This window comes from Bradyrhizobium sp. BRP20 (assembly GCF_020194215.1).
Classification (GTDB): Bacteria; Pseudomonadota; Alphaproteobacteria; order Rhizobiales; family Xanthobacteraceae; genus Bradyrhizobium; species Bradyrhizobium yuanmingense.
The window spans coordinates 397,953-454,883 of sequence record NZ_JADYVY010000003.1 but is presented as its reverse complement, the minus strand read 5'-3'; the positions used below and the strand labels follow the sequence as shown (position 1 = coordinate 454,883).

Genomic DNA, 56,931 nt, shown 5'->3' with positions numbered 1-56,931 from the left:
CGTCGTGGCCGCGGTATCCCTTGTCGACATAGGCCCGTTCGATCGCACAGCCGGTGAGTGTCTCGGTGCGGTCGATGACGTCCCGCAAGGTGTGACCATCGTACGGGTTATCGGGTAGCGCCCTGGCGTGCAGCACGAACAGGCCGCCAGGAGCACGGCGGTTGTTGGTGACAATGGAGGCTTTGAGACCGAACTCGTAGGGCGCGGCGGCCTTGCCCTTGCCGATGCACTCGACCTCTGGAGCATGGAAGGAATAAAGCTTCCAGCCGCGCTGGCGCTGCTGCTGCGAGCGGATCTGCGAGCCCCGGCCGAGCGGGAGGGCGAAGGCGTTCTCGAGCACGGCCTCACCTTCGATCTTGCGCTGATATCGCGGATGATCCGGCCCAGCGGCAGCGCAGGATGCGGAACTGCCGCTGATGCCGCTTGAATTGCTTGGCGTAGGCGTAGCGTCCCGCCATTATCGTCGCGGTCTTGGCAATGCGAAGATAGGACTGCCGCAGCTTGACCCCCTTCTTCCTCGCCAGGCGGTTAAGCCCCTTGATTGCCGCGTGCAGCAGCTTGGCATCGGTCGGAAAGGTGATGGCCTTCGGCTGCACGGTGGTATCGACCGTGACCCGCTTGAGGTCCTGGCTGCGCAACGCGCCGGCCTCGTGCGCCACCCGCAGGCTCTCAGCCAGCAACAGCTCCAGCTTGTCGCCAAGCCGCTTGCGCCAGTGGCTCAGGTCCGAGCGCTCGTGCGAGAACGCGTGCTGAAAGAACTCTGCGCCGGTGAAGTACTGGAAATAGGGGTCGTGGACCCAGCGCTCGCACACCCCCTCATCGGACAGGCCGTAAATGTGCTTGAGCAGCAGCAGTCCGATCATGAATCGGGTCGCAATCCCTGGCCGACCGTTCTCGCTGTAGAGCGGCGCAATCTCGCCGTCGATCCAGTCCCAATCGACCTTGCCGGCGAGCTGAACCAGCTCGTGCTTCATGTTGATGATCTGGTCCAGCCTGGCCCGGAACAGATCGCCCGATCCCGTCGCTTTTGGTTTCTTCGGTCGCATCGCCACCTCCGATGCGAGAACGGAATCATGACTGGCGATTCGATGGAATCCTGAAAATGAAATTGCAGGGTTCCGATGCCCGGAGCATCAAAACCTTGCAATCCTAAAACACACCGCAACGACAATTGCGACTCTAGCTCAATTGCTTAGCCGCTCTTCACGGACAACTACCGATCGGCTCGGCCACGAGGCTCCTGATCGATGACTATGCTGGCCGGGACTACTCCAAAGCGTCGGCGCCGCGCGAAGGGACTCAGGCGCCTGAGAAGTGCCGCTAGCCAATCGGTCGACAAATGATCGCCCAAGGGCCGTTGCCCCGGCGCTAGATCAGGATAGAGCGCGTCCTTTACGGTATATCCGGCTTCCAAAATGAGCCCGATGACTTCATCGGCGCTCGATCCGTTGCCGGCAAGAAGATTTGGCGACATTTCCGAAAGGATTGTCGGCCGAAACTCCCGCAGTGTTTCCCTAGCGCCTTTGAATACCGCGTGCTCGAAGCCCTCGACGTCCACCTTCATAAAACGAGGCTTGAGACCAAACTGCTGAACGAGATTGTCTATCGTATCGACCCGCACTTCTTCGGACTGTTTCTTGGCTTTCGCAATCGCCGGATGGTCAAGGTTCCCAAGAGATGAGTACTCCTCCTGTCCATCCACATAGTTTAACGTCATCGAGCCAGGGGCATCGGCTGCGGCCCCCTCGAACACCACGGCGCGATTATCCAACCCGTTCAGCGATATATTCTGCTGAAGGCGCTCCGCCGTATTTGAGCTGGGTTCAACCGCTAAAATGCGACCGTTGCGCAACCTACGCCCGATTGCCACTGTGAAGAATCCGATGTTCGCCCCAACATCGAGCACGTCAGCATCTGGGTCAATCGCGCCGAGCGCCAACTGGATCATTCCGGCTCATATCGGCCTTGCACAACCAGCCGCGAAAACAATTCGGATCGCGAATTGATTCTGAACTGGCCGTCGAATTCCGGAACTTGAATGGTAACGTCACCCACGAGAAGAGATCTAAGGCGATCAGCACATGCTGTTCTCGCTCGCGGGACCGCCAAATGATACGCCTACGAACGGCAACGGCGGGCGCGGCTAACTCTTGAAGAAGAGGAACGCGGTAGTAGAGCGATCGGACAAAACTCATAATTGGACACCTATTGCAATGAATAGCAACAGTTCATCGGCTCGCCTGAGAGTTGTCAAGACGGAGCTGGCCCCACCTCTTGATTGAAGCCCGAGTGGTTAACTGCTGCGGCTCGCGTTTCTCAATATGGATCCAAAAAAAACGCAGACTGGCAACATGTCCGCTGATGATAGTTGGGCCCAACGGGCCGCAAGGCGCTGGTCATTGGAACATACCAGACGCCTCGCCGCGCGATGCCATACCCCCCAAGTGCAGGCGCTCGGCTAGGCGTGCTGATTAGCTTCAGTGCCCGGCACCCTCATTCTTACACTCAGGTATGCTGGCAACGATACGCCGGGCCAGCTTAGCGTTACCTTCATCAGTTGGGTGAATTTCATCTCGATAGCTGCTTGAGGACCAATCTTGGCCGTCCGCTATCACGACATAGCTCGTCATGCCGCTCCCGATCCCCTCACCGGCGGCGTTGAGATTCACTGACCGGCTTCTCGCATCCAGGACTTCGGCTCTCGTGGGATAGAGCACGATCGTTATAGGGCCAGGGTACTCACGACGCAGCCAGGCAAATTCGGATCGCCAGTCACTGTCCCCAATAGGCGGGGCTTCGCGCGCAGGGAAAAGCTTCTTGTCGATTACGTACCATACTGCGAGCACGGGACGCTGAGTGGGATGCGTGCGCTCAGATATCCATCTCGATGCCTCACCGAAGTCGGCCGAGTTGAGCACGAATACGATCCGCGTAAGCGAACTCAGAATATCGGCGTGCTGATGCAGATACCGAAGCTCGTTCAGGAATGCCCAGCTCCCTGCTCCGACCGGCCAAACACGCGGGCAGAGAACATTCATCAACGGGCCCAGTCGCTGAGGTTGATCCGTCAGATTGCCACCCATGACTAAACTATCACCGACCAGCAATATATTTCGCGCGTTTTCGTCAGGTCGGAACGGCTCGGCTACTCCCATGCTGAGTTCATTGAACACCCAGGCATTCCTGCCGAGAAACGCACCCTGCTGGTTTGGCCGCGGAATGTAGCCAAGCGTCTGGCTACTCGTATAGAGTGGAACGTCTGTAACGCCTAGAAGACGAAGCCCGACCTCGGAGGCGACCCCAATGGTAACCAGGCCTGCGAGTAGAAGCGGAAAAAATCCTCTTGACATCGTATATATCAACTTAGGTGATGCGAGAGCCACCAGCCACTGCAAGGGCCGCAAGGCCGCGGCGGCAATGATAAGAGACGGAAAGAGGGGGCATTATTGATGTTGCTCTATTGCGCGTCTTCCAACATCTTCACCATCTGCGGCTGCAAACAACGGAAGGAAATGGTGCAGCGTGGCAAATGTGGAGTTTTCTGCCAGCAGGAAGCGATATGATTTCGCATCAACCGATATTATTTGGAGTGTGACCTACGGAGGTTTCAAGGGCAAGCACCCAAATAGCGTAAAAGCTTGATTTTTCCGGTCTCAGCAGACATAGCCTCTGTATAACCCTTCGGAGCTTCTTCAGATCAACGATCTGTCTGCATCCACCTATGAACCGCTGCCGCCTGGTCCAGCCATCCGATGTATCCGAAACCCGGTCTCCCCTTTTCTGCAAGATCGCCCTTCGTATGCGATAGTATCTTTCGCAGGGTTTTGGTCATATCGGACGGGACAAGCGGAAACCCCTCCTTGAAGATCAGTTGCTGATCGAGCCCTCCCTCGTATTGAGGCAGCCAGGCGACCCAGCAGGGAATACCGAGACAGGTAAATTCGCGGAGACTTCCGGGAACGCCGCCTTCCGCCGATGACATTAGCACGCCAACGTCGGATCTTGCGATACTCTCCAGCAGCCGGCGCTTGTTCGAGACGAACCCGAGCGCATCGACGTAGCTGCGCTTGGGTATCGCTCCCGGATCAGGACCAACGACGCAGAGCCTGATCCGCGCTTGCTCGGCGCCGGACAGAGCATCCATCGCTTCAATGATCTGCAAGACCCCCTTGCGCGCCGCGTCCCGGCCGATGATCGTAAAGACGATAGGTCCATCGGACTGGACCGGGCGTTTATCGCGCATCTCGCAGGCGAGCTCGAAATCAGCCCTGGACATGTTCAGGCCGCGCCCCGTGACGTAGATCTTCTTTTCGTCGACCTCGTACCGCTCGATCAGAGTGCCTCGGATCACCTGATCGTAGACGAACACGCGGCGTGCCCGTGCATACAATCTGGTTTCATTCTCGATGAGCTCTTCTCTGGCCTTGGGCGTCAGCGTCCTTGCATACTTGAATTGCTCCAGGAGTTGGAGGTACGTGGCATCTCGATAGACGTAGAGGCGGCAATCGTCCGCCGCGTCTATCGCGCGCCACAACGAGGGCGCCATCAGGCTGGTGAAGCTGATGATGCTTGTGCCGCTCGAGAGGCTTATGGGTACGCCCCGAACGCTGGCCTCGTGGTAGTCTTTTGAAAAGAAGAACGCCGACTTTTCAAAAGTTCCGGTCTTCACTCCCCAACGCAGGTAAGTAAGCGGGATTTCAGTGATCCTCTTGAGCGGGATCGGCCGGATGAACGCCCCATCGCGATCCCCGACCACCTCGCGCAGATTCTGCATGAAGTAGTACGGCGACCCCGAATAGTGGATCGGGTCGCGCGCCGCGTAGACATAGACGCGACCGTGAGGTTTCATCCTTATGTCCCCGTTTCCAACCATCACTCGTCTCTCGTTCTGACTATCAACGGGGAGCAGCACTACGCGACAGCACGATATCACGCAGGCCAAGGCAGTTCCGAAGTGTACGCAACACCTCGGCTCCTGCTTCCGTGTCGGCGCTTTGCACAAATTGCAGATAGGATGCGATCCTGCCTCGCGCTCGCGAACTGAAGAGTACGAGGCCGCGGGGATTTGCCGCAACTGCCGCCAACAGCAGAACCTTGGCGATGTCATCGGGGGATTCAATCTCGATGCGGCAGAGCTCTTGCAGCCGCGCCCTGGAACGGGCATCGAGCCGGAGCTTCTCATCGACAGCTTCGATCGCGCCCAGAATGCTACCATGGAAAATCTGGTAGCGATCAGCGAACAAGCTCTCGTCGGCCACACGAACTGACCACGGCCGTTGATACACCTCGAAGTCAAGGCCCGCAGCGTTGATCTGCTTCATGCTTTCGACGCTAGTCCCTATTCCCAGCCGCCGTACCTTTCCCTGGCGGACGAGCTTCTGAAGCTTGTCGAGCAGTTCGTCCGAGACGTCCCGCGGACTCACCTCATGGAGCAGCAGGACGTCGATGTAGTCGGTTTTTAGCTTCGCCAGCGATTTCTCAATCGACCGATCGATGAATGATGCTGAGAAATCCGTCTGGACCGGCGTGGAATAGATCCGCTTGGCCGCAAGCTTTGATAGTCCCGGGGTCCAGCGGCGCAGCGGAGTGGCAACCAGGCGGAGAAGCTGCCTTCTGGAGCTTAGCTCGCCGTGGGGAATACCGACCTTGGTCGCAATGGAAATATTGTGGCGCTCGCCGCGGAAGGCGGCGGCCAGCACGTCCTCGGAGGTGCCGTGTCCATACATTGGGGCCGTATCGAAGTGCCGCACACCGAGATCGTAGGCCAGACGCAGAAGGCGCAGATTGCCCCGCGCCTCGATTCCCCCGGTAATGTGCGAACAACCAAAGCCGATCCGGTCCAGAGCCCGTTCCGTCGTGACGCGCTTCAAGGTCATCGCTGCACCTGCAATTTGATCATCTCGGCCGTGCGCAGCGCTAGCGCCATGGCCGTGAAGGTTGGATTGGCAAAACCTGAGGTCGGAAATACCGCGGCACCCATAACATAGAGGTTTTCGCAGCCGAACACGCGGCACATCGGATCAACCACACTATCCGATTCTGAGATACCCATCCGAACTCCTCCCATATGATGGAAGGTGTCCACGAAGGAAGCCAACAGCTCTGGCCCTCCGGCCAAGATCAGCTCAGGAATCGCTACCTTCGCAATCCCTCGACTCTCGAAATAATGCTTCGAGAGCGCCGCAGCAGCCTGGATGGTTCTGATCTCCTTTTCGCCGGATACTGCCCAGCTCAGTTCAGGAATCCGCATTCCATATTCATCACGAATCTCTGAAAGCGTGATCGTGCTGCTCGGCAACGGCACTTGCTCGAGCATAACGCGAAGCTGAATGTTGCCGTTCATCGGGGACCAGATCCGCTGGTTCACGAGATAGTGCCAGGCCATCGGGAACCCTAGGCGTGCTGCTGCCCAGATTTCCGAGGCAATCCTCTCGGGGTTGGACAAACGCCCTTTCAGCAGGCCGGCCAGGAAGATCTTTGCATTCTGCACATGCTCCTGCGCCTCGAACTTGACGTGGATTGCTGCGCCGAGAAGCTCGTCCTCGATCTGGCGCGCCTCGGACAATCTCAGGCGCGGCTGAAGCTTCATGCCTTGCAAGAAGACGTTGTCGAACAGGCTTCTGAACAGGCTCTTCTCCAGCGGCTTGAGACTCGCGATGGTTCCCTCCAAATGGTCCAGGAAGCCACGACCCAGCCACGGATTGTTACCCCAGGGCGGAGCATAGCCATCCGTCGTCTGGTGCTGTAGCAAGCGGACCATCTCGACCGTTCCATTGGCGAGGACGACGAGGCGCGCGGCAACTTCGACGGCTTGGGCTCCGAACCCGACTGTTACCGCCGCGATTTCGCCGCCCGCGCTGATCCGCAGGCTCGTGACCGGAGCATTCGTAGCGACGGTGACGTTGGCATTGCCCTCGAGAAACCGCGCGAAACGAAAGCGGAGATTTTTTTCAGTCAGCCAGCGGGTGTAGAAATATTCGAGATCGTCGTCTCGGTACTCAGCCGGCGTTTGGAGCTTCTTGATGACGGTGAAATCGTCGCTGAGCCCATCAGGCAGACCGAGCAGACGTTCGCACTCGGCGTAGAATGGCTCAATATCTTCCAAGCTGATGGGCCATACCGCGTCGCTCAGCCAAGGCCGCTGTGCAAACACCGTCCGATCGAAGCGAACCAGCTGCCCGCCCCAGAAGTTGGTCGTGCCTCCGAGCGCCCGGAAACGTCCCTGGTGCAAGCCCGCATGCTTACGGCCCTTGGACACCGCCGCCTGGAAGATCGTCTGGGAGTCTTGATGCAGTTGCTCTGGCCCCGCCTCCAAGATCAGAACCCTGACATCCCGAGATGCCAAATAGACGGCAGCCACAAGGCCGACGGCCCCGCCGCCCACGATAACAACGTCCGGCGAGAGCTCCGCCAAATCGATCTTATCAGACGACACTATCACTATCGAACCAGCGGCCAGAGTTGATAGCGTATGCGACTAGTCCGATCGTTCAGCACCAGGAACGCCATTAGTGTACCGATCTCAAGTACAATCAAACTTGCAGCAATCCCGTCGAGGCCGAACAACTTGGCCGCCGGCCAGGCGATCGGCGTGACCACGCAGCTAATCACCACCAAAGCGAACCCAAATTTGACGTGCTTGTTGATCGAAACCAAGAGATTGGCCGAGAACGCCCAGCAGCCATGGAAGAGTGCACCGACGGCAATCAACCACACGAAGACCGACGGCGGATCGAGATGGCCATGTGTCCAGAGCCGCACCAGTTGAGGTCCGAACAATCCAAACAGTGCACAGCCGGGAAGCAGTAGAAAGAGCAGCAGAAGCCGCATGATCCTGTCAATGACGTCCCGGGAGCGCTGGTTGTTCACGGCGACGCTAGCGGAATAGATCGGCATAGCGGCACGACTAAATATCCCAACAAGTTGAATCACCACCCTACTGGCCGTGCGCACCGTCGCGAGGATCGCGGCGGCAGCGGGGCCAATGGTAGTGCCTGCGATCCAGATCATACCTTGAAAGTTTAAAGCAAGCGCAATTGGCATAGCCATTGCTGCGAGGGCTGGCGCAAACAATATGCGGAACGCACCCCAATCGAACGCTCCGAAGCCCCAACGCAACCAATTCATCCGCCGCGAGATCAGTAGAACCAGGTACGCAATATTCACAACGCGAATGCAAGTATAAAGAAGCGCGCAAACAAAGAAGCTTTTGCCCATGTAAGCGGCCCACAGAATGGCGGCGCCTTCCAAGAATTGAATAGCATCGTAAATGAGGGTGGATTCGGCATAGTGCTGACCTGCCCTCAAGCAAGCAAGGAACAGCCGCGAGAGTATGAGCAGAGCGGAATAACAGACGACCAAATAGAGCGCCGCGAGCGCATCTGCATTGAGTTGAACGCGGCCAATCTCTACATGATCGAGATAGAGCAACGGCGTCGCGGCCACGATGAGACTCACGCAGACCAACAGCGTCATCGCGAGTATGGTTTGGAATATCCGTGTGGCCTCGGCTCGCTGGCCCTTGGCGATCTCCATCGTCATCTGCGACGCTGCCGCATCGGCAAATCCGAGATCGGCGACCGCAAGTAGTGTTGGCAGCGACGTTATAAAGAGCCACTCGCCGTAGCGGTCACTGCCCCACCAAGCCAATAGGGCCGGCGGCAGAATCAGCTGGCCGACTATTCGCCAGAAGATGCTACCGGCGCTGGCAATATTGTTGGCCAGCATCTCCTTTCTCATGACCAGTCCTCATGCTGGGGCGCACTCACGTGATTCACTTCTGAAAAATAAAGAACTTGAATCGCGAGACTTTCGTCATCATTCCAAGAAATATTTCCTCGGTTTTGTAAGACCCTAGTTCGAGAACCTTACAATGGTCATCGGTAAAATAACAAACTTTGAGTTTCAAGATTCGAGGGCACTTATTCTCCAGTCTGACCAAGTGGTCGATCAAATCCCGATTTATGGTATGCGATCGGGAAAGACCGACCGCCTCTAGGCAAGGGCGACCGAGCGCATCTCTGACAGGACCCGACCCCAATCCCTCAGAGGGCTCTTGTACCTGTGAGCGGAGTCCCCCGAACTGGGCATGAGCTACTAACCTCCCTTCGAACAAAGGCATAGCAGCGCTAAAAAAGGCTACGGTCAGACAACTCCGAGCCAGTATCCGAGGAATGATACACATCTAATTACGACGCCAAGGTTGATCCGGAACCAATACCCCAGGGACTCGGACAGCGACACCTCCGTCCCGCAACGCTCTCGCGAACATTTCACGAGTTGGCAAGTCAACTCGCTCCAGCGCAGCAAGGAGACGTTCGCGGTGGACCCACCCCGCTCCGACCATGCTTGCTTGAGCTACTTCAAATAGTCTCGCCTTAACAAGCGCCGCGAATTCCGAAATAACCTGTTGCTGGTTGGCGTCATCAAGAAACGGTAAGATCGCCAGTGCTCGACGGTTTCTTGTTATCGCAATCCATCCCTCTCGGGGCCCCGTGCTGTACGACTCATGAAGAAGGGCTGCATCCTCAGTCGCAAACCCGTTATTGGCATTCCGGAGTAGATACAGGTTGAGCCATAGGAATGAATCGTTCGGATTCTGAAAAAGAGAAGCTCTAACGGCTCGCTCTGCGGCGGGCAGCGCCTCCTCGTAGCTACCGCTCTTCAATTCAGCTAAATACAGCAAGATAATTGCTTCCGCTCGCAGAATTTTCGGTGCGTCAACGTTTGCGACCGCCTGCCTCTTGAGGGACACTAAAGTCTTCTTAAGCTCGCCGAGCCGATAAGTGTCGCCGCTAATAAGTCGTGCCGCAACATCAAGCTCTGCTCCGCGACCCCAACGATCGTGCAATACCAACATCGACCAATTCACCCCGAAGACGCCGAGGCCGAGCAGTAGCAACCGTGACACTAAACGGGGAGAGCGCAGTATTCTCACTCTACATAGCCATATCGAGAATAGTACTTTTGATAATAGTATCTGCCTTGGTATGATTCATAGCGCGAGATTAGCTTTGTATCAGCCTTATTGAGAACAACTCCGAGAAGTTTCTCATGGATGGCGGGCGAGGCACGAAGGTTGTGCATGACAACGTCCGCCTTGGTCTTACCCCATTCAATCACAAAGACATACGAGTCTACGAAAGATGGCGTCACACGCACATCGACGACAGGTGCCATGGGAGGAAGATCCAAAACTACATAATCAAACTTCGTCTTCAAGGTTGCAATTAGCTCGCGCATGGCCTTCGATGCGAGTATTTCGTTCGTATGAAGCAGCTTGGACGTCACAACCACGGGCAGAACGCTAAGCGACGTCTCTGGATCTAGCGTACATGCATCTTCTAAAGGCGCCTTCTGCGCGATAACTTCTAGCAACCCTATTTTCGCAGTAGGAAGTAGTGCACGCGATAAGGATGGATTACGAAGATCAGTGTCAATCAGGATCACGCGAGCGCCGCCGTGCGCCATCAGCTGAGCGAGATTGACCGAAATTGTGCTCTTCCCTTCGTTGGGCAGGGCGGAGGTAACCGCAATGACACGGTTCTCTCGCACAATGGAGTTGATGTCTAAACTCACCTTCAAAGAGCGAATGGCCTCAGAAAACCTGGAAAGCGGTTGATCAACAACGTAGCGGAGCAAACTTCTATCGTCGGGAGACTTGTTTGCTCCGAGGAACTTTCGAGACGACCCTTCGCTAGCGATTGCGGGAACGATCGCCACGCAACTAGCTCCAAGCTTTTCTTGAATTCTAGATGTTGTTCGAAAAACGTTGTCCGTGAGCTCACGCGCGAGTGCTACACCAATACCCAACAGAAGACCCGACAGCAATCCTCCGGCGAGCACAACAAAGGTTTTGGGATATGTTTTAGCTAACGATGTGCTTGCAGGGGTAATGACGCGAGCTTCGGTGATAGGAAAGGATTGCTGCTGCACCGACTCCATATATTTCTGCAAGAAATTGTCATACATTGCTTGATAAGATTGTGCATTGCTTTCCAATTCTCGCAACTGCACCTGAGCTTGATTGGTCAACTGGGATTCAGACACAGCATTGTTCAAGCTCGTTTTGATGCTCTCCTCTCGCGTAAGCGCGATATCGTACTCGCTCTTATACGACTCTTGGATACGCTTGAGCTCGTCTGTAATATTCTTCTTAATCTCCGCCATTTGCCTTCGAAGGTTTACAGCGGCAAGATGATCAGGCCCGTATTTTGCTGACCAAATAGACTCCTTAGAGGCCATGTCAACATACTGCGCCCGCAGCTTCACGATCGTGTCGTTTTTGAGCGCATCCGCAATGTTGGCGTCAGGAACATCTTGTCTGAGGATGTCGTTTAGGCGATCTAGCCGTGCTTTCGCCTCAGCGGTAGACGCATGTGCCAGAACCAATTGACTGTTCACCTCGGCTAGCTGCTGCTCGTTCATAAGCCTACCGCCGGTATCAACGATCTTATTATCAGTCTTGAAATCGACGACTGCCCTTTGCGCGGCTGAAGCTTGTATGCGCAGCTCTTTGATACGATCTTGCAACCATACACTCGCCCGTCTTGTCGACTGGTACTTAGCTTCCAGCTGATCAACAATATACGAATCCGCGATTGCATTCGCGATCCGCCCCGCCTTCACCGGATCCCGCGAAGTAAATCCGATTTCCATCACATAGGTTTGGCCAAGCCGCTTAATTGTGCGACTGGACTCAAACCGACCCAAAGCTCGGCGCGTTAATTGATATTCGGACAGTGCACTGGGTGAGGAGAACAACCTAGAAACGGACCCGATGGCCGCCCCCACCAGACCGCCGCCGCTACCTGTAAATTCCTCATCATCGATGAGGTGCAGGTCTCGGATAACCGCGAGGCTAACGTTCTCAGATTTAAGAATTTCGACCTGGGTTTCGACCGTGGATGTGTCGAGAGCAACGTCTCCGAGCAACGACTGCTGCTGAAACAACTGCAGCTTTCGTGTGTCGATCACCATTGAGGCTGTAGATGTAAACAGCGGAGCGGCGGTAAAAAGATAGACGATCGCCACAAGGAGAGTTGCCGATGCAATGGCGAGCACCGTCGGAAACTGACGTCGAATGATGTCAGCGTAAAACCTAATATCCTGATGCGAAGCGCCCTGCTCGCCCTCGGAGAAATCCCGACCAATCTCGTTGGTCGGTCTATTGAACTGAAGCATATTTAAGCCCTGAGACGAACCAGTTTGAAGTTTGGCAAGATCTTTGGCTTTGCAGCGGCATGAAGAAGCACGTGTTCACAAAGCTTAGACTTTTCGCATCTGCAATATACATTACCATGACCCGTCTCTAAGAAGAACAGGCCATTGCAGTTCAGACGCGGCGGTAGATGAAAAATCACAGGAAGCTTAACAGCTGAAGATGAGCAAGCGGCCGAGTCGAACACCAAGTCGATATCGACAACTCAGCAATAGCGTAGCAGGCTGCTCTGATGCCTCCTGCAGAGTATCGCTATGCCCAGGGAGTTAACCGGCATCACCCGCCGACGTACCGCCCGTAAAACGTCAGGAGAGCAGCGTAATGCATTCGCAACACGTGTTTGATGCGAAGTTACGATCGTGACTGGCGACCTCTTCAACAAAAGCAGCGCTAGTTGCCGAGGTCGATGTCTATCGGACCAGCCGCGCCCTGCTTATTGCGGGCTTACCTGATTGACAGTGGTGCCGCCAACGGACCCACTGCCGATGCCGGAGCCGTTGTTGGGCGTCGTGTTGTTGCCGAACACGACGACGCCGCCGCCCCCACCGCCGGTGGGGAAGCCGTTGCCGGTCGGGCCGCCCGCGCCGGTGCCACCGCCCGCGCCGCCCCCGGCTGCGGCGATTGCGACGTCGCCGGTCGCGGCCTGGTAGGCGGCAATCACGTCGGGGTTGCCGGTGCCGGCGATCGCGGTCTGGATCTCATTGGCATAGGCTTGGTCCTGCTGCGCGGCCATACGGGCGACCTGTGCAAGGCCGGCGACGATCGCGTTCAACTGGTCCTTGGTGGTCGCTGGATCCTTCAAAAGCGCGATCAGGCCGGGCAGCGTGGTCGGATCGGAGGCACCGAGGTCGCGCACGCGCGAGATCAGCTGCGGGCCGCCGGTCGGATATTGCTGCAGCAGGCTGTTAGGGGCGGCCTTGAACTCGGTAATGACTGTAGCCGGCAGCTGGCGCTGCGGCGGGTAAACGGCGGCGCTGGCGGCCGTCGTGATCGTCACGGCGAGGGCCGCGGCGGCAGCCATGCGAAGCGCGTTCCTGATAACGCTCATAAATCAATCTCCGAAAAAAAACAGCTGCCCGATTTGCATCCTCGCCCGGGCAAGCGCCTGTGCAGTGCAGGAACCTAGCGAAAGAGAAAAGGGCTGTCCATTTATAATAAAATCTTCGTAAACGGCGCAACTGCTTCAAATCTAGACAGTTTTGTGAAGGTCGCCCGGCCCGCGCGGGGCGCCTGTGGGGTTGCGGAGCGGCCCTCGCCTCGCGGTGCGGTGGCGCCCGCTCCCGCACTCGCACGGCCCTCCCGGCTGGAGAAGGACTGCCCCAAGCCCGCACCGAAAAGCGCAAAGAACGGAATGCTGTAGCCGGGCACCTGCAAGGTGAAGTCCAGGCACGAATGCAGCAGCGACAGCGTCGCGGTCGCCGCGGCCGCCAGCGGGATGATGACGTCGCGCCGCCGGCCGAACACGCCGCGCGCCAGCACCAGCAGCATGATCGCGCAGCCGAGCGTCACCACGAGCGCCATGGGAATGCCTACCTCCGAGGCAAGCTCCAGCGGCGTCGAATGCGCCGCATTCCAGACGCCGCGAATCGAGATGTTGGGGCTGCGGTAGGGCGGGAAGGCCCATTGGAAGGTGCCCATGCCGGTGCCGAACCAGGGATTGTCGGCGATGATCCGCAGCGTCGATTTCCAGGCCTCAATGCGGCCCTCGTCGACCAGGCCCTGGCTGTCGAAGCGGCTGGAGACGCGGCCGCCGAGCAGCTGCAACAGGCCGAGCGCGACGGCGGCTCCAGAGCCGAGCGAGATCCAGATGCCTGTGCGCGGCGGCAGGTCCTTGCGCAGGAACAGCGTGAACGCGACGATCATCGCGAGCAGCGACAGGCCGACGCCGGCGCGCGAGGTCGTCATGAACATTGCCATCAGGCAGATCAAGAGGCAGCTAAGCTGCGGCAGGATCTCTTTCGGCGGGAACGCACGCAGGTCGAGCGACAGCCGCCGCCATTCGACATGCCGCTCCGGCAGGCGGCGGCGGACGTCCTCCAGGATCAGCAGCATCCAGATCACCGCGGCCGAGCCAAAATAGGCCGCCGCCGTGTTGCGGTTGATGAAGGTGCCGGTGACGCTGCCGAGATAGGCCGTCTTGTCCCGCCACAGGATCATGGTCGGCTCGATCAGGAACGAGGCAACGCCATAGAGCGCGTAAGCCGCGCCGGAGATTGCGATCACCCAGAGCAGGCGGCGCGCGCGCATCCGATCGGCACCGACGGTAATGCCGAGCACGATGGCGAGGATGTTGGCGAGCGGCGCGCCGAGCGCGAAGAACGCCTCGTTCTTGACGATGGACGCAGACGGCGCGATCGGCACGCCGAGCAGATCCGAGGCCTGCTTCCAGATCGGCTGGAACGGCGCGAGGAAGGGACGGTCGGACAGCTGCTCGTGCAGCACGAAGGCATAGGCGGCAACGATCACGCCGATGCCGGCGAGCAGCCAGAGGTGCGGCGGCCGCAGATCGCGCGTCGGCGCGAAAATGACCGCGATGCCGAGACACAGGCACCAGAACGCGATCGACAGATCATTGGTCGAGCCGAACGGAAACGGCGCGGCGGCGGCCACGAAGAACAGGATGAAGGCCGCGGGCAGGCTCCACGACCAGCGAATCTTGGGAAGCCAAAGGCGCATCGTCATGTCTTGCGAGCCTTGCTCGCGCTAGAGGAAGCAATCGATCGGATAGATCTTCAGATCGACGTTGAGCCGGCTGTTCCGGCTCTGCGCGCGGAACGCATAGAATAATCCAAAGCTATCACTCCCCTGATCCAGTTTTATTCCGGGAGTTAATTCGTCGGGCGGCACCAGGACGCCGATGTGCCGGTTGATGGCGGAAATCTCGATCCGCCCCTCCCCTTGCGCAAAATGCCCGCCGAGCTGGGTCACCGTGACCTTCGGCAGGCCGCGGCGCTGATGGCAGACATCCTCCTCCCAGAGTTTGGTCTGCTGCACCAGCGGCTTGCCCGGGCCGTCGGGCACGACGATGTCGGGGAAGGACGGGCGCAGCATGCCGAAGAACTTGCTCTCCTTGGAGTTCGCCGAGAGGCGGACGGTGAAGGATAGCTCGCCCCTGGCGCCCTTGAGGCGCGACAGGACGGGAGCATCAGGCTCGGCGGAAACCATCACATCGATGCGGTGGCGAACGCCCATCTCCGCGGCAGCACCGAGCACCGCCCCGACCGGTGCAAGCGCGAAGGTAAGCGGGACGAGAGCCAAAAGACGGAAAAACGTTCGAAAGCGCATGAAGCCCTTTGCAACAGGACGGGATGACCGGCGGCGGGCGCGTTCTACTCGATGACGCCTTGATCCGAACCGGCCCGCCGGCCGGCGACAATACCGATTGGACCGCTAAACGAAAATGGCACCGGGACAAAGCCCCGGTGCCATCGATTTGGTCGATCAAGTCGGCGTCTTACGGCGCCAGCTTGATGTTGTTGCGGAAGATCAGGGCGTCGTTGGCGAGATTGATGCCATCGCTGCCGGTCGCCATGATCACACGCAGGTAGTTCAGGAACTTGGCAACTTCGACGTTGCGCGAGTTCGAGACATAGATGATGTCGCCGTTCTTCATCATGACCTTGGTGGCCAGGAAGAAGCCGCCCGGATCGCGGAAGTTCACGTTGAAGATGACCGGGATCGTCTCCGAGGTGTACTTGCTCACGTCGATGCCGAGCTGGGCAGCGACCTCGCGCGGCTCGCGGCGATAGAGATACACGGCAGCCGGATCGGCCTGGCCGTCCAAGAGGCCGCCGGCCTTGCCGACGGCTTCGCCGAGGTTGATGCGCCAGGCGTCGAAGTTGAACTCGCCGCTCTGGCCGCTGGCGCCGAACGCCAGGAACTTCTGCTGCTCGCGGTAGACGTAGATGCTGTCGTCGGGCCGCACATAGACGTTGTTCTCGGGCGCCATCACGAGATTCTCGAACGGCACGGTGGCCCGCCGTCCGCCACGCTCCAGCATGACCCAGGTCTCGAAGCCCTGGCCCTTGATACCGCCGGCGCGGGTGATCGCATCGAGCACGCGATCCTTCGCGCCCGCCGCGCTCGCGGGATAACGCGCCGGCGAATTGACCTCGCCGAGCACGCTGATCAGCTGGGTGCGCTGCGAGGACATCGCCACGACCGCCTGCGGCTCGATGGCGCGGTTGCCGATCCTCTCGACGATCGCGCGCTGGATTTGGACGGCCGTCAGGCCTGCGGCCTTGATCTGACCGGCATAGGGCACGGTGATGAAGCCGTCATTGTCGACCGACTGATCCGGGATCGTCACATAGTTACCCGGGCGGACACCGGCTTCCGCCGGGATGAACAGACCGCCCGCCGCGGCTTCGAAGATGGTGACGCTGACGACGTCGCCGATGCCGAACACGATGCTGGCAGGCGGGCGGCGGTCGGTGAACACGCCTGCAAGGCCCTTGGGCTCATGGGTGTGCAGGATCTTCACGGTCGCCGGATTGAGCGGCACCAGCTCGTAGGCCGGCGCGTTTTCCGTCTGGATCTTGTTGTTGACGTCGTCGGTGAGCGGTCCCGAGCCGGGATTGGTCGAGCAGGCCCCGAGCGCTAAAGCGGCCAGCAGAAAAGCTGGCTTCAACACATAGGTCTTGGCAATAGATGACATGAATCGCGCCCGTGGGTCCCCAAGTGACGTGAATTGGTACGGCCTAGGGGGTGGTGCGACAAGGGTTCCCGGTGGTTAACGGAGCGATCCGTCGGCCAGTGTTGCGTGCAGGCCACTCTTTGGGGCTTGGTTTAAGTCTTTGTGACCATTTGTTGTATTTCGTGTGCCCGGTCAGAGGGCAATGAGCCCCTGTCGAGGCGTAGTGTGTCGAGTGCAAGGCTTTTGTTAAGGATAGGAACCCCGTGTCTGGCCTCCTTCTGATCCCGCTGTTGGCGGGCTCCCTCTTTGGCGCCGCCGATCGCGCCGCTGTCCCCTGCCTTGGCAGCGCGGGGTCGTTGTGCCGCGGCGCCGTTATTGAGGTCGCCGCCCCTGCATCCACGTCCGTCTGGAAATTCACCCGGACCCAAGGGGCCAAGGACGGCGAGAGCTTCGCGGCCATCATGAAGACTGCCGACACCACCCAATCGGACCCGGACTTCGCCGGCCTGATCGTGCGCTGCGCCCCGAAGGGCAAGGTCGATGTGCTGGTGGCCTTGATCCGGCCCTTCCCGCCCCGGAGCCGCCCCAAGGTGACCATCGCGGCGAGCGGCGGCGGCACCCTGAGCTTCGAGGGAAGTATGGCGGCCGCGGGAGCGGCCGTGCTGTTGCCCGACGAGGTCTCGGCCTTTGCCGCCGGGAAGTGGCAGACGACGGCCTCCCTGTCCGTGGTGGTCAGGGAAGGCGACAGCGAGATCAAGGGGATGGTGGCGCTCAACGGACTGCGGGAGGCCTATCATGCGCTGCTGGCAAATTGCGGCCAATAGGCTAAATTTAGCCATACAACTTAAGGGTCTTTTTAGGCGGGGAATCTAGGGTCCGGAGCACGGAGAGTGTTTCGGATGACCGCCTTTTTGATTTTCAGCTTTCTCACAGGTGCCGTGCTGGGCCAACGCTTTCGCGTGTTCGTGCTCCTGCCGGTCACATTTGCGCTGGTGCTCACCATGCTGCCGGTCAGCATGATGACCAGCCTGGGCTTCCTTGACGGCATAAAGGCTGCGGCGTTCGCCGCCATCGCCCTCCAAGGCGGTTACCTCTTCGGCTCGGGGGCGCGCTTTGCCCTTGCCGCCGCACGCGCCACCCGCGTCTTCGGTCGGCCGGTCAAGGCCACGCGCTGATCGCAACGCAAGCCTCTGTTTGAAAACGCACCGCCCGCTTGTATGGTGACCTGACCGTTTCAGGATTCGCTTCGAGCGCGCCGTTTGTCCCTCGCTTATTTTGCCCTCATCGTCTCCATCGTTTCCGCTTCCGCTCTCGAAATCGCCGGCGCCTCATTGGGCGCGCAGCTGGGGTCGATCGCCGCAGCGCTAGGCCTGCTGGCCGCGGCCTCGAGCTCGCGCAAGGCCGACTACGAGCACTATCTTCGTGCGACCTCCTGGGGCCGCTGGATTCTGCTCGCCATTCCGCTGTGCATCGCGGCCCAGCTCGCTCCGCTTCCGCTGCGCGTTGCGCATCCGATCTGGGCCAGCGCTCACGAGATAATCGGTGGCCTGTCGCTCGGGCCGATCACGGCCGATATCGGCTTGACGGTGAATGCGCTGCTGCTGGCGCTGGCCGCGATCTCATTGCTTGGCGTCGCGATCCTGGTGGTCCGCAACCGCGGCCGTGCCGAGCTGGTTCTGTTCGTGCTGAGCGGCGTAACCGCGATCTCCGCCTTGATGTTGGACCTGCATCGGCTCTCGCCGGCGCTTGCCGGATCCGTCCCCCATGACCTCACGACGAGCCTGGCCGGGCTCGGCCTCATGCTCAATCTGGCGGTGATGCAGCTCGCCGCTGAACGGGCGGAGACGCATCATTCGATCGTTCGCTCGGTCGCGATCGGACTTTGCGGTCTGGTCGGAGCCTTGGTCAGTGCCGCCGCGATCTTTGGGCTGTCCGGGACCAACAGCGCCATCGCGGCGACCTTTGGCGTCGTGCTGATCCTGCTGATCCTCGTGATCCGCAGACTGGATCTGTCGCCATTGGCCGCGAGCGCGTTGTCGGTGGCAGCCCTGATCGGCGCGGCGATCGTGCTGACCTTCCTCTTCGAAAAGAATTCCGGACCGATCCTCCTACGGCTCGTTCCGGAGATGGGGACCGAGACCAAGGCCGCCCTCGAGCGCATGCTGGCCGATACACGCTGGTTCGGCGCCGGTGCCGGGACTTTTCCTGCGGTGGGCAGGATCTATCAGAGCGATGCCGGCGCCGTCCTGACGGCGCCCTCGGCGGCCACATCGGTGTTCGCGGGGATGGGTTGGGTCGGCTTGGTCGCCATGATCGCGGTGAGCCTGCTCGCTTTGGTCCGCCTGTTCGTCGGCGCCCTGCAGCGCGGACGCGACTCGTTCTTTCCGGCGGCGGCCGCGGCCTGCGTCCTGTTTGCGCTGGTTCAGAGCTTTGCCGGTCCCGGATTGCTGCACCCGGCAGCAATCCTTTGCCTTTCGGTGATCTTGGGACTGGGGCTATCGCAGAGCGTCAGCCAATCCGGATCACGATAGCGCGCGGGTGATCAGACCGCGCGGTCGCCGAGCGAGGCCCAGTAGTTCGGATTCTTGGGCGACTGAATGCGGACCCAGCGATAGGGCTTCTTCGACCACGGCATGATGTGGCCGGAGAGATTGTCCAGCACGAGATCGCCGGAGAAGGTGCGCACCACGACCACGAGATGATGCTCGCCCCAGCTGGTCACGACCTCGCTCAGCAGCACCGAGCGCGCCGGAAAGCCCTTGGCGATCAGATCGTGGCGTTTTGTCACGGCGTAATCGTTGCAGTCGCCGCTCGCCGGATGCAGCAGCCATTTCTCGCCGCGCAGCCCTTCCAGATTGGCCTCGGGACGGATCGCGGTGTTGACCCGCTGGTTGACCTCCTGCATTTGCGCCATGCGCTCGGCCGTCAGCTTCAGGCGGCCGCCCCGGAAGACGATCCGCTGCGGCCGCGGCCTGCACTCGTCCTTGTACTTCAGGCAGAAGAGCGTGAACGCCATCGGCGGCAGCGTCGGCTGGTCGAACTTGATGTAGTGGATGGCACCACGCAGCCCCAGGGGCGCCCCGACGAAGGCGGCTTCCGCTTTCTGCTGCACCCCCGCAGCAACGACGATGGCGGCGACGGCCGCCAGGAACTTCACAACTTTGCGCATGTCGCGCTCCCCGTTCTTGTTGGGGAGACGCTACGCGAGACCTCTTGAAATACGGCTCAAAGGCCACGCGAGGCTTTAATCAAAATGCGGGCTCATCGGTCGGAAACAATTAAGAATACCGATGTGTGACTTGTTCTGCTAAGAGCGGTCACGACTTCCGCTCGTGACGCTGGATGCGATTCGACCGACCCGATGGGCCTTTCCTCCCGCTTTCGCAAGAAGACCAAGCCAAGGCTTCCCGATGGCGTCCGCGTCTATGCGATCGGCGACGTGCATGGCCGCGCCGACTTGCTTCAATCGCTGTTAACCGTGATCGACGCCGACTTGGCCCGCTCGGCGCCGCAACGCGCCATTCAGGTCTTTCTCGGTGACTATGTCGACCGCGGCCCGGACTCACGCGCCGTTCTTGATCTCCTGATCGAACGCTCGAAGTCGCACGAGACGGTCTGTCTGAAGGGCAATCACGAGGTCTTCCTGCTCGAGGTGCTCAAGGACCCGGCCCGCCTGCAGGAGTGGCGCCACTATGGCGGCCTGCTGACGCTGGTCTCCTACGGCGTCATGCCGACGATGAACCCTACCGCCGAGCAGCAGGTCGAACTGATCGAGGGACTGAGACGTGCGCTCCCGCCGGAGCACCTCGCCTTCCTCCAGCAATTGCCCTCGTCCTTTACCTGCGGCGACTTCTTCTTCGTCCATGCCGGCGTCAAACCGGGCGTCCCGCTCGATCGCCAGAAGGATGAGGACCTGCTCTGGATCCGCGAGGAATTCCTCGCCTCCGAGGAGCGCTTCGGCAAATATGTCGTGCACGGCCATACGCCGGTCAGCGCGCCCGATATCCGGTCGAATCGCATCAACATCGACACCGGCGCTTATGCGACCGGCAACTTGACCCTGTTGACGATCCAAGGCGATAGTCTTCTCGCAATTTGAAAGCTCAGGCCGCAACTTCGGTGATCACGCTTCGCGCCATTGGCATCTTGACCGCGATCGCGCTGGCGCTCCACGCCGGCATGACGTTCTATGGCGATCTCGTACGGCCGAACTTTCGCGCCAGCGACTTGTTCTCGGGCGAGATTCCGCCGGACAAGGCCAAGCTCGCGGCGGCAGGCAGCCTGGCATCCTTTTCGTGGGATGGCGACCTCCTGGCAAATCATGCGGCGGCAATGGCCGCCGACGTTCTGCATCGTCCGTCGGCCGAGGCAGGCGGAAGGGCCAGCGAGAACAAGACGGCCCAAGCCGCTGTCGTGGCAGCCTTGAAAGTTTCGCCGATCAGGCCGGCGCTCTGGCTCACGCTCGGCACGCTACAGGCCCAGGCCGGCGAGGCGGTCACGCCTGCGGTGAAGATGTCGTACCTGACCGGGTCGGTGCCGATCGACGTTGCCTTCTCACGCGTCCGCACCGTGACCTCGAGCGCCGCGGCAACCGACGAGGAGATCAAGCTGCTGGCGCAATCCGACATCCGGTCGGCGCTGGCCAACCGCTCGCGTTACGAGCCGCTGCTGATCGCGGCCTATGTGCAGGCAACGCCGCAAGGCAAGTCGCTGCTGCTGGAGACGACGAAGGTGACCGATCCCAGATTCAACGAGATCTTGCGGCGGTACTAAATCAGCGGACCGATTTCGGGTTGACCGGCACGAAGTCCTGATCGCGGCGCGGCTGATCGGATCGCCCCTGGTAGACGAACATGCCCTTCTTGGTGGCGACGATGTCGCCTCGCTGCAGGCTGTCGTCGCGAAGCAGACGTTCGGTCGCGACGAGGTCCGGATCTTCCGGAGCCGGCTTGTAGAGTTCCGGATGCTCGCGCCGCTCGCGCGCAACCCCCTTGGCACGGCGCCGCGCATCCTCGATGCGCTGCCGCCATTCGTCGCGCGAGACTTCCGGCTCGCTCGGCGGAAGATAGTCGTTGATGGACGGCTCCGGCTCGGTCTGAGCACGGCACGAGAGCGGGCAGGCGTAAAGAGCCAATCCGACAGCGGCCGCCACGGCCGCCTGAACCGGCGCACGCGCCGGTCTCCGGCGGTCTGACAGGGACTTGCAGCGGACGGGTCGCACTCCGATGACTCCAATGGGGCCGAGCGGCAGCCGCAACTTCAGCTGATGCGGCTGCCAATTGCAACATTTTCGGAACGCAGCGGCCGTCCCTTCAAAAAGCGAAAAACAACCCCATGCACAGTAGCCGGCACCAACCGAATCAATGACTTACGTATTTCCCGAAATCCGGCTTGATCCGTCGGGCAAAACAGGTCTAGTATGGCATGATCCGGAGAGAGGCCGAGCGATGATCGACCTATCTGCGATCGGCATCGGATGAGCGCCGCAAGGACAATAGCGTCGTTCTAAGGCCTCGTTAGACCATCGCTGCTAGACTTCGGCATCTGTCGATGGAGTTGGCGAGAATGCGTGCAAGCCTGGTATCGTTGTTGCGTGTTGCCGTTGCGGCGTATGCCATGTCCGCCCTCACGGCTCACGCCAGCCCCATCTGCATCAAGGAGCGGACACCGTTCGCGCTGTCGCACGACACGGTGAAATGGACGATGTCGATCGCGCCTGGCGCCGACTGCATTCAGGGACTGCGTTGGTCTTATATGCAGATCTTCAGCGTGTCGGTCGTGAGCGGGCCATCGCGGGGACAATTGGCGGTGGTCGGGTCCGGCTTTCGCTATTCGGCAGAAAGGGAAGCGCGAGGCGCCGACAAGTTCACGCTGCTGATTTCGGGCAAGAACCGTCACGATCCCGGGACGTCGACTCTGGAGGTCGAAGTCAACCCGCAATAGGCAGGCCCACGACGCGCGAAGGGGTATCTACTTCGCCCGAAAACGCTTTAGTAACGGCGGCTCGACCCGCTACCCCGGGTCGTATTCCCGTGATAGGGCCGGGCCCGTCCGTAAGTCGTCACGGGAGGCTCGATCCGGCTCGGGATATTCGGCGTCGCGTTGGGACGCGCGGGCTGCGACGGGTTGACGATGATCACATTGCGGTTGGGCGTCGACGGATCGCTGACGCCCTGGGCCCAGGCGCCCGCAGGCACCACAAGGGCGAGTGTGATCAAGACTATTCGTTTCATGCGATATCTCCCGAGCAAGAACGTCAGGGAGGCGAAGACCGTTCCTTCACGACGGCATCACGGTTCGTTGCGCGACCTCACCGCGGCACGGGTGACCTCAGCGAGGCACCGCGATCAGCTTGCCATTCCTCCAGACACCTTGGGCCGCCTGTCCGGTAGAACCGCTACCCACGTTCCGGACAGCCGTAGGCCGCGAGGCAGCCTGGGTGGTCTGCTTCTTTTTGTCGGTCGTCGTCACGATGCTGGAGCTAGTCGTGTTGGCCTGATCCTTGGTCCCTTGTGCAGAAGCAGACTGAACCAGAAAGGTCAGAAACATCATTGCTGTCAAAATGCCGCGCATGGTCACACACCGGAAGAAGGAGCCGGTCGAAATGTCACAGGTTTCCGCCCAAAAGCAAGCGCTACGAAACGACCGCGCAGGACCTTTGCGGCCGGAGCATCAGCGTGTTTCACCGCAACCGACGCGATCCGGGGTGAAAAAACCTAGCGAAACGGCACTATCCGGGCTAGTTGATCGCTCTTGATGACCGAGACCGGCGACACCGCAGCCAACGCCTCGCAGGCGCAAGAGATCAAGGCCGGGCTCGTCCGCCTGTTGTCAGAGCGGATCCGCGAAGTCTCCGGCGACCCCAGGCAGATGCGGGATGTCGTCTACGAGCTGGCTCGCGTCAAGCTTCTGGAACAATTCACCCACGCCGATGCGCGGGAAGCGCGAGAGCTCCAGCAAGTCCTCGAACGCGCCATTCGAGAGGTCGAACGCGCCTTTGAGCGAAGCGAGAAGTCTTCACCGACCAGGGATGCCTCGGTCCCCGTGGCGAATTCTCCACCGGCGAACGTTCCCGTCCCCCCGCCCATTCCGACGCTCGCTGCCTCGGCGTCATCAGCCATTCCGATGGCTGCCGAGACGCCGCGGCGTCCTGCCGCACCGCCAGGATCGCCCGACCAACCCAAACGGAGCGGCGCTTTCAAGTCTCTCGTTCGATTGACCGCGATCCTCCTGCTCATTGCGGGCGCCGGCACCGCGGTCGTGTATTGGCCGCGGCTGAAGGCACAACTGACGGCATCGTCGCAGATGGCGCAGCCCGAACGTTCGGCCAAGAGCCCGGAGCCTCAGCCGGCCGCGATTCCGACTCCCTCGGCCAGCGAGACCGCTGAACGAACCCCGGAGGGCGCAAAGGAGCCGGCGCCGGCGGCGCACCCCTCGATGCCCCTGCCGACGACGTTCGGCGTCTACGCCTTGAGCGAGGGCCAGCTCCACGAGCTGAAGCCGGTTCCCGGAAAAATTCCGGACCGGCGGGTCGCGATCTCGGCCGCCATCAACACGCCGAGCGCGACCACGTTGATGGACGGCGACGTCAAATTCATCGTGTTCAGGCCCGACGGGGGTATCGACGCCAGCGGGACCGAAGTTCGGGTGATCGCAAAAGTCTCGCGAGCGATGGGCGTCGATGCCAGCGGGAAAGCCACCATGGTCAGCGCCGGCGATTCCTGGGTCATCCGCAGCATGTCCTACCCCTACAAGGTAGGTCCGATCGACGACCAGTCGAGAATGCTGTTGCTGCAACCGGAGCAAGACGGCTTCACGCTCGCGCCCGGCCGCTACATCGTGGTGGTCAGGGGCATGGGCTATGACTTCACCATCGCTGGGACGATCACCGATCCCAACCAATGCGTCGAGCGCATCAATGCGGCGAACGGCGCGTTCTACTCGCCCTGCCCGCCGCCGCGGCGATAACGCAGCCTTTGTTTCCTATTTGGCCGGCTTGCTGTCCTTTGGCGCATCCGCCGGCATGTCGTCGACCTTGCCGTTGTTGGCGACGCATTTCTGGAAGTACTCGCGCTGGTCTTTGCCCGTTCCCTTGGCACTCCCCGCTGCGGGGTTGCCGATCTGCCTGGGCGGAAAGGCCTTGGCCACCGCGGCGTCACATGCCCGCGCCACTTCGGCAGTGATGGCCGACGCCGTCGCCGGCACGGCCAATGTCAAAGCGAATGCCAGCCCAACCAATGTCCGCAAATTCTTGACCGGCACGTCGTTGCTCCTTCACTCGGTGAATGCTTGCCGGACCATACCAAAAAGGAACGAGGCGCCAAACGGCAAAGCGCGCTGAATTGTGACTGCGCACTTGTTCGGACCATGCTCCAGAGCCGCGTCTCGAAGCACGGCCGCAGAGCGCGCAGAAATATCACCGCTCCTAGCTGTTCAGCTGCGGCGGCTTGAAATCCGGAAAGCGCGTGAGCATTGCCGTCTTGACGAACTTCAAGTGGGCGATGCTGCTCGCCAATTCCTTGAGCCGGCGCTGGCCGTTCGAGATGTCGGCCGCGAAGAGATCCTGATGATGATTGTCGAGCGGCTCCCGCTCGAGATATTCGTCGGTGCCGTTCCCGAAGGTGACGGAGGCACGGGCAAGCGCATCGTCGACACGCCGGTTGAGCCCGGCCTGCTCCCTCTCCGCCTCCTGCAAGGCGGTTTCGATCGCGGCCAAAACGGCACCGATCCGCCCGCGGTCGGTCTCCGCGTCACGCTCGGCCGAGCGGGCCTTGAAGGTTTTGTCCTCGCGGCGGGAGCCGAGAAGATTGTGTGCGCGCGCTCTCAGGAACAGCTGAAACATCCGGGCCATCCCACATACGAGATCCAGGCGGGTACCATCGGTCAGACGTAGTTAACAAATCCTGAATCCGGCGCCCGTGCGGTCTGGCTTTGTGCAATCCATGCCCGCCAAGCTCCCGCGTGCTTGGAATAGAGCTCGTGCCAGCGGATCTCGCCGTCGGCAGCGGCTCCTTTTCGCACGCGGACCTCGGATGTAAATTGCCCTGTCTCGTTCGATGCAAGATCCAGAGCTTCGAACTCCGCCGTCTCTTCCGGAGACAGGCCGATCAGAACGCGATGCCCTTGGGCATCGACGAAGTATCTGCGCGGCGCGTTGTGCCTTTGATCAGTCATTCGCAGGGCCCTCGTTCATGATCCAAGGCCCCGGACGATCCTTCAGCCGCCGCTCAAAGCCACGAACAAACGCGATCAAAACGAGGACGCAAGTCGCGCCCAGCAAAGCAATCAAATACGCCATTCACGCCCACCTATGCGAGCCGCGAAAATACAGGCGGCTAAACTCTCACCATGAATTGCTACGTTCTAGGTTGCCTTTCCAAAGCTCTCAAGCGCCGCACCCCGTTAACCTAACTGCGCATGGTTATCCGACCCGGCCGCACGGCAGGATCAGTGTGCGCTCACATGGCTGTGCGCCTACGACGGATGCTCACTCTGCTTGGCGCCCATCGCCGCCGGCGTGTAGGGCGCATAGAGACGATATCGTGCCGATCGCCTGCGCGAGCGCCATGCCCGCACGCCGTAGCCGCAGCAAAAGCCAGCTGCAAAAATCGAAATCAGAACCAGAATTGCAAACATTTGGAATGTTCCCAATGATCGGAACGCTCCTCCCGGTACATTTCAACGTGATGTTCTGACGACTTCAAGATCATCGGCGCTGAAAGTTTTGTCAGAGGAAGATGAAGTTTGTGCAACGTGGTGCTTGAATTTTGGCCGTCGCGAGAACCACGAGCCCGGAGGACGACGAAATCTCGCATCGTTCGGGGGCGATATCCAGCCGGCGATGTTAACCCGTGTTCACGGCGGCAGCAGCCTCGAACGAAGCGGCTGGATGCGCTGTCATCGGGCACAGTTGCGATCTGCACGATAGGTCTTGCGAAACGTTCTCGAACGTATGGAGCGGCCTCTCGGACGAGACCGCTGAAGCAGCATCCGTGCTTCTACGGAGCGCCATGCACCAACTTCATCGCGGTAAGGTTGAGAGGTTAGCTTAACCCGCGTTGTTTGTTGCGAACTTTCGGCGATTGCTTATCCATCTCGCACCGGGCTCCCCCAAGCCCGGCCCCACCCAAGCAAAGCCGTCGAGCGAACATGGGTCCGCTTGGCGGCTTTGTCGTTGTGTCGACGAGAGGATCATTTCGGTTATGGCGCGCAGGCCCTGGTCGTTCAAGGAAGATCGCCGGCTCATCGAGCTGGCCAAGTCTTCAACCTCGCTGGAGCAGGCAGCGAAAGCTCTCGGGCGCTCGCCCGATGCGATCAAGCGCATGGCGTTGCGGCTTGGTCTTTCCTTGAAGTCGAAGCCGGCAAAGAAGAGCTGATCTTAGAAGTGCCGGCGCTCGCCTCGGCTTCATGTACGGCCGCTGCAGTCCAACGGCCCCGCATCGATAGGGCCAGCCGCCCTTAGCCCGGGGTCGTTCCGGTCCGCCATCGTCTTGGACGGTGAGGTGGATTGAGCGGGTTGCCGGCGGTGCCCCGCCAGCCGCCACACTTAATTCTGCGTCCTCTTCTGGGACCCCATCCCTGGGCTGGTTCCGTAGCTGGGCGTCCCCGTTCCCTTGAAGGCGCCGCCCATCGTGTCGGATCCGGAATTCGTGCCCGTGCCACTGCGCGTCGCGGAGGTGGATTGCGTGCCCGATGGCGTGTCTTTGGTCCCCTGCGCCGAGGCCAGAGAGCTCCCGATTGTCAACGCCATCACGAGACTTAACGTCCTGATCATACTGCTCAACTTTCCATGCTTGTTTCTGACCCCGAGCCGCCAGACCATTGGCCGGGCACTGCTCAGGCGGGGCCCTTCGGGCCGGTCTTTCCGTTAAACCCTATCTTAGCCCCCGCTGGCTAGGATCAATCTCCACGCCTTGCTTGAATTTCCGCCCCGCCCTGTTTTCGCCTGAGCCGGATGAGAGTGCTGCGACCAGACCTCCCGTTTGTGGCACTCGTGCTTGCGAGCACGATGGCGTTCGCCTTGGCGGGTCATTTCGCCGCTGGCGCCGTTATTCGCCAGCACCAGGCGCATCAGCTCAATGAGCTCACCGAGGTGGTTCTGCGCCGATCGGAGCTTGCGGTCGATTTCGCTGCGGGCAGCCTGGACGAGCTCGCGCGGCGCAATTTCGCCAGCTGCGAGCCGGCGGCGCTGCAAGCCATCCGCCTGCACGTCTACCAGCGCTCGGCGATCAAGGACGTCCGCCTCGTCAAGCCGGACGGCTCGGTGATCTGCTCGGCCTATTCCGAGACGCTCGAATTCGACAAGGGATGGGTGGATCGCCGCGACATGCTGCCTTCGCGCGACAAGACGCTTTCCCTGTTCCGCGTGGAGCAGTTCGGCGGCGACGCCCTGGGCGTGCTCAGGGACGTCAATGGCAACTCCGCCCTGGTCGCCATTGTCGGTGTCAATGCCAGCCTGTTCGACATCATGCCGGCCGAGCTGCGCGCGCACAGCCAGGTGATCCTCGCCTTGAGCAATGGCGAGAAGCTCGGCGAATTCCAGACCGAGGCCGGCAAGTCTCTGCCGGCGCCGATCGGCTTCGAGCGAGCGTCCGCTCGGCTCCCGCTTCATGCCACGATCCGGCTCGAGCACGCGGTGCTGTCGAGCTGGAACAACGAGGCCTATTGGCCAACGCTTGCAGTGGCGCTCGGACTTGGCGCGATCTTCGGCATCCTGCTGGCACGCAACCGCCGCATGGAAGGGCCAGTGGCCGATCTCGACCGGGCGCTGACAGCCGGCGAATTCAAGCCATATTACCAACCGATCTTCGACCTCCGGACAGGTCGGATCAAGGGCTGCGAGATTCTGGCGCGCTGGCTGCGCCGCGATGGCTCGGTGGTCCCGCCGATGAATTTCATTCCGCTCGCCGAATCCAGCGGACGCATCCAGGCGATGACCTGGCAGATCCTGGGATCGGCGCTCACCGAGCTCAGGCCATTGCTCAGGGCCGACAAGAATTTCAAGCTGTCGCTGAACGTCGTGCCCAAGCACCTCCTGAGCGCCGGCTTCGTCGAGACACTGCGGCGCACGGTTCTGACGGCACGCGTCTCCGCGCGCCAGATCGTGGTCGAGATCACCGAGCGCGATGAATTGGATGATCTCGCGCGCGCCGCTTCGGTCGTGGCCGAGCTGCGGGACCGCGGCTTCCGCGTCGCCATCGACGATGTCGGCGTCGGCCATAGCGGACTGTCGCGGCTGAAGGGCCTCGGCGCCGATACGATCAAGATCGACAAGTTCTTCGTGGACACGATCACGGTGGACGCATCGACGACCACGATCGTGGAGATGCTGGTGGCGCTCGCGAAAGACCTCAATATGAGCGTGGTCGCCGAAGGCATCGAGACGGAGGAGCAGCTCCGCGCGTTGCTCGCCTCCGGCGTCGAGGAAGGTCAAGGCTATCTGGTTGCGCCGCCCCTGCCCGCCGCCAAATTCAATGAGCTCATCAAATCGCGTCGGGCTGCGCAGCCGGATGCGGCGACATCCGGTGCTAAGGCTTTGGTGGCCTGACTGGCCGGCCCCCAGAGGCTTTAACGATACTTTCTAACGATGTTTTCGGCTTTCGAACCGGAGCGGCGACCAACCTTGTATGTTGGCGCCATGCGCAGGAACCACCTCATAGCAGCCGCAAGCATCTGTCTGGCGCTGATCGCCTATGCCACGCTGGCGAAGCTGTCGGGCCGGCCTGCGCTCATGGGTCACCACGAGGCCTATTGGATCGTCGTGATCGAGCGCTTCAGCGCCTATGGCCTGCTCGGCTTCCTGCTGTCGTTCCTGCTGCCGGGACGGTTTAGCCTGGCTTGCTCGCTCGTCATCGCAGTCGCCATGGGGTTGGAGCTGATGCAAGCGTTGATACCCGATCGCGATCCAGGCTTTCTCGACGTGCTGCAGAAGGCGGCGGGCGGCACCGTGGGCGTCATGCTCGCCCAGATGATCCTGGCGTTCCTGCCCAGACCACCTGCCTGAAACGGCGAGCATGGCCTCGGCGGAGCGACCGGGCGACCCGGTCCTTACTTCATCATCTGGCCGCGCAACTCACCGCCTGGGTTGGCGGCCGTGTGAATGTTCGCGTACCATTTTCCGCCCAACAGATCCGCCGCCTGCGCCTCGGTGAGGGTTGCACTGCCTTCGATCGGGCTTTGCGCCGTCTTGAACGGCAGGGCGATGCCGGCATTCTTCCCGGCCTCGCCGGGGCCGTGAAAATGCGCCCCTATCGCCGGTCCCGTCAACCCGGTAAAGGTGACGAGGTAGGTCAGGACCTTCGTTTCGGTGTTGTAGCTCGCCTCCGCCTTGCCCGACCCGGTCGAGCTATTCGGCGGCACTTCATTGCTTCCCTTGAGCTCCGCTCGCAGCTTCACGACCTCCGCACCTGCCGTTCCGCTCGTCGCGCTGACGCCTCCGACCAGCGCCAATGCCCCCAACAGTGCCACGGACCGTCGACACACGGCTTTGCTCATGCACTTCCTCCTGCGGATTTCGTTGGTCCCGCGATGAAAACACCGAGGACTGCCGGACATTCCACCGCAGAGCTTATGCTGATTCGGGACAACGCTCGCGGGAATTAGCCATCGCAAGCGCATCACGCGCCGGCTCAGGCCGCCCCGCGCCTCGTGTGACGCTCGGAGGGAACCAGGAGCTCGGCCATCTTCCGGTGGGTGTCGTGCAGCGCTTCAATGGCGCAGTCGAGATCGAAATCCGCCTCGCGGACGGATGCAAAGAACTTGGCCGTCAGCGCCAGATCGAGCTTGACGCGCGTGGCACCGTCGCGACTCCTGCGACGATCGAGCGACAAATGGATCGCGCGGTCCCTCGCCTCCACAGCATCGCAGCCGCAAAGCGCGCCGAGCTCGTCATATGTCATCCAGATTTGAGGCATGTTCTTCCACCACGCTTGATCTATCGCAGACTAGATAGCTCTCGCTTCTGAAGGCGGAGTTTCTGCAGCGCGAATTCGAGCCAACAACGTCAACGCAATGCTAAGCGCGGCGCAGACGTGAGCCGGGTGGACTGGCGCAGCTTGTTGCCGATCCACTGTCACTTGGGCGCGCCCGTCGTGAACGGATGCCGCGGCCGTGAACGGCTGTCGAGCCTCTTGGGCAGCTTGTCGGCCTTGAGCTTCACGACCGCGCCCCGGGGGTCAGGAGCCGGCGCCTCTTCCTGGCTGTAGATCAGCGTCGCTTCGAATCTCACGTCGGGCGCTTGGCGGGCCGTTCCCGAACAGGTCGCCATCGCCCCGCTATAAACGCCGGAGAGCTCGACCTCGACCTCGTCCAGCCCGAACACGGTCGGCGGCCCGTCGGCATGTCGCCGTGTGGTCAGGACGGCCGTGAAATGCCGGTCGTTGTCGAACTGATAGGAGCCGCCATAATTGAAGAAGCTGTCGCTGCCCGAGATCCGTCCCTGGGCCAGATGCACGATGCCGGTGCCTTGCGCGTGCGCTGTTCTGAACCACGCCGCGTATTTGCCCTCTTTCAGCATGGAAACATCCACCCGTAATTTCCACGTGTATTTGCAACGAAGCTTGAGGCGCGACAATGACCGACACGACGAGCATTCCGCCACGGTTAACGCCCTGCAAAATCAATCCGTTAAATTTCTGCGGCCGCACGCGGCGGCGGCGACGTCAAAACAATTCGATGCCGTCGTCAGCCGTTTCCACGACTTCGACGCGACGCGACGGCCGTACAAGGAGCCAATGCCGCTCGAGCTCGCGCGCGGCTACCTGGTCGAGAACGCCGGGCGACAGTTCGATCCTGGCTGCGTCGAGGCTTTCCTGTTGCGCTGGGACGAGGTGGTCGAGATCGCCGGCGGTCAGCGGACAAGTCCCTTGCCGGTCGCCGCGGCCCCTCCCGCTCCCGATATAGAGCGTGCAGCAGCGAGCTCGTCAGACGCGCGCCATCCCGCGTCCCGACCGCGTGACCCGATCGATCCGCCAACATCTTGCCGCGGCACCATTTTTCTCCGGTCGCCGGTTTGAACCTGTTCCTGCTAAAGTGGCACCAAGACCTGAGAGTGATTCTGGTCACACTTGCCCCGGCGCCCTGCTGCTAGGCATCGAACCAGGACGGGCACCAGAGCATCGTCGAATTGGATGAGAATTCCCATGAAAAGCCTGATCGGCGCCTGTGTCGGCGCATTCTGCCTTGCGGCCCCCGCTTGGGCGGAGACTCCCGCTGCGATCGTCGAGGACGTCCAGGGCAAGGTCGACGGAATCGCGTTCATGGATTACGTGGCGCCAGGCAAGATCATCAAGCTCGGACCAAAGGCCAGCATCACGCTCAGCTACCTGAAATCCTGCCAGCGCGAGACCATCAGCGAAGGTGTCGTCCTGGTCGGCGCCGAGCAGAGCACCGTGCAGCTGGGCGAGGTCAAGCGGGAAAAGGTGCCCTGCGATACCAATGCGGCAAAACTGTCCGAGCGCGAGGCGAACCAGAGCGCCGCAACGACCTTCCGCACCGTGCGCTCGGACGCCAAGGGCGGACCGGCCAAGCTGCCGACGCTCTACGGCGTCTCGCCACTGGTGCAGGCCAAAGCCGGCGGCACGCTGGTGATCGAGCGCACCGACGGCAAGGAGCCCACGATCAGCGTGCCGCTCAAGCGCGACGCCATGACCGGCGGCGGCAAGTTCTATGATTTCGCCAAGGCCGGAAAGACACTGACCCCGGGCGGCAGCTACCTCGCCATTCTCGGTGCCAAACGCTACACCTTCCAGATCGACGCCAGCGCCACCTCCTCGCCGACCCCGATCATCGGCCGCCTGCTGCGGCTCGAATAGGCGAACCTGGCGACGGGGCGATGCGGCGGATCGGGGGACGGGACATCGTTGCGGCAATCCTGATCGCGCTCCTTGCGGGCGCGATCTTCACGTCCCCGCCGCTGCAGACACTGCAAGGCCTCTCGCTCGACATCCTCACCGCACTGCGTGGGAAAGTTGTCGGCGAGCGCCGCGATCCCGCGACGTCGCCGGTCGTCGTCGTGGCGATCGACGGCGAAACCTACGAGACCCCGCCCTTCAAGGGATCGCCGACGCAGACCTGGACGCGCGAGATCGGCCGGGTGCTCGGCAGTATCAGCGACGGCGGCGCCAAGGTGATCGGCTTCGACGTCATCTTCAAGAACTCGATCGAGCAATCCGAGATTCCCTTTGGCGACGCGCCGCTCGGCGCCCGCATGCGCGGATTTGACCGGGACTATCTAATCGCGCTGCGGCAGATCTCCGACAACGGCAAGCTCGTGCTCGGCGAGATCCTGAGCAACGACCATCCGGAAATGCCCTACCGTGCGCAGCGGCTGGCGGTGCGAAACAACGTCCGCGCGCTCAATGTCCACACCGACGCCGACGATGTCATCCGGCGGATGCCGCTCAGCTTCTCGATCGAGGGCAAGCCGGTGCCCACAATGGCGGCCGAGCTCGCCGCCCGCGCGCTCGGCGCGAAGGTCGAGATGGCGCCATCCGGCGCGGCTGGGCTGTCCGGCTACGCAATCCCGAGCACTGTACCGAACACGCTGACGCTCAACTTCCGCGACCTCAGCCGCGACGTTCCGACCTTCTCCTTTGCCGATCTGCGCGCCTGCGTCGAAAAAGACGACCGCGATTTCTTCCGGCGCGCCTTCGAGGGCAAGGTCGTGCTGCTCGGGACCGTCCTCAACTTCGAGGACCGCAAGCTCACCTCGATGCGCCTGTCCGGCGGTTATGACGGAACGCCGTCGGCGCCATGTGCCCTGCCCGCGGCCGCCGGCACCGCGCAAAAGCCCCGCAGCGACGTCGCCGGTGTGTTCGTGCACGCCGCTGCGGTCCGAAACCTGATCGAGCGCGATGCCGTGACCGAGCTCGGCTTTCCCTCGCGCACCCTTCTCACGATCGCGTTCGCGGCCGTCATCGCCTGCGCGGCCGGCGTGTTTGCGCCGAGTGGCGCCCTGATCGCCTGGCTCGGCCTCACCATCGCCTACGCGGTCGTTGCCGTCGGGGCATTCGTCCATGCCTTGGCGCTGCCGCTGACCGAGCCGGCGCTCGCCAGCCTTGCCGCGCTCGCGATCATGATCGGCTATCGCTTCGTGCTGACCGACCGCGACGAGCGCTTCCTGCGCAAGAGCTTTGCCTTTTACCTCGCGCCCGAGGTGATCGAGACCATGGTGGCCTCCGGCAAGATGCCGGCGCTCGGCGGCGAGATGCGCAACGTCACCATGTTCTTCTCCGACCTAAGCGGATTCTCGTCGATCGCCGAGACGATGACGCCGGTCGAGCTGGTGACGCTGATGAACGAATATCTGTCCGCCATGACCGACATCATCGAAGGCCATGGCGGTTACGTCGACAAATATATCGGCGATTCCATCGTCGCCATGTTCGGCGCCCCGGCCGACGATCCCGCCCACGCGCGCAATGCGGTGCGTGCTGCGCTGAAGTGCCACGAGACGCTGGCCGAGCTCAATCAAGGCCATCCCGCCTTCGCCGGTCACGGCCTGTCGCACCGTATCGGGCTCAACAGCGGCGAAGCCGTGGTCGGCAACATCGGCTCGCGCCGCCGCTTCAACTACACCGTGATGAGCGACACCGTGAACGTCGCCTCGCGGCTCGAAGGCGCCAACAAATATTACGGCACCGCGATCATGGCCTCGGAAACCACGATGGCGCAGACCGGCGATAGCTTCGCCTGGCGCGAGCTCGATGCGATCAGGGTGCAGGGACGCGGCGAGGCGATCAGGGTGTTCGAGCCGCTGGCGGAAACCGGCGCGGAAAGCGCCGAGCAGGCCAAGGTCGCCGCAGCCTATGCGGAAGGGCTGGCGTGCTGGCGGGCACGGGAGTTTGCCAAGGCGGCCGACGCGTTCGAGGGCGTCGCGAAGATCGATCCTGCGTCAGCCCGGTTCGCCAAACGTGCGAACGTACTGACGCAGACTCCGCCGCCGCCGGACTGGACACCGGTCAATACGCTGGAAGGAAAGTAGTGGCTTCTTACCCTCCCCTGGAGGGCCCTCCAGGGGAGGGTTAGATCGCCTAAAACGGCAGCCCCGTATAATTCTCCGCAAGCAGACGCTGCGCCGTCTCGGACGAGAGCAGGTAGTCGAGCTCCGTCTGCTGCAGACGATCCTCATATTCGATCCGGTCGGGGAAGCGGTGCAGCATCATCGTCATCCACCAGGAGAAGCGTTGTGCCTTCCAGATTCGCGCGAGCGCCTTGGCGGAATAGCCCTTGAGACCGGCATCGTCGCCGCTCTGATAATGCGCGAGCAGCGCGTGATAGAGATAGTAGATGTCGGACGCGGCGCTGTTCAATCCGCGCGCGCCGGTCGGCGGCACGATGTGCGCGGCATCGCCGGCGAGGAACAGGCGGCCATAGCTCATCGGCTCGGCGACGAAGCTGCGCAAGGGCGCGATGCTCTTCTCGATCGACGGGCCGGTGATCAGACGGCCGGCGACCTCGTCCGGCAGGCGGCGCTTCAGCTCGGCCCAGAACGCGTCGTCGCTCCAGTCCTCCACCTTGTCGGTCAAAGGCACCTGGATGTAGTAGCGGCTCAGCACCTGCGAGCGCAGCGAGCACAGTGCAAAGCCGCGCTCGTGCTTCACGTAGATCAGCTCGGGTGATACCGGTTTCGTACGCGACAGCACGCCGAGCCAGCCGAACGGATAGACCTTCTCATATTCGCGCAGCACGTCCTTCGGGATCGACTTGCGGCTGACGCCATGGAAGCCGTCGGCGCCGACGATGTAGTCGCAATCGACGCGGAGCGTCTGCCCGTTCGAGCGATACGTCACATAGGGCCGATCCGACGTCAGATCGTGCGGCGTGACGTCCTCGGCATTGTGCACGACCTTGCCGCCGATCCGGTCGCGTGCCTCGTAGAGGTCGCGCGTCAGCTCGGTCTGGCCGTAGACCAGGACCGAATTGCCGCCGGAATGCTTGTGCAGGTCGATGTGGGAGAGCACGCCGTCATGGGCGATCTCGAACCCGTTGTGGATCTCGCCCTCGCGGTCCATCCGCTCGCCGCATTGCGCTTCGCGCATCAGCTTCGCAAAGCCGTGCTCGAGCACGCCGGCGCGGATCCGGGCCAGCACGTGGTCGCGGCTGTATTTCTCCAGCACGATGGTGTCGATGCCCTTGAGGTGCAGGAGCTGGGACAGCAACAGCCCGGACGGCCCGCCGCCGATGATACAGACCTGAACTTTCATTTTTGCGTCCTCCCGTCGGCATTTTTTTGCATACGTTAAGGCGCAAGCCGATGGAGGGTTTCGCCTTTGTCTTGTACTATTCGAACATGAGAAGCGCGGCCCCCGCCCCGGCCATCCGGGTCTACAATCTGTTCGGCGAGTCCGGCGATCTGCCCGATGTCGTGCATTGCGAGACGATCGCCTCGCGTTCGGTGCTGCACGACTGGACGCTGGCCGTGCACCGCCATGCCCGGCTGCACCAGGTGCTGCTGATCGAGCGCGGCGGCGGCGAGGCGACGCTCGACGGGCGCGTGGTGCCGCTGAGGCCGATGCAGATCGTCAACGTGCCGGTCGGCCACGTCCACGGCTTCCGCTTCGTGCCCGATACGCAAGGGTGGGTGTTGACCATCGCCGCGGAGATCCTCGATGAAGCGCTGCTCGCCGCCGAGGGCCTGCGCGGTGCGCTGTCGCGGTCGGCCGTGGTGCGCGGCACGCCGCAGATCCGCGCCACGATGAAGCAGATCTTCGCCGAGCACGCCGCGCGCGACTTCGGCCGCGCGCATGTGCTCCGCGCCTTGTCGTCGGCCATGATCGGGCTCGTGGCCCGCGCGCTCACGGGCGAGAGCGGCGGCAACGGCACCGCGGAAAGCGGGTTGTTCCGCCGCTTCGAGGCGCTGCTGGAGCAGCATCATCTGGAGCGCTGGAGCGTCGCCGACTATGCCGAGGCGCTGTCGGTGACACCGACGCATCTCAACCGGATCACGCGGGCGGCGACCGGCGACACCGCCTCGCATCTGATCCTCAACCGACTGATCCGGGAGGCGCGGCGCAACCTCGTCTACACCAACCTGCCGGTCTCGACCATCGCCTACGCCCTCGGCTTCGAGGACCCCGCCTATTTCAGCCGGGTCTACGCCGCCGCCACGGGGGTCTCACCGCGCGCCTTTCGCGCCCGGCTCCATGGCGGCGAAGGCTGAACCACCGGACAAAGGATCAGGGCACGTCTGATCGACGCGCCCCGGATCCGCGATGTCTCTCGTTGCCACTTACCTTCGTATATAGCGCCCCATCCTTTGGATAGAGGCGCTTTACCTCCGTACAATTGAGCGGGGCACGCCCTCGCCCTAGCGTAACGGCATTCGGCGCCCTGGCGCTGGTGGCATGGAACCTCCCTAACCTCGGCGCAAGGCGGCCAACCCTGTCCGGTCGTCTGCGCCGCCTTTTCAGCAAAGCCATCGGCGCCTTCAGTTATTCCCGCCGATACGCCGCGCCATTTCGGCTGGACGGTCGGCTTTCGTGCCGAACCCGGGGAGTTGTGCATAATGTCTTCGCTTGGGAAGAGCGCGCTCTTTATCGACGGCTCCAATTTCCATGCCACCGCCAAGGCGCTCGGCTTCGAGATCGACTACAGACGCCTGCTCAGTGAATTTCAAAGCCGAGCTACGCTGTTACGGGCCTTCTACTACACGACCATCATCGAGGATCAGGAATATTCGTCGATCCGCCCCTTGATCGATTGGCTCGACTACAACGGCTTCACCGTCGTCACCAAACTCGCCAAGGAGTTCGTCGACCCCGCTACCGGCCGCCGCAAGGTGAAGGGCAGCATGGATGTGGACCTCGCCGTAAGCGCGATGGAGCTTGCCCAGCACGTCGATCAGATCGTGTTGTGCTCGGGCGATGGGGATTTCCGTTCGCTGGTCGAAGCCTTGCAACGCCGCGGCGTCCGCGTGACCGTCGTCTCCACACTCTCCACTCAGCCGCCCATGATCGCCGACGACCTGCGCCGGCAGGCGGACATGTTCATCGATCTGGTGGAGTTGAAGCCAAAAGTGGGGCGCGATCCACCCGATCGACCGGTATCGCGCGAAATGCGGCAGCCACCGCAATTCCTCGCGCGCGGAACCATCAGGCGCGACGACCGGGTGGAATGATCGAAGGACGCCGGCCCGACACCTCACACGTCGAAGAACACCGTCTCCTCCGGCCCCTGCAGATTGATCGTGAAGGAATACACGACCTTGCCGGCGCGCTCGCTGCGGGTTGCGATCAATGTCTTGCGGCGCACCGGCTGCTCGATCAGGTTGAGCACGGGATCGGCGGCGTTGGCCGCCTCTTCGTCCGAGAAATAGAGCCGCGTGTTGAGGCCGATATTGATGCCGCGCGCGACGATCCAGACGTTGACGTGCGGCGCGCATTTGCGCCCCGTCCTGTCGGTGATCGCACCCGGCTTGATGGTCTCGAAAGTGACGAGGCCGCTGTCGAAGTCGGAGCCGGCGCGGCCCCAGCCGCGAAACTCGTCATCCGGCGCGCCGGCGGAGCGATCGGCGGGGTGGTTGTAGCGGCCGGCCGCATTCGCCTGCCAGATCTCCAGCAGCACGTCGCGCAGCGGCGTGCCGGTGCCGTCGAGCACCTTGCCCTCCAGCGTGATGCGCTCGCCTTTGGTGTTCGGGCTCACCAGCACGTTGGAGAAGTTCTTCTCGAAGATGTCGAAGCCGGCCATGGCCGGGATCAGGCCGATATGTACGTAGGGCCCGGCGGTCTGCGAGGCGGTTTCCTTGAGATAATTGAGCGGTTGCGGCATGGGCGTTAGTTCCCCGCGGTGCGATTTTCGAAATAGGTGGAGCGCTGGCCGCGCAGCACGATGTCGAAGCGGTAGGCGAGCGAGTCGAACGGCGTCGAGGCGTTGAGGTCGAGCGGCGCCACGAGGCGGTCGAGCGCGTCCTTGTCCGGGATCGTCGTCAGGATCGGGCAGACCGGGATCAGCGGATCGCCTTCGAAATACATCTGCGTGATCAGCCGCTGCGCAAAGCCCGAGCCGAACACCGAGAAGTGGATATGGGCGGGGCGCCAGCTGTTGACGTAGTTGCGCCAGGGATAGGGGCCCGGCTTCACGGTGCGGAAGTAATAGTAGCCGGTGTCGTCGGTGAGCGCGCGGCCGCAACCGCCGAAATTCGGATCGATCGGCGCCAGATAGGTGTCCTTCTTGTGCCGGTAGCGGCCGCCGGCATTGGCCTGCCAGAACTCGACCAGCGTGTTCGGAACGCCCCGGCCGGTCTCGTCCAGCACGCGGCCGTGGACGATGATGCGCTCGCCGACGGGATCGCCGTCCTTGGCGTAGTTGCGGATCAAATCATTGTCGAGCGGGCCGAGATCGTTGTGGCCGAACACCGGCCCCGTGATCTCCGAGATCGAGTTCTCCAAGGACAGCAGCGACTGGCGCGGCGAGCGCAGCACCGAGGACTTGTAGCCTGGCGCATGCGCCGGCGGATGCATCGCGCGGTCGCGCTGGAAGAAGCCGCCGTCGCCGAGCGGCGGCGTGAAGGGCTCGGGACGGTTGAGGCGGGGATCCCGCAAGGCTGGCGCCTGGGCATTCATCGGCGTTGTCTCTCCCTGGGAGCCCGGGGTCGGGCGGCTTATCGGGAGAGCATGAGCCAGCCTATTCTCAAGATAAATAGATGAATTATAATGAATTGCATGAAGGAAATCGATCATTTGGCCCTCGACGGCCACGCCCTCGAGCTGTTCCTGGCGGTGCTGGAGGAAGGCTCGGTGACGGCGGCAGCGACGCGGCTCGGCCTCACCCAGTCTGCCGTCAGCCACGGGTTGAACAAGCTGCGGCGGATCGCCGGCGATCCGCTGTTCGCCAAGTCCGGCCGTGGCATCGTTGCGACGGCCCATGCGCAGGCACTGGCCGGCAAGGCACGCGCGCTGATCGACGAGATGCGCAGCTTCGCCGGGGGCGTCAGCTTTGAGCCACCCCGCGCACAGCTGTCGTTGACGATCGCGGCCAACGATTTCCAGCGCGACCTGCTGCTGCCGCGGTTCTTCGATCACGTCGCCGCACAAGTGAAGGGCCTGAATTTGCGCGTGATCCCCTCGCAATCGCCCTCGCCCGCGATGCTGCGCGAAAACCGCTGCGACCTCCTGATCACGCCGCTGCCGCCGTCCGGCGTCGACATCGTGCAGAAGCGGCTGCTGAGGGATCACTACGTCTGCTACTACGATCCCAAAGCGCGCGCCGCGCCGGCCAGCCGCAGCGCTTATCTCGCGGCGCGTCACATCACCGTGGTCTATACCGACAATGAGCGGCTCGACTTCGACCGCCGGCTGGCAGCGAACGGGCTCCACCGCGACATCGCGATCTCCGTGCCGAGCTTCTCCGGCGTGCCGTCGTTCCTGCGCGGCTCACAGATGCTGGCGAGCATGCCGAGCCTGCTCGCGTCCGGCGTAATGCGTGGCTTTACGCAAACACCGATCCCGCTGGCGTCGCGCACGAAGACCCTGGCCGAGCTGCCGATGTTCATGGTCTGGCACCAGCGCTACCAGAAGGACCCGGCCCACCGCTGGGTCAGGAGCCAACTCGAGGCCGTCGCGGCGACGGCCGCCACGTTCTGACCTGCCGTTCTCATGCCCTGATAGCAGGCGCCGCGCTCCGCAAGACTGCCCTTCCCAAACCCACTGGTTGCGCAGGGGGAGCCGCGCTAAAATCCTCCCATGACAGTGACTGACATTGCGAACCGGACCTACAATCACAGCTGGCGGCTGGATCCCATTATCCGCAGCCTGCTCGATACCGACTTCTACAAACTATTGATGTTGCAGATGATTCGGGAGGATTACCCGAGTCAGAATGTGACCTTCTCGGTCATCAACCGCTCGCGCCATGTGCGCCTTGCCGAGATCATCGACGAGGGCGAGCTGCGCGCCCAGCTCGACCATGCCCGCACCATCCGCTTCACCAAGAAGGAGCTGATCTGGCTGGCCGGCAACACCTTCTACGGCAAGACCCATATGTTCTCGGCGGATTTCATCCGCTGGCTGGCGGAATTCCGCCTTCCCGAATACGAGCTGCGCAAGGTCGAGGGCCAGTACGAGCTGCATTTTCACGGGCCCTGGACCCACACCACGATGTGGGAGATTCCGGCGCTTGCGATCCTCAACGAGCTGCGTTCGCGTGCGGCCATGAAGGGCCGCGGCCGCTTCGAGCTCGACGTGCTCTACGCCCGCGCCAAGGCCAAGTTGTGGACCAAGGTCGAACGGCTGCGCCAGCTCGAGAACCTGCGGCTCTCCGACTTCGGCACGCGTCGCCGCCACGGCTTCCTCTGGCAGCGCTGGTGCGTCGAGGCGGTGAAGGAAGGCCTCGGCCCCTCCTTCATCGGCACCTCCAACGTGCTTCTCGCGATGGACAACGATCTCGAAGCCATCGGCACCAACGCGCACGAGCTGCCGATGGTGGCCGCCGCGCTCGCCAGAGACGACGAGGAATTGCGCTGGGCGCCCTACCGCATTCTCGACCAGTGGCGTCAGACTTACGGCGGCAACCTCCTGATCGCGCTGCCCGACGCCTTCGGTACCAGGACCTTCCTCCGCGATGCACCGGAATGGGTCGCCGATTGGACCGGCTTCCGCCCCGACAGCGCGCCGCCGATCCAGGCTGGGGAGGAAATCATCGCCTGGTGGCAGAAGCAGGGTCGCAACCCCAAGGACAAGCTGCTCGTCTTCTCCGACGCGATGGACGTCGGCTCGATCGAGGACACCTATCGCCACTTCGCAGGGCGCGTGCGGCTCTCCTTTGGCTGGGGCACCAACCTCACCAACGATTTCGTCGGCTGCACGCCGGACGGCTCGATCAGCCTCGATCCGATCTCGCTGGTCTGCAAGGTCTCATCAGTCGACGGCCGTCCGGCCGTCAAGCTCTCCGACAATCCGGAGAAGGCGACCGGCCTGCCCTCGGAAATCGAGCGTTATCTGCGCGTGTTCGGCGACGCCGGTCGCGTACGCAAGCCGGTGCTGGTGTAGGACACACGTCCACGGAGAGCGTGTAGCGCCCGTCCGCCGCTACGTCGTCATTGCGAAGAGCTCTTGCGACGAAGCAATCCAGAATGATGCCGCGGAGGCAGGCTGGATTGCTTCGCTGCGCTCGCAATGACAAGGCATTGGTTCGCGATATCACATCAGCTCCGATTTCGCGGCATTTGAAACGATCTGCGCGCATCCACGTCACATTACCTTCACCCTCCGTCACAATCCCTCGCACTTTTCAGGTCCAGTTAAGCAACCATCTCGTCTACTTTGCGTTGCAGGCGCAACGCCCCTGCCGGGCGCGTCGATCGACTTGGGGACTGGTGTGTTTCGCAGAACAGCGGCGTCGGCGGAGGGCGGCAACCTCCTTCACGTCATCAAGCTCGTCTCGCCTTTCGTGATGGTCGTCGTGCTGCAGGCGGCGATCGCCGGATTCAGTCTCGAGGTGATGTCGTCGGTCCGCGCCTATGTCGCCGGCGAAGCACTCTGGTCGCGCTCGCAGAAGAACGCGGTCTACTTCCTCAATCTCTATCTGCATTCGGGCGAACCGAGCCAGTTCGCGCAATATCAGGCTTCACTCGCCGTCCCCATCGGCGACGAGTTCGCACGCTGGGCGCTGGAACGCGATCCGGTCGACGTCGAGGCCGCCCGCGTCGGCTTTCTGCAAGGCGGCAACCATCCCGATGACGTCCCGGGACTGATCTGGCTGTTTCGCTATTTCAATCGCGTCAGCTTCCTCCAGGACGCGATCAGGGAATGGGCCGCCACCGATCCCATGCTGCTGGAGCTCAGCGTGTTCGGCGAGGTCATCCGATCCGAGCTGAAGAAAGGTCCCATTCAGGACGACGACCGCCTGCAATTCCTGTCGTCGCGGCTATCGGAGCTCAATGCCCAGTTCACGGTGCACGCCAAGCAATTCTCCACCGTCCTCGGCGAAGGATCCCGGGCGATCAAGCTGACGCTGACGGGCATCAACATCATCACGGCTGCGGCGCTGATCCTGCTCCTGATCTGGCATACGCGGCGCCTGGTGCGGCAACGGCAGACCTTCGAAGACGCCTTGCATGCCGAGAAGGAGCGCCTGGCCTGGCAGGCATCGCATGATTGGTTGACCGGCCTCTCCAACCGCCGCGCCTTCGAGGCGCGCCTGCAAGCCGAACTGGACAATGCCGCGGCGGGTGCGCTCGCCCTCATCCTGCTCGACCTCGACCAGTTCAAGAGCGTCAACGACAGTTGCGGCCACCTCGCCGGCGACCGCCTGCTCTGCCAGGTCTCGCGCCTGCTGCAGCAGGACCGGCATGCGCATGATCTGGTGGCCCGGCTCGGCGGCGACGAATTCGGCCTGATCCTGCCGCGATGCTCGCCCTTCGATGCCGTCGACATCGCCGAGCGTCTGCGCCGGTCGCTGGAGCTGTTCAATTTCGCCTGGGACGACCGTTGCTTTGCCGTGACCGCCAGCATCGGCGTCGCCTGCATCGCCGACGGCAACATCACGCTCGAGGATGCGATGCGACGCGCGGATGCGGCCTGCTACCGCGCCAAGGAAAAGGGCCGCAACCGCGTTCAGGTCGAGAACGGGCGATCGGACGTTGTCGTCGTTGCGCCACGCCCGCGCGAAGCGGTCGCTGCACGAGGGTAATGGCATCGTCACCGCAGGGGCAGAATTCCAAGTCCTGCGAGATGGGTGTCGACGAATTGTTCGATCTGCTGGCGCAGCATCTGCGACGGCACGGCCACCATGCGCTCCTCGAGGCCGAGCGAGATGATGCCATGCACGGCGGAAAACAGCGTGCGCGACAGCAGCGCAATCTTCACGTCGTCCGCATCCGGCAATAGCCGCACCAGGGGCGGATGCATCAGCGCGAACGCATCCATCACCATCTGGAGGATGTCGTCCGGATAGGGGCGATCGTCCTCCATCCGATGCTCGAACAGGGAACGCAGCAAATTGGCGTGCGCGGCGAAGAAGTCGAGATAAGTCTCGGCGAGCCCATAAAGCTGGCGGACCGGATCCTCGGCGGGAACAGCACGGAGCCGGGCCGTGAGCGCCTGAACCGTTTCCCGGTTCACCGTCAGAATGACCCCGTCGAAGTCGCCAAACTCGTTATAGACGCTGCCGACCGAGCAGCCGGCCGCCTCGGCAACATCCCGAACCTTCAATGATCTCAGCCCCTTAGCTGAGATGATGCCGCGGGCAATTTCGACGATCTGGAGCCGGCGCCGAAATTTTTTCTGGTCGCGCGGCGATTCTTCTTGAACATTGTTCATTTTCAAGCTACTCATGTGAACATTGTTCAATCTAACCCGGAGACCTGGAAAATGCAAACCCTTGCTGTCGATATCGCCACCACCTTCGTCGATGACGCCGCCGCCCTCGTCGCCGGCTTTGGCCGGGCCCTGCTGCGGCTGGCCATGGCCCCGGTCAATCGCATCGCCAACGCCTGCGACGTTGCCGGTGTGCTCGCCGAACGCCGGGCGACTCTTCGGATGTGGCGGGCGAGCCGTGCCCGTGCCCGTCACGAGGGCCGCCGGTTCAGCCTGCTCGGCCGCTTCTCGCCGTTTCGCCACCTCGCCCATCTCACCTGAGGCGCGCACGCGGGTCGGCTCGAATGCAAGCGCCGGCTGCAAGGATGGACTTAACCATGTCCGGACGGGCGTGGCCGATCCGGCGGATTTCGACGATGCGGTTCAGTCTTTCCTTCATCGCCCGGCGCCATATCCGGGCGAGCGAGGCCGCTCCGCCCGGCCTCGACCGGATATTTGCGAACCTAACGATGCCGATTGGAGACCAACAGGATCGGAGGAACCGAGGGGACAGAGCAGGCCAGCAACTTCGTTGCCGCGCAATCGTTCGCCCTATGCTTCCGGTCGTGACGTTTCACAGACAACGTAACAACCTCAGTCTGCCTTGCCAAAACAGGACCAGTCATGATCAGGGAATTGATGTCGTCACGCCGCTTTGCGCCGCTGTTCTGGGCGCAATTCTTCTCGGCGCTCAATGACAACGTGCTCAAGAATGCGCTCGTCATCATCCTGCTCTACAGCGCGGCAACGAGCCACGGCGATGCGCTGGTGACGGTGGCAGGCGCCGTCTTCATCTTCCCCTACTTCATCCTGTCCGGGCTCGGCGGCCAGCTCGCCGACAAATACGTCAAATCCGTCGTCGCAAGGCGGCTCAAATTCGTCGAGATCTTTGCAGCTTGCTTCGCCGCTGCCGGCTTCTTCCTGCATTCGGTGCCGCTCTTGTTCGCAGCGCTCGCGCTGTTCGGCACCATCGCCGCGCTGTTCGGCCCGGTGAAATACGCGATGCTGCCGGACCAGCTCGAGCTCGGCGAACTCGCGACCGGCAACGCGCTGGTCGAAGGCGCGACCTTCATGGCGATCCTGCTCGGCACCGTCGCCGGCGGCCAGTTCGTCGCCGGCTCCGCGCATATGGGCTGGGTCGCATCCGCCGTGGTCGTGCTGGCCGTGTTGTCCTGGGCGTTCGCGTCCCGCATTCCGCAGACGACGCCCTCCGCGCCTGAGCTGCCCATCGACGCCAATCCCTGGACCTCGACGGTGAGCCTGCTCAGGACGCTTCGTGCCGACCATCGCCTCTGGGACGGCACCGTGATCGTCTCCTGGTTCTGGCTGGTCGGCGCCATCGTGCTGTCGCTGCTGCCGGCGCTGATCAAGGACGTCGTCGGCGGCACCGAGGGCGTCGTGACGCTGTGCCTTGCCATCTTCGCGATCGGCATCGCGATCGGCTCGCTGTTTGCCGCCAGCCTCAGCCACGTTCGCCCGAACCTCGCGCTGGTGCCGATCGGCGCCATCATCATGGGCTTTGCCGGCCTCGATCTCGCCTGGGCCATCGGCGTCACCGCAAAGGGGCACGAGATCACCGCGCTCGGCTTCGCGACTTCGTTCGGTGGCCTGCGCATGCTGGCCGACTTCGTCGCCTTCGCCTTCGGCGGCGGCCTGTTCGTCGTTCCGTCCTTTGCCGCGGTCCAGGCCTGGTCGCAACCTTCCGAGCGCGCCCGCATCATCGCCGCCGGCAACGTGCTGCAGGCCGCCTTCATGGTGGTCGGCTCGCTGTTCGTCGCGCTGTTGCAGGCGGCAGGTCTGCATATCGGCTGGATCTTCTTCGGCCTCGGCGTCGCCAGCTTCGGCGCGGTGTGGTTCGTGCTGACCAAGTGGGGCAAGGAAGGCGTGCGCGATGCTGGCGGGCTTCTGTTCCGCGCCCTGTTCCGTACCGAGGTGCGCGGGCTGGAAAACCTGCCGCCTCCCGGCACGCGCATGCTGATCGCGCCGAACCATGTCAGCCTGATCGACGGCCCGCTGCTGCACGCCGTGCTGCCGATCGACGCGAGCTTTGCGGTCGACACCGGCATCGCCAAGGCCTGGTGGGCCAAGCCGTTCCTGCGCGCGATCAAGCACTACACTATGGACCCGACCAAGCCGCTGGCTGCGCGCGACCTGATCAAGCTGGTGGCGGCGGGCGAGCCTGTCGTGATCTTCCCTGAGGGACGCATCACCGTCTCCGGCTCGCTGATGAAGGTGTATGACGGCACCGCGATGATCGCGGACAAGGCCGACGCCGTGGTCGTGCCGGTCCGGATCGAAGGTGCGCAGCGCTCCTATCTCAGCTATCTCAACTCCAGCCAGATCAAGCGGTCCTGGTTTCCGCGCGTGACGGTGACGATCCTACCGCCGGTCAAGCTTCCGGTCGACGAAACGCTGAAGGGCAAGGCCCGCCGCAACGCCGCCGGCGCCGCGCTGCAGGACGTCATGATCGACGCCCTCGTCAAGAACGCCATGCTCGATCACACGCTGTTCGAAGCCCTCGGACACGCCTATCGCGACCGCGACACCGGCAAGGTCATCATCGAGGACGCGCTCGGCACCAAGCTGACTTATCGCAAGCTGATCCTCGGCGCGCAGGTCCTGAGCCGCAAGCTCGAGAACGGCACCGCAACCGGCGAGAATGTCGGCGTGCTGCTGCCGAACTCCGCGGGCGTCGCCGTCGTCTTCATGGCGCTGCAGAACAGCGGCCGGGTGCCGGCGATGCTCAATTTCTCGGCCGGTCCGGTCAACGTGCTCGCCGCCATGAAGGCCGCGCAGGTCAAGACCGTGCTGACGTCGAAGGCCTTCATCGAGAAAGGCAAGCTCGACAAGCTGATGACTGCGATCTCCGCGGAGGCACGCGTCGTCTATCTCGAGGACGTCCGCGCCTCGATCGGCATCGCCGACAAGATCAAGGGCCTGCTCGCGGGCACGACGCCGCGCGTGCCCCGCCAGGCCAACGATCCCGCCGTCGTGCTGTTCACGTCGGGCTCGGAAGGTACGCCCAAGGGCGTGGTGCTGTCCCACCGCAACATCCTCGCCAACGCGGCGCAGGCGCTGGCGCGGGTCGATGCCAATGCCAACGACAAGGTGTTCAACGTGTTGCCGGTGTTCCACTCGTTTGGACTCACGGGCGGAATGATGATGCCGATGCTGGCGGGCATTCCGATCTACATGTATCCCTCGCCGCTGCACTACCGGATCGTGCCCGAGCTGATCTACCAGACCGGCGCTACGATCCTGTTCGGCACGGATACGTTCCTGACCGGCTATGCGCGCTCGGCGCACGCTTACGACTTCCGCACCCTGCGCCTCGTCATCGCCGGCGCCGAGGCGGTCAAGGACCGCACGCGGCAGGTCTTCATGGAGCGCTACGGCATTCGCATCCTCGAAGGCTATGGCGTCACCGAGACGGCGCCGGTGCTGGCGATGAACACGCCGATGGCCAACCGCCCCGGCACCGTCGGCCGTCTCTCGCCGCTGATGGAAAGCCGCCTCGATCCGGTCCCCGGCATTGAGGAAGGCGGACGCCTCTCGGTGCGCGGCCCGAACGTGATGCTCGGCTACCTCAGGGCCGAAAATCCCGGCGTGCTCGAAAAGCTCCCCGACGGCTGGCACGACACCGGCGACATCGTTTCGATCGACCCGGCCGGCTTCATCACCATCAAGGGCCGCGCCAAGCGCTTTGCCAAGATCGCGGGCGAAATGGTCTCGCTGTCGGCGGTCGAAGCCATCGCGGCGGCGCTATGGCCGCAGGCGGCATCCGTCGCCGTGTCGATCCCCGACCAGCGCAAGGGCGAGCGCATCGTGCTGCTGACGACCGAGAAGAATGCCGAGCGCAGCGCGATGCAGGCCCAGGCCAAGGCGATCGGCGCCTCCGAGCTGACCGTGCCCGCTGCGATCATGGTGGTCGACAAGGTGCCGCTGCTCGGCACCGGCAAGACCGACTATGTCACGGCCACGACGATGGCCCGCGAGCAGGGATCCCCGCCCGAGCGCGAGGTGGCGTAAGAGGTTGCGAGACGGGCGGCGCGGGGTCACGCCGCCGTCCGCCGCTCCTGCGCATAGCGCACCAGCGCGGCGAAGCGATAGATGCCGTGCATGAACTTGCCGTAGGGCATGGTGATGAACAACGCGAACACGGCGCCGAGATGCAGCGCGAGCAGCGGTCCCATCGCGGCGGTCTCGCGCAGCACCAGCAGCAGCATTCCGGTGAGGCCGGTCAGGAACAGCATGGCGATGAAGCCGACGTCCATGCCGTAGCTGTATTCGTCGAGCAGCGCGGGATCGCGCCGCATCTTGGCGGCGAACAGGCCGATGGGCCCGACGATCAGGCCGATGCCGCCGAGCGTGCCGAGCACCACGGGCAGGTCCCACCACGGATACGGCGCCTCGCGGCCGAGCAGATAGTGATAGAGCGTCGCGACCGACGTCGCTGCGAAGCACAGGATGAAGCCGTAGAAGGTCAGGTGATGATAGAGCTTGCGCCGGTCGGTCGGCTTGTCGTCCTCGTTGTAGCAGCCGACGCCACCGCCATGGAGATAGCGCAGCTCGCCGGCGTCGCGGATCGCCTGAAAGATCGAGCCGCCATTGGCGCGGCCGCCGATCGGTGTGCCGATGTCGCGCCAGAAGGCACGCACGCTCATGACGAGTGCGAGGATCGCGTAGAGGAATGCGGCGCCAAACAGCGCGACCATCGCGTTGTGCGGCATCAGCTTGTAGAAGGCGCCGGGCCCGGTGTGCACGCCGAACAACACGCCGCGGTCATTCAAGGCGGCAAAGCCGAGAATGAAGATCGCCATGCTGAGCGCGGCGGTGATGCTGATGACGAGGCCGTTGCGCGCGAAGGCGCCGGATAGCGGCCGCGGCCAGGCATAGGCCGCATAGGACTCCGCGCGCGCAACCGCCAACGTCTTCGGGACGTTGACGTTGAATTCGTGCGGCGGCGAGAACTGGCAGTCGACGTAGCAGGCGCCGCAGGAATGGCAGAGATTGGCGAGATAGTTGAGATCGCCGTCGGAGAAGGCGCGCCGCATCTCCATGGCCGGAAACACCGCGCACAGGCCCTCGCAATAGCGGCAGGAATTGCAGACCGTCATCAGACGGTCGGCTTCGTCGAGAGTCCTAGTTCCGTGCATGTTTCGCCGCTTCCCGTCCTGCGATCCGCCCGAACACGCTGCCGATCGTCATGCCCATGCCGGCCGCATAGCCCTTGCCGAGCACATTGCCGGCCATGATCTCGCCGGCCGCGAACATGTTGGCGGACGGCTTGCCGTCCTTCATCAGCATTCGCGCCTCCTTGTTCACGCGCGTGCCGAGGTAGGTGAAGGTGATGCCGGGCCGCACCGGATAAGCGAGAAAAGGCGGCGTCTCGATCCGGCGCGCCCAATGCGTCTTGGGCGGCGTGATGCCCTCCGTCACGCAATCATCCAGAATGGTGTGGTCGAAGGTCCCGGGCCGCACCGCGGCGTTGAACTCGGTGATGGTCTGTTCCAGCGCGGCCGGATCGAGCGCGAGCTTGCCGGCGAGCTCCGCGATCGTCTGCCCGGCGATCGGCGGAAACAACGTCGGCATGAAGCTGGTCACGACGGTGGAATCGAAGATGATGTAGGCGATCTGGTCGGGCTGCGCCGCGACCAGCCGGCCCCAGATCGCGTAGCGCTTCGGCCAGATGTCCTCGCCCTCGTCGTAGAATCGCTGCGCGTGCTTGTTGACGACGATGCCGAACACGACCGAGTCGTGTCGCGTGATGATGCCGCCGTCGAATTTCGGCGCGCGGGCATCGATCGCGACCGCATGACACTGCGTGGGATCGCCGACCTCCTGCACGCCCTTGTCGAGCAGCATCTTCAGGATCGAGCCGCGGTTATAGGGCGTGCCGCGGATCAGGAAGTTGTCGGCCGCCTCGCCCCAGTATTGCTTCAGCCATTCGATGTTGGCCTCGAACCCGCCCGCAGCGGCGACCAATGAAGTCGCGCGGATCTCGCTCTCGCCCTTGACCGGCCGCTTGAGGCGCGCGGCGAGGAACATGCCGTCCTCGATCACGAGATCGATCACCTCGGCGTCGTATTCGACGGCGACGCCGAGCCGCTCCGCGGTGAGATAAAGCGCGTTCAGCATCGCCCGCCCGCCGCCGAGGAAAAAGGAGTTGGTGCGGCCGAGGCTCAGCGTGCCGCCGAGCGAGGGCTGCCAGCGCACGCCCTGCTCCACGATCCAGTTCAGGATGTCCTTGGATTCGCGGATCATATGTCGGGCGAGCACCTCGTCGGTCTGCCCGCCGGTGACGCGCAGCAGATCCTCCCAGAATTCCTCCTCGGTGTAGGGGCCGGTCAGGATTTCGGTCGCCGCGTCATGGGCGCAGCGCATGTTGCGGGTGTGGCGGGTGTTGCCGCCGCGATAGAATTTCGGCGCGCCTTCGAGCACGAGCACCGAGGCGCCGCCGCGCCGCGCGCTGATCGCAGCGCACAGGGCGGCGTTGCCGCCGCCGATCACCAGCACGTCGTATTTGCTGCTCATACCGTCCGCCCGACGGCACGCGAGATTGGAGAAATTCTGTCCGTCAGTGGCATGCTCGACCTTCCAGCGTTGCGCATTTTGTCGACAACTAGCGCCTCGCCCTGCGCGCTGGACGCGCGTCTTCAGCCAAAGCCGATAAGGCATTGTCGAGGATCTCGGTCGGACCGCCCAGCGTGCGCGTCAGGCGGATGGCTGCCTTCAGCAACAGCGACGCCATCGTCTTGATATTGTCTCTCGTGAAGCGCGGCTTCGGCCCCGAGAGCGACAAGGCGCCGACGCACTTGCCGCCGGACCCGAACACGGGGCAGGCCAGCCCGGCACAATCCGGATCGCGCTCCCCGAACGACACTGCGATGCAGCCCTCGCGAATCGCGTCATAGGTCGCGCCTTTCTCACCGTCAAAGGCGAGAATAACCCGGCCCGCCGCCCCGCGCTCCAGCGGCAGCAGCATGCCGGCCTCGACGCGGTCGAGCGTCGAGTGTTGGGAATCGACGCGGAACACGCAGAGCCGGCGCTTGGCATCATGCCGCACGTGGTACGACGGACTTTCGGTGCCGTCGGCCACGAGCTGGCGCAGCAGCGGCATCACCCGATCATGCAGATTGTTGTTGCGCTGGTACACCGCACCCAGCCGGAACGGCGTCGGCCCGAGATGGTAGCGGCCGTCGGCGAGTTGCACGAGGTAGCCGAATTCCTGAAGCGAGGCCATCAGCCGCAACAGCGTGCTTTTGTACATCTTGGTGCGCTTGGCAAGCTCCGCCAGCGTCATCGGCTCCGGGGCATCCTCGAACGCGGCAAGGATCGTCAGAGCGCGGTCGACGGCGGCGACACCGGGCGAAGGCATGGCGTTTCCTATTGGGGGAATCCGGAGGGATCGATGAGCTTAGCGATGACGGGAAAGTAAGCATCCCCCATCCCCTTGTCGATCGTCTCCTGGAAGATGGTGCGCATAAGCGCGGCACCGCGCAGGTTGAGCCCAGCCTGCGCGCCGAGCTCCAGCGCATAGGAGAGGTCCTTCATTGCATATTCAGTGGAGAACGCCCGCAGCGGAAACTCCCCGGCGACGATCGCCTTCATGCCGTGATTGCGCAGGGCAAAACTGTCCGCCGACCCCTTGGACAACGTCTCCAGCAGCAGCTTCGGCTCGACGCCGCTGTGCTTGGCAAGCGCGACGGCCTCCGCCAGCGCATTCACCGTCTCGAACAGCACCATGTTGTTGAGGATCTTCGTCACTTGGCCTGCGCCGGTTCCGCCACAGAGAGTGACGTCGGTCGCAAAATGCCGGATCAGCGGCTCGACCACGGCGAACTGCTCGGCTGTCGCGCCGACCATAACGCTGAGCGTGCCGTCCTGGGCTGCCTGGCGGGTGCGCGCGATCGGCGCATCGATCCAGAGCGCGCCCTTCTCCGCGAGCTGCTTCGCGAATGAACGGGTCAGGCCGACGTCGGACGTGCCGAGATCGATCACAGTCTGGTCGCGCTTGACCGCCGGCAGGATGCTCTCGAAGACCGACATGACGTGCTTGGCGCTGGGCAGGCACAGGAAGACCGTCTGTGCGCCGGCGACAACATCCCCGATCGACGTCGTCGCCGTCGCTCCGTCAGCCACGATACGCGCCAACGGCTCCACGGAAAGGTCGAACGCAAGCACCGGCCGGCCGCTCTTGCGCAACAGGTTGCGGCAGATCGGCTCGCCCATGACGCCGAGACCGATGAACCCAATCGAACCAGACATTCCTTAACTCTCCCTCGAAGTCGTGTGGCCGGGCGGACGCCGGTCCCGCCCGGCCGGCGCAGTTACTTTACCAGCGGGCAGCCGCCTTCGCTCAACGGCCGGAATACCTCGTCGCCCGGCTTGGAGCCGACGATCCGGTAATAGTCGAACTTATACTTGGACTCCTCCGGCTTCTTCACTTGCACGAGATACATCGTGTGCAGCACGCGCCCGTCGGGGCGGACCGCAACGTCCTTGTTGTACATGTCGTTGACCTTCAGCTCGTGCATCTTGGCGGCAACGACCGTTGCATCGGTGGTGCCCGCTGCCTTGACGGCGGCGAGGTAATGTCGGACGCCGCTGTAGACGCCTGCCTGCACCATGCTCGCGACCTTGCCGTCCATCAGCGTCGAGTAGCGCTTCGACCAGGCCCGGGTCTGCTCGTTGAGGTCCCAGTAGAACGAGGTCGTCACCTGCAAACCCTGCGTGACCTTCAGGCCAAGCGAGTTCACATCCGTGATGAAGACCAGGAGGCCGGCGAGCTTCTGGCCGCCCTCGACGATGCCGAACTCACCAGCCTGCTTGATCGCGGTCTGCACGTCCGCGCCCGACGTCGCGAGGCCAACGACGTCGGCCTTGGATCCCTGCGCCTGCAGCAGAAAGGACGCAAAATCCGCAGTGCCGAGCGGATGCGCGGCCGAGCCGATCACTTTGCCGCCGGCGACGTCGATGAACTTCGTGGCATCGCGCTGAAGCGCGTGACCGAAGGCGTAGTCGGCTGTCACGAAGTACCAGGTCTTGCCGCCAGCCCGCGTGATCGCGTCGCTGGTCAGCTTCGACAGCGCGTAGGTGTCGTAGTTGAAGTGGAAGCTGATCGGCGAGCAGGACTTTCCCGTGAAATCGGACGAGCCCGGACCCGAGATGACGAAGATCTTGTTCTTCTGCTTGGCGACTTCCAGGATGGCAAAGCCGGCCGAGGAGGCTGCGCCGTCCGCGATCATGTCGACGCCCTCATTGTCGAACCATTTGCGCGCAGTTGCCGATGCGATGTCCGGCTTGTTCTGATGGTCGGCCGAAATGATCTCGATCTTCTTGCCGAGGAGTTCGTTGCCGAAATCCTCCGCGGCGAGCCTTGCGGCGGCGACCGAGCCCCGCCCTCCATTGTCGGCGAACACACCGGACTGGTCGTTGAGAACGCCGATCCTGATGACATCGTCGGCCGCGACCGCGGCACTCGTCTGCGCGGCCAGAGCGACCGCAATCATCCAACGCAACTTCATAACATACGCCTCCCGTTTACGACTTTTGCTTATCGAGGATGTTTTGCAGCACCGGCGCGATGTAGCGGCGGAACTGGCCTGGGTTTTCACTCATCGGAAAATGGCCGAGCCGCTCCATGACGGTGGCCTTCGCACCGGGAATCCCGGCGGCGGTCCGCAGCGTGTCCTCCGGCGTGCAGGAGAAATCGTACTCGCCGGTCAGCAGATAGAGCGGGCACTGGTTGACGTCGATGTTGCCGGTGCGACCACGCAGATCGCCATCGACGCGATAGAAATAAAGATCGCCCTTGAAGATGCCGGGTCCGCCCTGCTTGTAGCCCCACAGTGTCTCGTTGCGCGCACCCTCAGGACCGCCAGGCGCGATCAATCCCGATACCAGCGCGGCGCAGACCTCGCCGCCATGAACATCGGGCCGGTTCAGCCAGGTCGTTTCGTACCAGGGCTGCTGGAAGTCGGCGGCCTCAAGGCCGATCAGAGCGCGAAACTCGTGAGCATGCGCAATGGCGAGATTGAGCACGATGCGGCCACCGATCGAGCAACCCATCACCACCGGCCGCTCCAGCCCAAGCGCGCTGCAGAAGGCGCGGATCGTCGCCGTGTAGCTCGCGGTGGTCAGCCGGTATTCGCTGCCATATCGGCTGTCCGGGGGATTGGACTTACCATGCCAGGGCATGTCGAAGGTGATGACTCGGAAATGCCTCGTGAACTCGTCGTCCACGAGCAGATGACGCCACTGCCGCGCGTCGGAGCCGGCGGTGTGGAGGCAAACCAGGGGAATGCCGCTGCCGTTCTCCTCGAAATAGATCCTGTTGACCTCGCCATCGATCTCGACGTGCACGTAGCGCCCGACAATCGGCTCGATGAAGCCGTTCATGACGCGCCTCCGAACCCGCTGCGCCGCGGTAGCGCCAGAAGATCCTTGAAATACTGAAGGTACGCCATGAACGGATGCAGATCGCCTTCGAGCGTCGCCTGCCCGCGCTTGGTCAACGCCAGCAGATCGTGCCATCCCGCCGGCGGCATTCGTTGCCAATATGCGGCGAACGCGGCGGGCGTCGCGCGATAGGAGAAGCGCCAGGAACGCATCAGCACTGGCGCCGGCGCCATGTCGACGATCCGACCGGCCCGAATGGCGAGGTGGAATGGCTGCGTGCTCGGCCCGAGCAGGCAATCCACATCGAGCCAGCGACCACGGGCAGTGAGGGCCTCGTCGCGGATCAGCAAATCGGGAATCGCCTTGAAGGCTTCGATGACGGCATCGGGCGTGAATGGCACCGGTGAGCCGTCGTCCTGCCGGACGCGTTCGAATTCCATTGTCTCGTCCCTCAATTGCGTTCGTTCTATTGTACAGAACGATATTCTATTTCTATTCCAGTTTCTATACAGGGCTTGTGAGCGAACTCAAGTGCGCAGGAGCCGTGGGGCCGCGCGCCGTGGCGGAAGCAGGCCGACCGCGCGAGAGAGACCGCTTGATTTCAAGCTTCGAAGACGCGCGCGACCAGCCAATAGCCGCCGAGCAGGCCGATCATGGCAGAGAACGTGTAAACCAGCCCCTCCGCCCTCACCGGTTCGGACCGGTCCCCTCCGCTCCATCGATCGGCGAGACGGAGGGTCGGCAACGCGACCGCAACGATCGCGACCTGCCCGATCTCGACGCCGATGTTGAAAGCGGCAAGCGCCGGCACGGCTGTGTTTGGCGGTAACCCGATGCCACGCAGCACCCCCGCGAAGCCGAAGCCGTGGATCAAGCCGAACAGAAAAGCCACACGCCAGCGCCTGTCGACGTCGCGCGAAAAGAAATTCTCCACAGCCACGAAGACGATCGAGGCCGCAATCGCAGGCTCCACGATGCTGCTCGGAATCACGAGAACATCGAGCGCGGCCAGCGACAAGGTGATTGAATGGGCAATGGTGAAGGCCGTCACGATTTTGACGACGGGCATGAGCCGTCGCGCCCACAGCACCACCGCGATCAGGAATGCGATGTGATCGTAACCGAGGAAGATGTGCTCGATGCCGGTGATGACATAGCGCTGCATCGTCGACCACAGCGACGGCGGCGCGGTTGAAAGCGTGACCGTCGTGTTGCCGGCGTCGAGCAAGGCCTGCGTTTCCGACCGCCCCTGCGCAATCAGCACGACTTGTCGAGCAGCCTTGTCCTTCTCGGTCAGCACGGTGGAACGATAGATGAGATCGCCGGCGGCGTCGGCGCAGGCAAAGCTGTTGCGATAGACGATGCCGTCGCCGTCGGCCAAGATCGCGGCATCTCCGGCAACACAGGCCTTGGCACCACCTGTGACAGCCAGGTGCGTGCCCATATAGGCAAGGATCGCGGGCTTGGCCGCGTCGACCGCGACAGGATCGACCGCGTCCCGTCTCGGATCATAGATCTTCGTACCGATCAGGCGATCGACATCGCTGCCCTTCAACCCGAGCTCGACGCTCACCGAGCGATCAGGGCTCAGCCTCACGCGCGCGGTGACGAGATTGACCTCATGTGCCTCTGCCGGAAAAGCGATGCCGAGCAGCACCCAGAACCCCGCCAGAAGCAGCCGCCTCATGATCCCGCTCCATCGCGCTCACGCCAGCACATCCGCCACCACGGCCTTCAGGACGTCCCGCGCATCGGCCGGCTTCAGCCGGACCTGCAAGCCGCGCTGGCCTCCATTGAGATAGACGAGATCATGCGCAAGCGCGCTCTGCTCGATCACGGTGCGCACAGGCTTGCGCTGCCCGAACGGGCTGATGCCGCCGACCTTGTAGCCGGTGACGCGCTCGGCCTCGGGCGGCTTCATCATCTGCGCCGACTTGCCGTTCGCCGCCGCCGCCAGCTTCTTCATCGAGACCTCCTGGTCGGACGGCACGACCACGCAGACCGGCTTGCCGTCGACCAGCGCCATCAGCGTCTTCAGGACGCGCGCCGGGTCCTCGCCGAGCGCGGCCGCCGCCTGGAGCCCGATGCTCTCGGCGTCGGGATCATAGTCGTAGGTGTGAACGGTGAAGGCAACACCGGCGGCCGTGAGTGCGCGTGTCGCGGGGGTGACTTTGGACATGAACGGTATTTACCACCGTCATGGCGAGGCGCGAAGCGACGAAGCAATCCAGAATCTTGCCGCGGAGGCAGTCTGGATTGCTTCGCTTCGCTCGCAATGACGGTGTGGGTGGAAATTTCCCGCCACACTCCAGCCGTCGTTCCCGGCGAGGCCTACTCCGCCGCGTCCTGCATCACGGCGCGTTCGGCCCGCGCTGCGCAGA

General features: G+C 62.6%; 54 protein-coding genes and 2 pseudogenes (2 of these 56 running past the window's edge). 20 read left to right on the top strand and 36 right to left on the bottom strand.

Annotation, left to right across the window (positions count from 1 at the left end; genetic code table 11):
- The 13 genes and pseudogenes from I6F33_RS11135 to I6F33_RS11075 all read right to left on the bottom strand — a co-directional run.
- A pseudogene (locus I6F33_RS11135) lies at positions 1-1,046 on the bottom strand (IS5 family transposase); it reaches 299 nt to the left of the window's first position.
- Between the two features lie 167 nt (positions 1,047-1,213).
- Positions 1,214-1,948 (bottom strand): FkbM family methyltransferase, encoded by a 735-nt coding sequence (locus I6F33_RS11130; RefSeq protein ID WP_225142458.1) that lies wholly within the window; start codon positions 1,946-1,948, stop codon positions 1,214-1,216.
- A 529-nt stretch (positions 1,949-2,477) separates the two neighbouring features.
- Positions 2,478-3,173: a hypothetical protein gene (locus tag I6F33_RS11125; RefSeq protein ID WP_225142456.1), complete on the bottom strand. Its 696-nt coding sequence runs from the start codon at positions 3,171-3,173 to the stop codon at positions 2,478-2,480.
- 524 nt (positions 3,174-3,697) lie between these two features.
- On the bottom strand, positions 3,698-4,849 hold the full coding sequence (locus I6F33_RS11120) for a hypothetical protein (RefSeq protein WP_225128216.1): 1,152 nt from the start codon (positions 4,847-4,849) through the stop codon (positions 3,698-3,700).
- Between the two features lie 46 nt (positions 4,850-4,895).
- A complete protein-coding gene (locus tag I6F33_RS11115; RefSeq protein WP_225142454.1) occupies positions 4,896-5,876 on the bottom strand; it encodes an aldo/keto reductase in 981 nt (326 codons plus the stop codon).
- Entirely contained in the window at positions 5,873-7,435 is a 1,563-nt protein-coding gene (locus I6F33_RS11110; RefSeq protein ID WP_225142452.1) for a GMC family oxidoreductase, read from the bottom strand. Before I6F33_RS11110 ends, I6F33_RS11115 begins: the two co-directional genes overlap by 4 nt.
- A 5-nt stretch (positions 7,436-7,440) precedes the next feature.
- A complete protein-coding gene (locus I6F33_RS11105) occupies positions 7,441-8,739 on the bottom strand; it encodes a lipopolysaccharide biosynthesis protein (RefSeq protein ID WP_225128222.1) in 1,299 nt (432 codons plus the stop codon).
- A 445-nt stretch (positions 8,740-9,184) separates the two neighbouring features.
- Complete coding sequence (locus I6F33_RS11100; protein WP_225142450.1) at positions 9,185-9,859, bottom strand: hypothetical protein; 675 nt, start codon at positions 9,857-9,859, stop codon at positions 9,185-9,187.
- A 74-nt stretch (positions 9,860-9,933) separates the two neighbouring features.
- On the bottom strand, positions 9,934-12,183 hold the full coding sequence (locus tag I6F33_RS11095; RefSeq protein WP_225142447.1) for a polysaccharide biosynthesis tyrosine autokinase: 2,250 nt from the start codon (positions 12,181-12,183) through the stop codon (positions 9,934-9,936).
- Between the two features lie 470 nt (positions 12,184-12,653).
- On the bottom strand, positions 12,654-13,268 hold the full coding sequence (locus I6F33_RS11090; protein WP_225142445.1) for a hypothetical protein: 615 nt from the start codon (positions 13,266-13,268) through the stop codon (positions 12,654-12,656).
- 101 nt (positions 13,269-13,369) lie between these two features.
- Positions 13,370-14,902, bottom strand: coding sequence for an O-antigen ligase (locus I6F33_RS11085; protein WP_225142443.1), 1,533 nt, complete (start codon positions 14,900-14,902; stop codon positions 13,370-13,372).
- A 21-nt stretch (positions 14,903-14,923) separates the two neighbouring features.
- Positions 14,924-15,505, bottom strand: coding sequence for a hypothetical protein (locus I6F33_RS11080; protein ID WP_225142441.1), 582 nt, complete (start codon positions 15,503-15,505; stop codon positions 14,924-14,926).
- A gap of 169 nt (positions 15,506-15,674) precedes the next feature.
- Complete coding sequence (locus I6F33_RS11075) at positions 15,675-16,877, bottom strand: polysaccharide biosynthesis/export family protein (RefSeq protein WP_225142439.1); 1,203 nt, start codon at positions 16,875-16,877, stop codon at positions 15,675-15,677.
- Positions 16,878-17,119: 242 nt separating this feature from the next.
- Here I6F33_RS11075 and I6F33_RS11070 point away from each other — a divergent pair, with 242 nt between their 5' ends.
- The 3 genes from I6F33_RS11070 to I6F33_RS11060 all read left to right on the top strand — a co-directional run bounded on the left by I6F33_RS11070 (position 17,120) and on the right by I6F33_RS11060 (position 19,387).
- Complete coding sequence (locus I6F33_RS11070; protein ID WP_225142437.1) at positions 17,120-17,680, top strand: hypothetical protein; 561 nt, start codon at positions 17,120-17,122, stop codon at positions 17,678-17,680.
- Between the two features lie 75 nt (positions 17,681-17,755).
- Positions 17,756-18,031, top strand: a complete 276-nt coding sequence (locus I6F33_RS11065; protein WP_225112347.1) for a hypothetical protein — start codon at positions 17,756-17,758, stop codon at positions 18,029-18,031.
- 84 nt (positions 18,032-18,115) lie between these two features.
- Positions 18,116-19,387 (top strand): hypothetical protein, encoded by a 1,272-nt coding sequence (locus I6F33_RS11060; RefSeq protein WP_225142435.1) that lies wholly within the window; start codon positions 18,116-18,118, stop codon positions 19,385-19,387.
- An 11-nt stretch (positions 19,388-19,398) separates the two neighbouring features.
- Here the strand turns inward: I6F33_RS11060 and I6F33_RS11055 are convergent, their stop codons facing one another.
- Complete coding sequence (locus I6F33_RS11055) at positions 19,399-20,025, bottom strand: transglutaminase-like cysteine peptidase (RefSeq protein WP_057026184.1); 627 nt, start codon at positions 20,023-20,025, stop codon at positions 19,399-19,401.
- 192 nt (positions 20,026-20,217) lie between these two features.
- On the opposite strand from I6F33_RS11055, the gene I6F33_RS11050 reads away from it, so the two are divergent.
- Positions 20,218-20,955, top strand: coding sequence for a metallophosphoesterase family protein (locus I6F33_RS11050; RefSeq protein WP_225142433.1), 738 nt, complete (start codon positions 20,218-20,220; stop codon positions 20,953-20,955).
- Between the two features lie 20 nt (positions 20,956-20,975).
- A complete protein-coding gene (locus tag I6F33_RS11045) occupies positions 20,976-21,629 on the top strand; it encodes a hypothetical protein (protein WP_036035501.1) in 654 nt (217 codons plus the stop codon).
- Between the two features lies 1 nt (position 21,630).
- Here the strand turns inward: I6F33_RS11045 and I6F33_RS11040 are convergent, their stop codons facing one another.
- Positions 21,631-22,008 carry a hypothetical protein gene (locus I6F33_RS11040; protein ID WP_036011263.1) on the bottom strand — a complete coding sequence of 126 codons (378 nt, stop codon included), beginning with the start codon at positions 22,006-22,008 and terminating at the stop codon, positions 21,631-21,633.
- Positions 22,009-22,421: 413 nt separating this feature from the next.
- On the opposite strand from I6F33_RS11040, the gene I6F33_RS11035 reads away from it, so the two are divergent.
- Positions 22,422-22,799: a hypothetical protein gene (locus I6F33_RS11035; protein WP_225142431.1), complete on the top strand. Its 378-nt coding sequence runs from the start codon at positions 22,422-22,424 to the stop codon at positions 22,797-22,799.
- 47 nt (positions 22,800-22,846) lie between these two features.
- Here I6F33_RS11035 and I6F33_RS11030 read toward each other — a convergent pair whose 3' ends face one another.
- Both I6F33_RS11030 and I6F33_RS11025 read right to left on the bottom strand, forming a co-directional pair.
- On the bottom strand, positions 22,847-23,089 hold the full coding sequence (locus I6F33_RS11030; protein WP_128262894.1) for a hypothetical protein: 243 nt from the start codon (positions 23,087-23,089) through the stop codon (positions 22,847-22,849).
- A 97-nt stretch (positions 23,090-23,186) separates the two neighbouring features.
- Entirely contained in the window at positions 23,187-23,429 is a 243-nt protein-coding gene (locus tag I6F33_RS11025; protein WP_057026181.1) for a hypothetical protein, read from the bottom strand.
- A 183-nt stretch (positions 23,430-23,612) separates the two neighbouring features.
- Between I6F33_RS11025 and I6F33_RS11020 the strand changes: the two genes are divergently transcribed.
- Positions 23,613-24,824, top strand: coding sequence for a hypothetical protein (locus I6F33_RS11020; protein WP_036011269.1), 1,212 nt, complete (start codon positions 23,613-23,615; stop codon positions 24,822-24,824).
- A gap of 15 nt (positions 24,825-24,839) precedes the next feature.
- Here I6F33_RS11020 and I6F33_RS11015 read toward each other — a convergent pair whose 3' ends face one another.
- A complete protein-coding gene (locus I6F33_RS11015) occupies positions 24,840-25,118 on the bottom strand; it encodes a hypothetical protein (RefSeq protein WP_225112340.1) in 279 nt (92 codons plus the stop codon).
- A 163-nt stretch (positions 25,119-25,281) separates the two neighbouring features.
- A complete protein-coding gene (locus I6F33_RS11010; RefSeq protein ID WP_036011274.1) occupies positions 25,282-25,698 on the bottom strand; it encodes a hypothetical protein in 417 nt (138 codons plus the stop codon).
- A gap of 1,360 nt (positions 25,699-27,058) precedes the next feature.
- Between I6F33_RS11010 and I6F33_RS11005 the strand changes: the two genes are divergently transcribed.
- The 3 genes from I6F33_RS11005 to I6F33_RS10995 all read left to right on the top strand — a co-directional run bounded on the left by I6F33_RS11005 (position 27,059) and on the right by I6F33_RS10995 (position 29,859).
- Complete coding sequence (locus tag I6F33_RS11005) at positions 27,059-27,232, top strand: hypothetical protein (protein WP_167361675.1); 174 nt, start codon at positions 27,059-27,061, stop codon at positions 27,230-27,232.
- 632 nt (positions 27,233-27,864) lie between these two features.
- On the top strand, positions 27,865-29,403 hold the full coding sequence (locus I6F33_RS11000) for an EAL domain-containing protein (RefSeq protein WP_225142429.1): 1,539 nt from the start codon (positions 27,865-27,867) through the stop codon (positions 29,401-29,403).
- 90 nt (positions 29,404-29,493) lie between these two features.
- Entirely contained in the window at positions 29,494-29,859 is a 366-nt protein-coding gene (locus I6F33_RS10995; protein WP_036011287.1) for an antibiotic resistance protein VanZ, read from the top strand.
- A gap of 44 nt (positions 29,860-29,903) precedes the next feature.
- Here the strand turns inward: I6F33_RS10995 and I6F33_RS10990 are convergent, their stop codons facing one another.
- The 3 genes from I6F33_RS10990 to I6F33_RS10980 form a co-directional block, all read right to left on the bottom strand.
- Positions 29,904-30,350 (bottom strand): CHRD domain-containing protein, encoded by a 447-nt coding sequence (locus tag I6F33_RS10990; protein ID WP_036026578.1) that lies wholly within the window; start codon positions 30,348-30,350, stop codon positions 29,904-29,906.
- Positions 30,351-30,484: 134 nt separating this feature from the next.
- Positions 30,485-30,769: a hypothetical protein gene (locus tag I6F33_RS10985; protein WP_036011293.1), complete on the bottom strand. Its 285-nt coding sequence runs from the start codon at positions 30,767-30,769 to the stop codon at positions 30,485-30,487.
- Positions 30,770-30,927: 158 nt separating this feature from the next.
- A complete protein-coding gene (locus tag I6F33_RS10980; RefSeq protein ID WP_036011297.1) occupies positions 30,928-31,371 on the bottom strand; it encodes a hypothetical protein in 444 nt (147 codons plus the stop codon).
- A gap of 193 nt (positions 31,372-31,564) precedes the next feature.
- Between I6F33_RS10980 and I6F33_RS10975 the strand changes: the two are divergent.
- From I6F33_RS10975 to I6F33_RS10965, 3 genes and pseudogenes are all read left to right on the top strand, one after another.
- Positions 31,565-31,870, top strand: a pseudogene (locus tag I6F33_RS10975) (hypothetical protein); the annotation flags it as partial.
- 126 nt (positions 31,871-31,996) lie between these two features.
- Positions 31,997-32,668, top strand: a complete 672-nt coding sequence (locus I6F33_RS10970) for a hypothetical protein (RefSeq protein ID WP_036035538.1) — start codon at positions 31,997-31,999, stop codon at positions 32,666-32,668.
- Between the two features lie 20 nt (positions 32,669-32,688).
- Positions 32,689-34,839, top strand: a complete 2,151-nt coding sequence (locus I6F33_RS10965) for an adenylate/guanylate cyclase domain-containing protein (RefSeq protein WP_225142418.1) — start codon at positions 32,689-32,691, stop codon at positions 34,837-34,839.
- A 49-nt stretch (positions 34,840-34,888) separates the two neighbouring features.
- On the opposite strand, the gene pobA is transcribed toward I6F33_RS10965, so the two are convergent.
- Positions 34,889-36,061 carry a 4-hydroxybenzoate 3-monooxygenase gene (gene pobA / locus I6F33_RS10960; protein WP_036011339.1) on the bottom strand — a complete coding sequence of 391 codons (1,173 nt, stop codon included), beginning with the start codon at positions 36,059-36,061 and terminating at the stop codon, positions 34,889-34,891.
- A gap of 50 nt (positions 36,062-36,111) precedes the next feature.
- Here pobA and I6F33_RS10955 point away from each other — a divergent pair, with 50 nt between their 5' ends.
- Positions 36,112-37,017, top strand: coding sequence for a helix-turn-helix domain-containing protein (locus tag I6F33_RS10955; protein ID WP_036026589.1), 906 nt, complete (start codon positions 36,112-36,114; stop codon positions 37,015-37,017).
- 345 nt (positions 37,018-37,362) lie between these two features.
- On the top strand, positions 37,363-37,974 hold the full coding sequence (locus tag I6F33_RS10950) for an NYN domain-containing protein (RefSeq protein WP_225139041.1): 612 nt from the start codon (positions 37,363-37,365) through the stop codon (positions 37,972-37,974).
- A gap of 23 nt (positions 37,975-37,997) precedes the next feature.
- On the opposite strand, the gene pcaG is transcribed toward I6F33_RS10950, so the two are convergent.
- Positions 37,998-38,624 carry a protocatechuate 3,4-dioxygenase subunit alpha gene (gene pcaG, locus I6F33_RS10945; RefSeq protein ID WP_225135058.1) on the bottom strand — a complete coding sequence of 209 codons (627 nt, stop codon included), beginning with the start codon at positions 38,622-38,624 and terminating at the stop codon, positions 37,998-38,000.
- 5 nt (positions 38,625-38,629) lie between these two features.
- Entirely contained in the window at positions 38,630-39,418 is a 789-nt protein-coding gene (pcaH, locus tag I6F33_RS10940; RefSeq protein WP_225142416.1) for a protocatechuate 3,4-dioxygenase subunit beta, read from the bottom strand.
- Between the two features lie 90 nt (positions 39,419-39,508).
- Between pcaH and I6F33_RS10935 the strand changes: the two genes are divergently transcribed.
- The 3 genes from I6F33_RS10935 to I6F33_RS10925 all read left to right on the top strand — a co-directional run bounded on the left by I6F33_RS10935 (position 39,509) and on the right by I6F33_RS10925 (position 43,484).
- Positions 39,509-40,438 carry a LysR family transcriptional regulator gene (locus I6F33_RS10935; RefSeq protein ID WP_036026598.1) on the top strand — a complete coding sequence of 310 codons (930 nt, stop codon included), beginning with the start codon at positions 39,509-39,511 and terminating at the stop codon, positions 40,436-40,438.
- 99 nt (positions 40,439-40,537) lie between these two features.
- On the top strand, positions 40,538-41,842 hold the full coding sequence (gene pncB / locus I6F33_RS10930; RefSeq protein WP_036011351.1) for a nicotinate phosphoribosyltransferase: 1,305 nt from the start codon (positions 40,538-40,540) through the stop codon (positions 41,840-41,842).
- A gap of 328 nt (positions 41,843-42,170) precedes the next feature.
- A complete protein-coding gene (locus I6F33_RS10925) occupies positions 42,171-43,484 on the top strand; it encodes a GGDEF domain-containing protein (protein WP_225139044.1) in 1,314 nt (437 codons plus the stop codon).
- Between the two features lie 8 nt (positions 43,485-43,492).
- On the opposite strand, the gene I6F33_RS10920 is transcribed toward I6F33_RS10925, so the two are convergent.
- Complete coding sequence (locus I6F33_RS10920; RefSeq protein WP_193375193.1) at positions 43,493-44,113, bottom strand: TetR/AcrR family transcriptional regulator; 621 nt, start codon at positions 44,111-44,113, stop codon at positions 43,493-43,495.
- 51 nt (positions 44,114-44,164) lie between these two features.
- Here I6F33_RS10920 and I6F33_RS38465 point away from each other — a divergent pair, with 51 nt between their 5' ends.
- A complete protein-coding gene (locus tag I6F33_RS38465; protein WP_074448103.1) occupies positions 44,165-44,431 on the top strand; it encodes a hypothetical protein in 267 nt (88 codons plus the stop codon).
- 342 nt (positions 44,432-44,773) lie between these two features.
- Complete coding sequence (locus I6F33_RS10915; protein WP_225142413.1) at positions 44,774-48,178, top strand: acyl-[ACP]--phospholipid O-acyltransferase; 3,405 nt, start codon at positions 44,774-44,776, stop codon at positions 48,176-48,178.
- A 26-nt stretch (positions 48,179-48,204) separates the two neighbouring features.
- Here I6F33_RS10915 and tcuB read toward each other — a convergent pair whose 3' ends face one another.
- From tcuB to fdhF, 10 genes are all read right to left on the bottom strand, one after another.
- Positions 48,205-49,305, bottom strand: coding sequence for a tricarballylate utilization 4Fe-4S protein TcuB (tcuB, locus tag I6F33_RS10910; protein ID WP_225142411.1), 1,101 nt, complete (start codon positions 49,303-49,305; stop codon positions 48,205-48,207).
- Positions 49,292-50,683, bottom strand: a complete 1,392-nt coding sequence (tcuA, locus tag I6F33_RS10905) for an FAD-dependent tricarballylate dehydrogenase TcuA (RefSeq protein WP_225142408.1) — start codon at positions 50,681-50,683, stop codon at positions 49,292-49,294. Before tcuA ends, tcuB begins: the two co-directional genes overlap by 14 nt.
- Positions 50,684-50,771: 88 nt before the next feature.
- Positions 50,772-51,527 carry an IclR family transcriptional regulator gene (locus I6F33_RS10900; RefSeq protein ID WP_036011383.1) on the bottom strand — a complete coding sequence of 252 codons (756 nt, stop codon included), beginning with the start codon at positions 51,525-51,527 and terminating at the stop codon, positions 50,772-50,774.
- A gap of 8 nt (positions 51,528-51,535) precedes the next feature.
- Positions 51,536-52,417: an NAD(P)-dependent oxidoreductase gene (locus tag I6F33_RS10895; RefSeq protein WP_225142406.1), complete on the bottom strand. Its 882-nt coding sequence runs from the start codon at positions 52,415-52,417 to the stop codon at positions 51,536-51,538.
- A gap of 62 nt (positions 52,418-52,479) precedes the next feature.
- Positions 52,480-53,676 (bottom strand): ABC transporter substrate-binding protein, encoded by a 1,197-nt coding sequence (locus I6F33_RS10890; RefSeq protein WP_051057080.1) that lies wholly within the window; start codon positions 53,674-53,676, stop codon positions 52,480-52,482.
- Between the two features lie 16 nt (positions 53,677-53,692).
- On the bottom strand, positions 53,693-54,550 hold the full coding sequence (locus tag I6F33_RS10885; RefSeq protein WP_109145110.1) for an alpha/beta fold hydrolase: 858 nt from the start codon (positions 54,548-54,550) through the stop codon (positions 53,693-53,695).
- Positions 54,547-54,990 carry a hypothetical protein gene (locus tag I6F33_RS10880; protein WP_036011397.1) on the bottom strand — a complete coding sequence of 148 codons (444 nt, stop codon included), beginning with the start codon at positions 54,988-54,990 and terminating at the stop codon, positions 54,547-54,549. The genes I6F33_RS10885 and I6F33_RS10880 overlap by 4 nt, the downstream gene beginning before the upstream one ends.
- Positions 54,991-55,151: 161 nt before the next feature.
- On the bottom strand, positions 55,152-56,237 hold the full coding sequence (locus tag I6F33_RS10875) for a HupE/UreJ family protein (RefSeq protein WP_225142403.1): 1,086 nt from the start codon (positions 56,235-56,237) through the stop codon (positions 55,152-55,154).
- Positions 56,238-56,255: 18 nt separating this feature from the next.
- Positions 56,256-56,729 (bottom strand): Cys-tRNA(Pro) deacylase, encoded by a 474-nt coding sequence (gene ybaK, locus I6F33_RS10870; protein ID WP_225142401.1) that lies wholly within the window; start codon positions 56,727-56,729, stop codon positions 56,256-56,258.
- A gap of 152 nt (positions 56,730-56,881) precedes the next feature.
- On the bottom strand, positions 56,882-56,931 hold the end of the coding sequence (gene fdhF, locus I6F33_RS10865; protein ID WP_225142399.1) for a formate dehydrogenase subunit alpha. 2,719 nt of this gene lie beyond the right edge of the window; only the last 50 of its 2,769 coding nucleotides appear in the window; the start codon falls outside the window, past its right edge; the stop codon is at positions 56,882-56,884.

Coding starts and splice junctions, on each gene's coding strand:
- I6F33_RS10990 (WP_036026578.1), bottom strand. CDS start 30,350: ATGAGCAAAGCCGTGTGTCGACGGTCCGTGGCACTGTTGGGGGCATTG.
- I6F33_RS10875 (WP_225142403.1), bottom strand. CDS start 56,237: ATGAGGCGGCTGCTTCTGGCGGGGTTCTGGGTGCTGCTCGGCATCGCT.
- I6F33_RS11030 (WP_128262894.1), bottom strand. CDS start 23,089: ATGAAACGAATAGTCTTGATCACACTCGCCCTTGTGGTGCCTGCGGGC.
- I6F33_RS11090 (WP_225142445.1), bottom strand. CDS start 13,268: ATGAGCGTTATCAGGAACGCGCTTCGCATGGCTGCCGCCGCGGCCCTC.
- I6F33_RS11130 (WP_225142458.1), bottom strand. CDS start 1,948: ATGATCCAGTTGGCGCTCGGCGCGATTGACCCAGATGCTGACGTGCTC.
- I6F33_RS11105 (WP_225128222.1), bottom strand. CDS start 8,739: ATGAGAAAGGAGATGCTGGCCAACAATATTGCCAGCGCCGGTAGCATC.
- I6F33_RS11000 (WP_225142429.1), top strand. CDS start 27,865: ATGGCGTTCGCCTTGGCGGGTCATTTCGCCGCTGGCGCCGTTATTCGC.
- I6F33_RS10895 (WP_225142406.1), bottom strand. CDS start 52,417: ATGTCTGGTTCGATTGGGTTCATCGGTCTCGGCGTCATGGGCGAGCCG.
- I6F33_RS38465 (WP_074448103.1), top strand. CDS start 44,165: ATGCAAACCCTTGCTGTCGATATCGCCACCACCTTCGTCGATGACGCC.
- pobA (WP_036011339.1), bottom strand. CDS start 36,061: ATGAAAGTTCAGGTCTGTATCATCGGCGGCGGGCCGTCCGGGCTGTTG.
- pcaG (WP_225135058.1), bottom strand. CDS start 38,624: ATGCCGCAACCGCTCAATTATCTCAAGGAAACCGCCTCGCAGACCGCC.
- I6F33_RS10980 (WP_036011297.1), bottom strand. CDS start 31,371: ATGCTGAAAGAGGGCAAATACGCGGCGTGGTTCAGAACAGCGCACGCG.
- I6F33_RS10970 (WP_036035538.1), top strand. CDS start 31,997: ATGAAAAGCCTGATCGGCGCCTGTGTCGGCGCATTCTGCCTTGCGGCC.
- I6F33_RS11115 (WP_225142454.1), bottom strand. CDS start 5,876: ATGACCTTGAAGCGCGTCACGACGGAACGGGCTCTGGACCGGATCGGC.
- I6F33_RS10965 (WP_225142418.1), top strand. CDS start 32,689: ATGCGGCGGATCGGGGGACGGGACATCGTTGCGGCAATCCTGATCGCG.
- tcuA (WP_225142408.1), bottom strand. CDS start 50,683: ATGAGCAGCAAATACGACGTGCTGGTGATCGGCGGCGGCAACGCCGCC.
- I6F33_RS11020 (WP_036011269.1), top strand. CDS start 23,613: ATGACCGAGACCGGCGACACCGCAGCCAACGCCTCGCAGGCGCAAGAG.
- I6F33_RS10995 (WP_036011287.1), top strand. CDS start 29,494: ATGCGCAGGAACCACCTCATAGCAGCCGCAAGCATCTGTCTGGCGCTG.
- I6F33_RS10920 (WP_193375193.1), bottom strand. CDS start 44,113: ATGAACAATGTTCAAGAAGAATCGCCGCGCGACCAGAAAAAATTTCGG.
- I6F33_RS10950 (WP_225139041.1), top strand. CDS start 37,363: ATGTCTTCGCTTGGGAAGAGCGCGCTCTTTATCGACGGCTCCAATTTC.
- tcuB (WP_225142411.1), bottom strand. CDS start 49,305: ATGCACGGAACTAGGACTCTCGACGAAGCCGACCGTCTGATGACGGTC.
- pncB (WP_036011351.1), top strand. CDS start 40,538: ATGACAGTGACTGACATTGCGAACCGGACCTACAATCACAGCTGGCGG.
- I6F33_RS10985 (WP_036011293.1), bottom strand. CDS start 30,769: ATGCCTCAAATCTGGATGACATATGACGAGCTCGGCGCGCTTTGCGGC.
- pcaH (WP_225142416.1), bottom strand. CDS start 39,418: ATGAATGCCCAGGCGCCAGCCTTGCGGGATCCCCGCCTCAACCGTCCC.
- I6F33_RS11080 (WP_225142441.1), bottom strand. CDS start 15,505: ATGCGCTTTCGAACGTTTTTCCGTCTTTTGGCTCTCGTCCCGCTTACC.
- I6F33_RS10885 (WP_109145110.1), bottom strand. CDS start 54,550: ATGAACGGCTTCATCGAGCCGATTGTCGGGCGCTACGTGCACGTCGAG.
- I6F33_RS11120 (WP_225128216.1), bottom strand. CDS start 4,849: ATGAAACCTCACGGTCGCGTCTATGTCTACGCGGCGCGCGACCCGATC.
- I6F33_RS10880 (WP_036011397.1), bottom strand. CDS start 54,990: ATGGAATTCGAACGCGTCCGGCAGGACGACGGCTCACCGGTGCCATTC.
- I6F33_RS11010 (WP_036011274.1), bottom strand. CDS start 25,698: ATGTTTCAGCTGTTCCTGAGAGCGCGCGCACACAATCTTCTCGGCTCC.
- I6F33_RS10915 (WP_225142413.1), top strand. CDS start 44,774: ATGATCAGGGAATTGATGTCGTCACGCCGCTTTGCGCCGCTGTTCTGG.
- I6F33_RS10935 (WP_036026598.1), top strand. CDS start 39,509: ATGAATTGCATGAAGGAAATCGATCATTTGGCCCTCGACGGCCACGCC.
- I6F33_RS11035 (WP_225142431.1), top strand. CDS start 22,422: ATGCGTGCAAGCCTGGTATCGTTGTTGCGTGTTGCCGTTGCGGCGTAT.
- I6F33_RS11085 (WP_225142443.1), bottom strand. CDS start 14,902: ATGACGATGCGCCTTTGGCTTCCCAAGATTCGCTGGTCGTGGAGCCTG.
- I6F33_RS11025 (WP_057026181.1), bottom strand. CDS start 23,429: ATGCGCGGCATTTTGACAGCAATGATGTTTCTGACCTTTCTGGTTCAG.
- I6F33_RS10955 (WP_036026589.1), top strand. CDS start 36,112: ATGGAGGGTTTCGCCTTTGTCTTGTACTATTCGAACATGAGAAGCGCG.
- ybaK (WP_225142401.1), bottom strand. CDS start 56,729: ATGTCCAAAGTCACCCCCGCGACACGCGCACTCACGGCCGCCGGTGTT.
- I6F33_RS11100 (WP_225142450.1), bottom strand. CDS start 9,859: ATGTTGGTATTGCACGATCGTTGGGGTCGCGGAGCAGAGCTTGATGTT.
- I6F33_RS11095 (WP_225142447.1), bottom strand. CDS start 12,183: ATGCTTCAGTTCAATAGACCGACCAACGAGATTGGTCGGGATTTCTCC.
- I6F33_RS11065 (WP_225112347.1), top strand. CDS start 17,756: ATGACCGCCTTTTTGATTTTCAGCTTTCTCACAGGTGCCGTGCTGGGC.
- I6F33_RS11050 (WP_225142433.1), top strand. CDS start 20,218: ATGGGCCTTTCCTCCCGCTTTCGCAAGAAGACCAAGCCAAGGCTTCCC.
- I6F33_RS11075 (WP_225142439.1), bottom strand. CDS start 16,877: ATGTCATCTATTGCCAAGACCTATGTGTTGAAGCCAGCTTTTCTGCTG.
- I6F33_RS10900 (WP_036011383.1), bottom strand. CDS start 51,527: ATGCCTTCGCCCGGTGTCGCCGCCGTCGACCGCGCTCTGACGATCCTT.
- I6F33_RS10890 (WP_051057080.1), bottom strand. CDS start 53,676: ATGAAGTTGCGTTGGATGATTGCGGTCGCTCTGGCCGCGCAGACGAGT.
- I6F33_RS11005 (WP_167361675.1), top strand. CDS start 27,059: ATGGCGCGCAGGCCCTGGTCGTTCAAGGAAGATCGCCGGCTCATCGAG.
- I6F33_RS11055 (WP_057026184.1), bottom strand. CDS start 20,025: ATGCGCAAAGTTGTGAAGTTCCTGGCGGCCGTCGCCGCCATCGTCGTT.